The organism is Rhodococcus sp. MT28, assembly GCF_058792695.1.
Genome location: NZ_JBXAFD010000008.1, coordinates 1 through 57,671, shown reverse-complemented (window position 1 = coordinate 57,671; position 57,671 = coordinate 1). Strand labels below are relative to the sequence as shown.

The following is a 57,671-nucleotide window of genomic DNA, read 5'->3' as shown; positions in this document are numbered from 1 at the left end:
GCGATCACACCGAGCCCGCCGTTGGTCACGACCACAGCCTTGGGGGTTCCGGTCGTTCCTGACGTGAAAACTACGTAGGCCGCCAGGTTCTCGGAATATTCGCGCACCGAGTCGGTGACTTTCTCACCACCAGCGTCTTCACCACCAGCGTTGCGGCCGCCGATCGCTCCGGTGCCCAGTGTTTCGAGGACATCGCGTACTCGCGCCTGCGGCTGTTCCGGGTCCGTCAATGCCGGAGCTGCACCGACCTTCGCGATTGCCCACAGTTGCACGATCGACGCAATCGACCGATCTGCAGTCCAAGCAGCGACCTGGTCGACTCCAACTCCCCGGGAGCGCAACTCGTCGGCTGCGACATCCGACTGGGCGTCGAGTTCCCGGTAAGTCAGTGTGTTGCCCTCACCCTCGACCGCCACAGCGTCCGGGGCGGATTCGACGCCGAAGCGCAGCATGGAGGCAAGTGTCGTACCGGAAAGTCGAGATCGATCAGGCCGGTCGACCGCGCCATGTACGGGGACGAGAAGAGCTCGTTCCGCACTGTCCAACAGGTCGATTTGCCCTACGGCGACATTCGGGTCGACAGACACTTGATTCAGGAAGCGCTCGAACCGGCCCGCAAAGCTCGATACCGTCAGATCATCGAATAGATCAGCGTTGTAGACGAATTCGAGACCGAGTTCGCCCCCGACCCCCTCGTCCGTGACGTTGACCTGCAGATCGAAATTTGCGTGCCTGACTTCAGGAGCAATCTGTGTGATGTCCAGCCCTGGTATCGACCACGCGGCGGTCTCAGCAGTTCGGAACGAGAGCGCCACCTGGAACAACGGATGTCGCGAACGCGATCGCGGTGGGTCGATCAGATCGACCAGCGATTCGAAGGGCATCTCTGCGTGCGCGAACGCCGCTACGTCACGCTGACGAACCTGCTCGACCAACCGGCCGAACGAGTTCGACGGATCGACTTCGGTTCGAAGAACAATCGTGCCGGCAAACATGCCGACCAGCTCGTCGAGTTCAGGTGTGACGCGTCCGGACACAACAGTGCCGACAGCTACGTCATCGCTACCGTTGTACCTCGCCAACAGCGCCGCGAGAGCGGCGTGTACAACCATGAACATGGTCGCGTTGTTCGATCGTGCGAGTGTCTGAAGGCCCGTTCGTACCGAACCTGAGATCTCCACCCGACAGCTCGACGCACGGGCGAACGTCGAACGTGGACGATCGAGGGGAAGCGTCACCTGCTCGGGAAGTCCTTCGAGAGCCTGCATCCAGTAGCTTCGTACCGTCTCGGGAATCCCCGATTCCCTTTGCCATGCACTGTAATCGGAGTATTCGAGCGCGAGCGGCGACCACTGCGGAGCGTGCTGCGCCGAGCGGGCGATGTACGCCGCAGTGAAGTCGCGGACCAACAATTCGAGTGATCGAGCGTCGGCGGCAATGTGATGGACGACGACAGCCAGGATGTGCTCGACAGGTGAAACCTGGAGAAGTGCCGCACGTACGGGCGGATCAACGGTGACATCGAAGCCCGAACCCACCAGTTCTGCTACACAATTCTCGGCGTCGCCGCCGTCGAGTGCCTCGAGCTGAAAGGCCGGAAGCGCATCCTCGGCGTCGAGCACCGTCTGAACCGGGCCGCCGCCGACAACCGGGTACACGGTCCGCAGGGTGCGATGGCGATTGATCACGTCACGAATTGCCAGTTCGGCCGCAACCACGTCCAGCTCGCCTGCCAAGCGCAGCACGATCGGGATGTTGTATCCGGCGGAGTCTGTATCCAACTGATTCAGAATCCACATTCGATGCTGGGAAGCTGACAGGTGCACTTCCGTGTTGTCCGAACGAGGCCCCAAGGACACGTCAGACGCGTGCTCCGCGCCGGTTCGCCCTACACCTATCCGCGCAGCAGCGATGTCTGCGAGCTGATCGACTGATGGGTGCTCGAACACATCGCGGACGTCGAGGTTGCAGCCCAGGGCGGAGTTCAGACGCGACGAAAGACGAGTGGCGATCAAGGAATTGGCGCCTTGATCGAAGAGGTTCCGGACCGGATCGACATGCGGAACTTCCATCAAATCGCTCAGAATAGCTGCGACTGTCTGCTCGAAGAAGTCTCGCGACTGCCGAGTCGGCTGCGTGAGAGACACCGGGGTCGGCAACGATGCTCGGTCGATTTTGCCGTTGATCGTGACCGGTAATGACGCGAGCGCCATCAAAGCCGACGGAACCATGTGCGCGGGCAGCAACGAACGAGCAGTCCGCAAGACGCCGTCGAGGTCGTGTCCGCTCCCCGGGGTGATGTAACCGACCAAAGTCGGCCCGCTGTCGAGTTCTCTCACCACTACCGCGGCCTGCTCCACCGACGTGTGAGCCAACAGCGCGGATTCGACCTCGCCCGGTTCGATGCGGTAACCGCGCAGTGCCATCTGACCGTCGGCGCGGCGAACATATTCGAGTCGGCCGGCTCGCCAACGGACCAGATCGCCGCTGCGGTACATCCGTGATCCATCGAATCCTGGTTCAGGCACGAATCGCGAAGACGTCATCGCGGGTCGACCCAAGTAGCCTTCGGCCACCTGCGGACCCGCAACATACAGTTCGCCGACAGATCCCGGAGGGACGGGCTTCAACGACGCGTCCAGTACGTAGCTGCGCAACCCTGGTAGTGGGGACCCGATCGGTGAGACAGTCTCGTCACCGGGGACAAGATCGAAACTGGTGACATGGACTGTGGTTTCGGTGATTCCGAACATGTTGACGCCCCGCACGTCCGGGTGCCGATCGAACCAAGCCTCCACGCGGCCGGCGTCGAGGCGATCACCGCCGAAAACAATCGTCCGGAGCGGAAGCAGCATTTCCTGCGTGACTTCCGCCAACGCATAGAAGGCGGCCGGGGTCTGATTGAGAACGGTCACTCGTTCCCGCACAATCAGATCCGCGAATCTTTCGGGTGAGCGCGCGACATCACCGTCCACGATCACGAGGGATCCGCCAGTGGTCAACGAGCCCCACATCTCCCAGACCGAGAAGTCGAATGCGTACGAATGAAACATCGTCCATACATCTTCGGCGTTGAAGTCGAAGATCTCTCGGGTCGAGGCGAGCAGCGCCAACACGTTGTCCTGAGACACCACTACGCCTTTGGGAGCTCCGGTCGATCCGGAAGTGTAGATCACGTAGGCGGCGGACTCCGACTGTGCAACGGGCCAGTCGGCCGTAGCGTCAGTCGTCTCGTCCACGAAGATGACAAGTTGCTCGTACCCAACGAACCGCCCAGCAGATTCGTCCGTCGACAGAATCGCTTTCGGGCCTGCATCGGCAAGTACGTAGTGGATACGAGCGTCGGGATACTGCAAGTCGATCGGTACGTACGTCGCGCCCGCGCGAACGACAGCGATGATGGCTACGACGAGGTCGACCGATCGAGGCAGGGCGACCGCCACGCGATCACCGACTCGAATTCCTCGATCGATCAAGACAGCGGCAAGGCCCTCCGAACGAACTCGCACCTCTTCATAGGTGACGCGAGTATCGCCACTCGACACCGCGATTGCATTCGGATGCCGGGCTGCGACGGCCCCGAAGAGGTCAGGCAGCGACTGCGCGACAATCGACGGCGCCGGCACCCGAGCCGACAATTCTTCGCGTTCCGCAACACTGAGAACATCGATGTCACGCAGCATGATTGACGAGTTCTCGGTAATCGAGTCACATACTCGACGAAGCCGCTCGACCCAGCTCTGCACGGTGCCTGCATCGAACAGATCGGCGGCATATCGGAAAGTGCCGCGAACACCGCTCGCGTCGCCGTCAATCGTACGATCCTCGCGCACCGTCACTTCGAGGTCGAAGCGAGGGTGCACGGGGGGTAGAGGAGTGCCGTGCGCCGTCAAAGTTCCCATCGCGATCTCGGAGTCGGGCGCTACCGGATCAACAGCGAGAACAACTCGGAGGAAAGAATTCTTCTCTCCTACGCCCCCACCGACCGCACGGTCGACCACCCAGTCGAACGGAACGTCGGCATTGGACAGGGCCGCCACATCAACCTCGCGCACCCGAGTCAAGAACTCACCGAACGTGTCTCCACCGCGAAGGAGCGTTCGCAGCGCGACGGTCCCGACGAACATACCGACGACACCGTCGAACGAAGGATGCGTTCGTCCGGAGGTCGGGGTCCCGATGACCACATCGGACGCACCGGTGATCTTGCTCAGTGCGATCGCAAGGCAGGCGTGCAACACCATGAAGGTTGTGCAGTCGTGCGCGCGAGCGATCTCGTTCAGCGCCGCATGGATAGGTGAGGGCAACTCGAACGTCACGTCCCGAGCCGACGACGGTTGGTCCGGCCGGCGGGATCTGTCCACGGGAAGCGCCAGAGTCGGATCAACACCGGCGAGTGTGTCGGACCAGAATTCCAGCTGGCGTCCTGCCAAGCTCTGTGGATCCGCGGGATCACCGAGAATGGTTCTGTGCCAAGCGGAATAGTCGCGGTAGTCGAGAGCGGGCGAAGGCCAGATCGGCGACCGTCCGTCGGCGCGAGCGTCGTACGCCGCGATGAGGTCCGAGACGATCGTCGCGAACGAAAGGCCGTCCAGGGCGATGTGATGGGCAACCACGGTCATGCGGTGGTCGGCATCGCTGCCGGAGGCGAGGATCAAGCGAAGAGGCGTATCGGTCGCCAGGTCGAAACCCGCCGCAACCAAATCCGCTGACGCAGCCTCGTAATCCTCGGACGCAACCTCGATCAGAGTCACCGGAGTCGCGGTCGCAACCTGGATCGGCCACGCGTCGTGATTCTGGTCGAACGAGAAAACAGTACGCAAGACGAGATGGCGATCGGTCAGGTCACCTACCGCCGCCCTCATCGCCTCGATATCCAGAGCACCACTGAACGCGACCTCGAACGCAATGTTGTACGCCGACGACTGGGGATCCAGACGGTTGAGTAACCACAGGCGTTGTTGCGCCGGTGCGATTTCCACGACGAGGTCGTCCGAAATGCGCTGGGGTTCCTCCACCCACTCCGCCCGCCCCGCACGGATCACCCGGGCCAGGCGCGCCGGCGTCGGGGCACCGAACACGTCCCTCACGCCAACCCGTCTTCCGAGGGCGGAACTCACTCGCGCGGCAACATACACGGCGTCGAGTGAACTACCGCCCCAGGCGAACAAGTCGGAGTGCGGTCCGAGAACTCCGACGCCGAGGACCTCGGCCATCACCGAGGCAATCAATTCCTCGTCGTACCCGATCGGGTGGTTGACCGCCGCGCGCTGCTCGGCCGGCGCGGACGACGCCGGTTCGGGGAGCGCTGAACGGTCAGTCTTTCCATGGCTCGTGACGGGCAATGCTGCCAAAATAGTCACCGAACTCGGCAACATGGAACGAGGAAGTCGGGAAGCCAGATGATCGAGCACCATCGTCTGGCTCAACGGATGAGCTGCACCTTCGGCCACGGTCACATACGCCGCAAGCGACCCTGATCGCTCGACCACCGCTGCTTGCGCAACGCCGGGAGTCGACAGGAGCACAGCCTCGATCTCGCCCAGTTCGACGCGTACTCCACGGATCTTCACTTGTTGGTCAGAGCGGCCCAAGAACTCGAGTTGACCGGCAGCGTTCCATCGCACCATGTCCCCGGTGCGGTACATACGCTCACCAGCGCCGGCAGCACCGAAGGGCGCAGCGACAAAACGCTCCGCGGTGAGCGTCGGAGAAAGGTACCCTCGCGCCAGTCCGTGTCCCATCACGTACAGCTCCCCCGCGGCGCCGACCGGAGGGGGCAGCAACGACGAATCCAACACCACAGCGGAAACGCCGTCGATCGGGCGCCCGATCGGAGTATCACCACCAGGCTCGAGCGGCTCGCTCATGAATGCCGCGACGGTTGCTTCACTGGGCCCGTACGAATTCACGATGTCGACGTGACTCGACCACGCATCCACTAGCGCTCCCGGCGGTCGCTCGCCGCCGACGTTCAGGACTCGAAGTTCCGGCAAAGCCCGAGGATCCATCGTCAACGGAACCGATGGCGTCGAGTTCAGGTGCGTGACACCTTCGAGCCGCAAATAGTCTTCGAGGTCCACTCCGCCGATCAATCCGGGAGGAACGATCACTGCGGTCGCGCCGCAGCCGTGTGCAAGCAGAATCTCGAGGATCGCCACGTCGAACGATGTGTTTGCAAGGAGCGCGACGCGGGAGGAACTATCGATGTTCAGACGCCGTGCGTGAGAACGCAGCAACGGCACAATGCCTCGGTGCGTGACCGCGACACCCTTCGGTCGCCCGGTAGAACCAGAGGTGTAGACCACGTAGGCGGTGTCGTCGAGAGACAGATCGGCGATAGATGGACCCGCCCCCACGCGTCGATCCACCGGCCCTTCGACGGTCTCGTCGCCACTGGGATCAACGACGCACACCCAAGCCGGCACGTCCACGAGTTCGCCACCGACCACAACGGACACGTCGGCGTCGTCGAGAATGAAAGCGACACGCTCGGAGGGTGTTTGAGGATCCACGAAAAGAAGGACAGCACCAGCCCGCACTACCGCGTGGAATGCAACTACGGAATCGGTCGAGCGCTCGGTGAGGATCCCGACGACGTCGCCTCGTCCGACTCCGTTCTCCACGAGCAAGGCGCAGAGTGCATCCGCGCGAGCGCCGAGCTGGTCGTAAGTGACGTCCACACCTTGCTCGCGGATCGCGACAGCACTCCCCTGCCCTGCGCCGCCTCTGATGACCGAATCGAGCGTCGCGAATCCGTCGGTCCGCGGACCCAGCGCGGGGACCAGATCCTTCACTTCGTCCGTCGAGAGGATGCGGAGGTCACCGAGCGCACGGGTAGCCGAGTCGAGGAACCCTTCGAGTAGCCGAACGAACTGACGATGATGCATCGCCAGGTCACGTTCGCTGTAGAGGTGCGGATTGGCTTCGAAGGACAGGCGAACGTTCTCCCCCGCGATCGACGGATAGATGCTGAAGAACAGGTCTTCGGTGGGTCCGGATGTGAGGACGTGAAATTCGCCGACGACGTCACCGAGCCGAATCGCTTCGTGAAACATCATGACGTTCACGGCCGGGCCCGCCGCCTCACGGGATCCGCCCTGCCACTCCTGGAAGCCCATGTCCTCGTAGCGGAATCGCTGGTGGCGTAGTGCACCGGTCATCTGAACCGAGATCTGACGCACCAGTTCTCGTGGCGACAGATCCCGTTCGAGTTGCGCACGAACAGGCACGATGTTGGACAGCATCCCACCTGAACGTCTCGACGTCGCCGTGGTGCGGCCGGACACCGGCAAGCTGAGGACTACGTCATCGGAATCAGTCATGCGACCCAGATAGGACGCGAATGCACCGACGAGGACCGCCACCTCGGACGTAGTCCACTCGGTCGCGACATCCGAAAGTTGTTTTGCAAGAGTTGGATTCAGTGTCCGAACCATCATGCGCTGCGGCATGGATGTCAGCCCGGCGCCGTCGGCGAGGCGAACCGGGCGGGGCAGGCCTTCGGACATCTCCGTCCAGTACTGCTCGTCCGATCGATACCGCGACGAGGATCGGTAGTCGACGTCGAGGTCATGCAGTGCACGTACCCCGAGACCACCGAAAGGAGTCAGCGTCTTGCCATGAACCAGATGCGAATAGCGCTCGGCCACCCGAGCGGTGAGTGTCATCGCCGCATGTCCGTCGAGCACGAGGTGATGGGCGTGCGAGTACCAGTAGTAGTGCTCATCTGCCAGGTGAAGCAAGGTTGCCGAGATCAGGCGGTCAGACATCACGTCAAGTGGCCGTGAGTATTCCGCTGTCATCCACTCGTTCGCGCGCTGAACCGGGTCGCGGTCGCTGCGTAAGTCGAGGTATGCGAGATCGTCGACGATCGAATGATCGACGACCTGTGCCGGCTCGGCATCGGTAGCGACGAGGCGAACGAACGGCGACTCCAATTCATGACATGCCGTGTTCGTTGCCTCGATCAGCGCGTCGACGTCAACCGGTCCGCGTAGTTCCACGTACTGAGCCACCACGAACGGAGTTGACGGACTCAATTGCTGCGCGAACCACAGCGCGAGCTGAGCCCGAGACAACGGAAAAGCACTCAACCCGTCACCTCACATTTCACCAGCCTTGTTTTTCACGAACGTTCGGTGGCTGATCACGTGAATCCATGGGAGCGAACACCACGAACGGCCGAACCGAACCCTACTGTCTCGTCTAAGTTTTCACCACTGGGCCAACACTGCTAGACATGTCGACGCAGCTTTCACGCACTCAAACGTCAGGAGCTTCAGCGGATGAACAACGACACGGTGGGACCAAAGTCCGACGACGATTCCGGGGCTGAACCGAGCGGCTCCAACACCATCCCACCGAGGGGCCCGGAGCGCGAAACCAAGGGGGCGGCCGCTTTTCTCCGAAGCCGTAGAACGGCAGTCGCGATCACCGCAACGACGCTGGTAGTGGGCGGTTTCGTGGCATGGCTCGGGTACACGGCATACGAAGCGAAAGACAACCTGGAGGCGGCTCGCGACCACGCACAGTCGGCGAAGAGCGCTCTCCTGGCCGGAGATACGGGAGTCGCAGAGTCTGCCGCGGCGGAAGCCGATCGCGAAGCATCGGCCGCATACGACAACACCCATTCACTCCCCTGGAACATCACCGCCGCAATTCCCGTCATCGGGTCGCCGTTCGAGTCGACGCGCCAGATGACCGAGGTCGTTCAGGGGCTTACGCGTGACGTTCTCGGCCCTGCCGTGACTACCGGAACTTCACTCGCACCAACGGAATTGGTGCAGCCCGGTGGGCGCTTGGCACTCACACCGTTACGCGAAGCGGAACCGAAACTGGCCGAAACAGCTATCGCCGCGGAATTGCTGTCGTCGCAGGCACAGGAAGTTCCCGAATCGAAGTACCTGGGCCGAGTTAACGATGCCAGAGCAGAATTACAGTCGCAGACAAGCGAACTGGCTACCCTCCTGACGAACACCGCCACCGCGGCGCGCATCGCACCGGCGATGCTCGGCACCGACGGACCGCGCAACTACTTCATCGGTTTCCAGACCAATGCGGAAGCGCGAGGAACCGGCGGCCTGTTGGGTGGATACGGCATCGTCCGAGTCGACAACGGCGCCGCTCGGGTGGACACACTCTCCCCCAACTCCGAACTAACACTGGACAATCAACCGATAGACCTTGGTCCTGACTTCAACCAGCTGTACGGAAACAGTCGACCGACCACCGATTTTCGCAACAGCAACCTCAGCTCGCACTTTCCCTACGCAGCGCAGATCTGGCAGTCCCTGTGGTCACAGGAGTCCGGGGGTGAGCTGGTCGACGGCGCGATAGCGACCGATCCGATAGCACTGAGTTACCTCCTCGCGGCGGTGGGACCAGTAGAGATGCCGGACGGAGAGTCGGTCACCGCCGACAACGTCGTTGAGTTGACCGAGTCGACCGCGTACGCACGCTTTCCCTCCGACAACAAGGCACGAAAGCAGTATCTGCAGACAATCGCGGCCCGTGTCGTGGCGAAGATGACCGGGAACATCAAGTCGCCGAGCGCATTACTGGAGGCTCTGGGCAGAGGTGTCAGCGAGGGCAGAATCGCAGTGTGGAGCTCTCACCCCGACGAACAATCGGTTCTTGCCGACACCGTCCTCGGGCACACCATTCCCGATGATGCGGCTCCGTATGCCGGTGTGGTGATCAACAACCAAGCCGGCAACAAGCTCGACTACTACCTCACACGAGAAATCGACTACACAGCCCAGACGTGCACCGGCGACACCCGAAAGACAACGGTCACCGTTCGACTGACCAACAACGCGCCCGACGCCGACCTGACCGAATATGTCAGCGGGATCGTCGACAACCCCGGACGACTGCCCAATGGCACCAATGTGGCTGCAGTCACTCTGCTTGCGACAGCCGGCGCCAAACTCGATGCCGTCTCCCTGGGTGGACAGATTTCGTTTGCCGTCAACGGAACTGAACAGGGTCACCCGGCCTACATGACCAGGGCCGTCATTCCGCGAGGCCAGACGGTTGAGCTGAAGTTCGATCTGACCGAGCCCACAGCCGAGGGCGAAGCTCGCGTACCGGTCCAGCCGCTGGTCGACGACCCGAAGATTACCGTCGACGTGCCTACCTGCTGAGCTTGACCGGCAAACGTCGACGAGGCCCCTGGCATGTCGCCGTTTGTCGGGCTCGTGAACTTTCAGCAGATTTGAAACTTTGGCGAAGGCTAGCCTATGCTTCCTGATGCGCCTGGAACCGGCCGTCGGCTGCGATCCGTCGGAGTCTCACTCCTCGGCGCATCGACAACGGAAGGTTCCCCATGCGATACGCCCGTGTGCGCTCACTTCGCCGAACTGTGGCGCTGAGTGGATTGGTCATTGCTGCCCTGGTAATCGGCGGATGCAGTAACAACGACACCGCAACCGAATCGAGCAGCAGCGACTTCGAAACCGTCACCATCGAAAGTGCGCTCGGAAACGCCGTCATCACCGAAAAGCCCGAGCGAATCGTGACTCTCGGCATGGGGTCGGCGGAGACCGTAATCGCGCTCGGCACGATCCCGGTCGGCGTCGAAAAGTACGCATGGGGCAGCGACGACACCGGGTATCTGCCGTGGGTGCACGAAGCGGTCACGAAGCAAGGTGGCGAACTGCCAGAGCAGTTCACCGGCGGAACCGATCTCAACATCGAGGCGATCATCGCTCTCGAACCCGACCTGATCCTCGCCCCGTGGTCCGGCATCACTCAGCAGCAGTTCGACTCACTCAACGCGTTCGCGCCGACCGTCGCCTACGCCGAGAGCCCCTGGACCATCACGTGGGAAGACCAGATCAGCGTCATCGGCAAAGCCATGGGCGAATCCGAGAAGGCGACAGCCGAAATCGACAAGATCAAGTCGCAGTTCGCGGAATCGACTGCAGCACATCCGAACTACGCCGACGTCAGCTTCTCTTTCATCTACAACACGGGCCCAGGAACCCTCGGCGTCTTTTTCGCCGAAGAGCAGCGTGTGGCCATGGTCCGCGCACTTGGCCTGCAGGTGGATCCCGTCGTCTACACCTTGACGGAATCTGAAGGAACAGACTCCGCCGTCATCGGCCTCGAGAACGCAAACCTCCTCGACAAGTCCGACCTGCTCTTCACCTTCTACTCGGACCCGGCCAACCGGGCCGAGATCGAAGCGCAGCCCGCTTACCAGGCAATCCCCGCTGTGGCTCGGGGAACTGTCATCGCTCCGACCGAACAGCCCTTCGTCACCGGTTCCTCGATGATCAACCCTCTGACCGTGCCCTGGTCGCTCGAGCGCTACGTGCCGATGATCGACGAGGCAATCGCGAAGCTGAACAAGTGATGTAGATCAGCATCGTGCGATCGAGAAACCCGCGTCCTATTCGGACGCGGGTTTCTTGCCGTCGCGTTCAGCTTTGAATCGCATCCACTCACTGCTCAGCATGCGATTGTCGATGATCCACCCCATGTAATCGCGCATGTTGAGCACACGAATGTACGCGGGACCGTTGGGGTTTGCGTACTGCAGGGCCTCGGTCGCAAGCTTGCGTTGATTCTCGAGATATACGTGCTCTGTTTCGAGGAATCCGCCCCACACGTCGGAATCCATGACGTAGTAGTGAGTCCGATCCCGAGGCTTGCGCGTGAGCTTGACGAACCCCCGGTCGATCAACCGACGAATGTAGGTGGACACCGATCCGCGACTTGCTCCGAGTGCCTGCGCCAACTCTTCGGCGCTGACCCCTGGCGACTCGCTGATCAACAGATAGCCCGCAATACGTCCTTCGATGCGGGCCCCACCGCCGGACTGCCAGTACACGGAGAACTGGTCGATGAACCAGGTGGAGAAATCGTCACCGCGAGCAGGGCTGGCATCGCCCATTCGTTGAGCCTCCGACGTCTCTGGGTACGAACAATTCGCCACTATTGTGCCAGCACCACCGTCACCGAGCCGAAATCACCAGCCCTGGAGTGGTTGCGATGAACTCGAGCTGTTCGATTGTCAAAGGCGACGCCGATGTGGAGCCAGCCGATGTCACGAACTGGGTCACCACTACTGTTTCGCCGGAGGGGTGAACAACCCGGACCGTGTCATCGCCCGAGCCATCGGGATCGACCAGGCGAGTCACGGTGGTGGAGCCTGGCAACGTCAGTGTCTCACCCGGTTCCGGCACAGCGGTACCAACTGATATTTCGACATCGCTGCTGCCGTCCGCTGTCGAGGCGACGATCCGCTCGCACACTCCTCCCTGTCCGTAATCATCTGGAACCAACGAACCGAGCGGGCGCTCCAAAGTGACGCCTGCCGCGCCGAGATCCTTCCAACGTGCATCGAGCAACTGATTCAGTCGGTCGATATCCATGCGCGACGCAGGTGGACCGGCATTCACAGAATCGGTGTAGCAGGATGCCATCGGCGGCGGCGTCGAGTCTGGAACCGGCGCAGTCACCGCAAGCCCCGGCGCGGTCGCTAACGCGATCAGTTCGTCCATCGTCAAGAGCGGGGAAGCATCCGACGAAGTTCCAGTCGACGTGTCGACGCTGGCAACAACCCGGGATCCATCACCGAGATACGCGACGACTCCGCGCTCGCCCCCGACTTCCGAACCGTCTGTGTCTTCGAAATCGGCTCTGTCCTCGAAATCGGCGATGTCGAGCACTGTTCCGTTTTCGAGATGCTCCCGCCGATCCACCAGACCCTCCAAGCACGGCGGCACCGGCTGATCCCATGCACGCACCTGAACCGAGATATCCGCAGTCCGCCCGACGCGAGTCAAGGTTCCCTTCGCCGACGTAGAACCGCTGAACTCGATCGGGTCGACCCCGTCAGGAAACGAGGCACCCCGGTAATTCTGGATCGGCGCAAACTCGAGCGATTTCGATGGACTCGCAAATACAACGTCGACATCGGAAGGCAGCGATTCGAGTAGTGCGTCGCTCATGGCGGTGGCCTTCGGTCCCGAGAACCATGGATAGTCCGGGTCGTCATAACCGGGCTCACCGGCAAAACCGTAGTTGAAACGCACCGGCGGACCCGGCGATTCCACAGACTCGCATCCGGGAATCGACGCGCCCGTGTCCTCGTTCGTCACCGCCGCGACAACAGTTCCCAAGGCGACGATCGAGACGATCACCAACCCGTCACGCCAGGTCCATTGCTCGCGGCGACGGTTCGACTCGCGTGCGGTGCGCCCAGACATTTCTCGATCATTGCCTACGGCAACAACTACGTCACTATCCGACATACCCAGTGAGGTCGTAAACCGTGGAATTTCCCACGGTCGTCGATGCGAAATTGGCTTCGACCCATTCCTGGATGGCACTCGACGTGCTGTCCCCGCTTTGGCCCTCTCGCTGGCTTCCGCCCTGGCCACCGGCAATGTAGTAGTGAATTTTTCCGTCTGCCACGTACTGGATGAATTGATCCAATGTCGGTGCGGGATCGGAACTCCAACCGCCGATCGCCATCACCGCGGTATTGCTGGCCAACTCGTAGGTTGCTGCGCTTTGCGAGCCGTTGGTCGCGGCCGACCACGTGGTGCCCGCATTGACCAGCATTGCCGTCAACTCGGAAGTACTTTCGCTGCCGCTACTCAGTTCTTGCCCGTTCGACGCCGGATTTACAGTCGCGTCAGAAGAATTCGGCGGAGCGTCACCGTTTTGCAGCTCTGGGCCCCCACCCATACCTCCTCCCCCGCCCATTCCGGAGTCGGACACGGCGCCGGTTGGTCCGGCCGTCGGGATGGATCCGCCGTGCGCTGTTGCGGCAGTGGCAATCGCGTAAGACGCAGAACCGGTTATCCCTGCCAACGATCCAAGAATCAATCCAGCGACAGCGAGCTTGCGGAATCGATCCTTGGCTCCCACGAGAACCAGGATCGCGCCGACGACAGTGCCCGCCAACAGAATCCACTTCAGCATCGGCAGCCAGTCGGCATTGCGGTGCAACAACACCCAACTCCAGATTCCTGCGGCCAGCATCGTCGCAGCCAAGCCGCAACGTCCGATCCAACGGGCACGGACCAACCACAGAGCGTATCCACCGGTCCCGATCATCCCCGCGACGGCGGGCGCCAGCGCAACTGTGTAATAGGGGTGGATCGTGCCGGACATGTAGCTGAAGATCAGGCCGATAACGAGAAACCAGCCACCCCAAAGGATCAACGACGCACGGACAAGATCTGTGCGCGGTGCGCGTCCCCGAGCGAGCAGTCCGAACACCACTGCGATCAGTGCCGCAGGTATCAGCCAGGAAATCTGGATACCCATCTCGCTGCCGAACAGCCGTTCGAGTCCGGCACTTCCCCCGAAGCTCGAACCTGCACTGCCACCGGCCATTCCGCCACCGCCACCGGTGCTCCCGAAAAGTCGACCCAATCCGTTGTATCCCAGTACCAAGTCCATGACGCTGTTGTTGGTCGATCCGCCGATGTACGGGCGAGAATCAGCGGGCCACAGCCACACTGCCAACACCCACCACCCAGCCGATATGACAACGGACGCAGCACCGATCACCAGGTGGACCAGGCGAGTCCGCAAGCGCACCTGTCCGGCGATCAAATACGCGGCACCGAATGCAGGCAACACCATCAGCCCTTGCAGCATCTTGGTGAGAAAGGCAAACCCCAGCGCTACTCCTGCGAGCGCCACCCACATCGCGGCTCGACGACCGATCGCCGTGCCCATAGCCCGAATCACGAAGTAGCCCGCAAGAGTCATGAGCAGAACCAACAGTGCATCAGGATTGTCGAACTTGAACATCAGGGCGGCAGCGGGCGTAGCTGCCAAAACAGCTCCCGCCACCAAACCCGCAGCGGGCGACGCCACTCGTTTGACGGCCGCGTATACGAGCGCTACTGATCCGACGCCCATCAATGCCTGCGGAACTAGAAGACTGGCACTCGAGAATCCGAAGATTCGTCCGGACACACCCATGACCCACAATGAAGCGGGCGGTTTGTCGACAGTGATGAAATTCGAGGTATCGAGGGAACCGAAGAACCACGCTTTCCAATTCTGGGAGCCGGCCTGCGCCGCTGCAGCGTAGAAGGTGTTGGCGTAGCCACTCGCGGTCAGATTCCACAAATACAGGACTGCCGTTGCTGCCAACAGGATCGTCAGCGCCAATCCTGTACTGCGCGTGCGGAACCACGACGGCGAGAACTCCGCTCGATGGGCAGTTGGTGCCGGGCGCTGAGGCGGGGCCGGATGCAGAACGGCGGTCATCAGGAAGTCCCTTCACGAGTTACTGTCCTGCCAACGATCGCGTCTCCAACCCTGGCGGCACTGGGAGCCGGCTGGAAAGTTGCTGTGAATGAATCAGGTCAGGGAGCGCTCGAACAGCACGACGCTGAACCAACCGGTGTCGGCATCGTCTCCGAAGTCACGACGCCCGACCTCGGTAAAACCGGCGTCCAAGTAGTAGCGACGCAATCGCACGTTGGTTTCTACACAATCGAGCCGCAGGTACTGCGCGTTCTCGTCCGCGGACCGTCGATGGGCCCAGACGAGTAAGCGTTCGCCCAACGAGGTGCCCGAGAATTCTCGATCGATAACCAATCCGTGCACGTAGCCGGCAGGATCGTTCGAATTGGGCCAGACCACGGGGTCTGACCAGATCAACCGCAGGGCACCGACAATCCTCGACTGTTCCCGGTCTCGCGCAACAAAGAACTCCCCTCTCGAAATCTGCTCCCCGACCTGCTCGACAGACACTTCACGCGGGCGCCACTGGATGATTCCGCGTTCTGCCAACCAGTCTTCTGCCGCGTGCCGCAGCGCCAGAATCTCCGGCCCATCGGTCTCGACCGCTTGCACAACGTCGACAACCATATGACCTCCCCCATATCTGCAGCCGTTCACAACAACACGGCCTCCAGGCCCCAACCCGGGTGTATCTCCGAGTTGAAGCCTATCGGCGTGAAGTTGTGCGCCTGAACGGGTGTCACCACTCAGTCAGGTTTTGAATGTGGTGTTCGCCGGCCGTGGGTGCTGCCCGGGGTCGATCGAGGGCAGCGGGATGAACCAGGGTTCATTGTCGACTCCTATCCGAATTTCCCATTTGCCGACGAACCCGGATTTTCGGTGCATCAACCGATGATGTGAACGGCACAGCAGGACCAGATTGTTCATCACCGTCGGGCCACCGTTCGCCCAGTGCCGGATATGGTGCGCATCCGTCCAGGCCGGTACACATGTGCAACCCGGGAACGCACAGCCCCTGTCTCGGGCAATCAACGCAGTCCGTTGTTCGGCGGTGACCAACCTCTTCCCTGGTTTCGCATCGAGCGGCGCGCCGTGATCGTCGAGCAGGACGGCGGAGAGGAAACAGTCGCAGCCGAGAAGCCTGCTCTGCGACACCGACAGCGGTCCCAGCCAGGGCATGTGCCCGACATCAAGATCAGACGGAGACTCTTCACCATCAGCAGTGGAGGGTGTTGCGGCGCAGTCACGGTGCTCAGCGAGATCACGCGCGTTGATGTGCACGTTCACGTGCGGGCGTTGGCCACCATCGGTACCGGTCTTCGCGCAGTCCAGGTAACGGCGGATCAGTTCGGTGAACCCGTCCGCCGTGCGCTTCGCCGTCGACCGAGCATCCGGGGTTCCATCGGGTGCCGGGGTGGGCATCGTCAGATTCGACAACGCCGACAGCAGCATTTCCCCGGTCAGGGCATCGAAATCACCGCGCACCACCACCCGGCCGTTCAATGTCGACGCGATCCGCAACTCATTGAGATCGACATCCTCGGCGGGCGGGATCTCATCCGATTCGAACAACCGCTCCAAGGTCGCGATCACGTTCCGCACTTTCGTGGTCGTCGCTTCCACCCCCGACGCGGCAGCCAACAACAAATCGATGCACTTCGGTAGCGCCTCCTCCGGCATGCCTTTCGGTGGTGATTCACAGAACGCCACGATCAACACGGCATGATCGAACGAGCAATCCCCACAATCGAAGCCTGCCGCCACCGCCGGAAACGGCCGCAAAGCTGCACCCAACGCGGCGATCTTCTTCCCGTCCCGAACCTGCAGCATCGTGTTCGCCGCCAACCACGCACCCACTCCGCGGCTGGCAATCACCTGATCATCCGGGCGCAACGAAAGTTCGTCGACCACCTCCATACGAACCGCCTCGAGGCGCAGAATCTCCGCACTCGCCTCGACAGCAGCAGCGCGCAACTCGGCAGCAGACAACCGCCACAGACGTCCGCGTAACCCCACCGCAGAACCAGACACCACATCCGACAACAAGACACTCATTGAATCCCCCGATCCCCTGCCCACACAATACTCGAACATGCGTTCGAGTCAAGAGTGGTAGACCTCGAGCGCCCGCGCTACCGATTCGTCACCCGCAGGTAGCAACGGCAGTCGCACATGGGGAGTCGGAATCTGTCCCAACGCATGCAATACGCCCTTGATCACAGTCGGGTTCGGTTCGGAAAACAGAGCTCCGGACAGCTTCGACAAACTCCGCCCGAGGTCACGGGCGCCGTCCACATCGCCACTGTCCCAAGCTTTTACCAAGCGGACGAACTCAGCGGTCGACACATGAGCGGACGCCAAGATGCCACCGGCCGCACCCAAGGCCAGAAGAGGCGCGAGAAATAGATCATCCCCCGCCAGTACGGCGAAGTCGCCCGGAAGATCCGCGAAGAGTTCGACGGCAGCTGCGTCGATACCGCCCGCGGCATACTTCACACCAACAACCCCGGGCAAAGTACCCACCTCCTGCAAAGTGCCGCTGTCCAGATCGCACGCAGTCCGGTACGGCACGTGATAGACGATCAGCGGCACTGGGCTCGACGACTGCAGATGCGCGAAATGCGCCACCACACCGGCTTTCGACGGCCTCGTGAAGGAGGGAACCGGCACCAACGCCGCCGAGACCTCAGGCCACCGAGCCAGCCTCCCGAGCGCCTGCGCACTGGCCGCCGTGTCGTTACTGCCCGCGCCGACGATCAACGTCGCGCCTCTCGCACGGCACACATTCGCACAGATATCCAGAACGGTCACTCTCTCCTGCTCGGTGAGTGTTGCGGCTTCCGCTGTAGTCCCCAGCGCAACGAGTCCGACCGCACCCTCGGAGAGGACCTGGTGCGCAAGCTGTTCGAGTGCATCGGTTGCAATACGACCGTCGCTCTCGAAGGGCGTGATCAGTGGAACATGGATTCCGGCCAGGTCAACTCGAGTCGTAGTCATAGAACTCAGCCTCACCGAACAAACCTTGTAGGTCTAGTTCGCATTTCCATCGTCGAGCGTAAGCTGAGCTGATGCTCGATGTTCGTCGACTGAAGCTCTTGCGCGAACTAGCGCTGCGCGGAACCATCGTTGCCGTTGCCGAGGCGCTGTCGTTCAGTCCCTCCGCGGTGTCGCAGCAGTTAGCCGTCCTCGAACGTGAAGCCGGCGTGCCGCTGCTGGAACGAACAGGCCGTCGCGTCCGACTGACACCCGCCGGTGAGAACCTCGCACGTCATGCCGAAGCCATCCTGCAACGCCTGGAGCAGGCGTCAGGTGAATTGGTCGACGCACGTCGTGGACTGGCGGGGCCGCTGCGCATCGGAACGTTCCCGACCGCGGCACGGGCGATCCTCCCGGCGGCATTGATCGCCCTGTCTCGCGAGCATCCCGGGTTGGAACCGATGGTTTCGGAGATCGACCCGGCGGACGTCGCCGACGACCTACGAGCTGGGACTCTGGACTTGGCATTGATTCACGACTACGACTTCGTCCCTCGCCCCACCGAACCGGGCCTGACGACATTGCCGCTGTGCAGCGAAGCCGTGTACCTCGCTTCGAGTGACATCGAGTCAGATCCCCACGACGCTGTCGCATCGCTGACCGACTGCGTAGAACGTCCCTGGATTACCGCAATTCCCGGAACTGCTTGTCATGCAATGACTATTCGCGCATGCCAGGCAGCTGGATTCACCCCGAAAGTGCGACACCACATCGACGAGTTCGCCACCGTTCTCGCCCTCGTCGCTGCGGGACAGGGTGTTTCGCTGGTTCCTGAACTCGGAGCAATCCATCCGCCGCTAGGTGTGCGCCTGACGCCGATGCCCATTCGACGAAGGACCAAGATTGCACACCGAGCGGGCTCCGACGCTCACCCGGCGGTCGCAACCGTTACAAACGCGCTTCGCTCGGCCGTCCCACAACTGCTGGACGCCGAGCAATAGCGGCATCTACATGTCGAGCCCGAGGTCGAGGACCGTCACCGAGTGTGTCAGGGCACCGACAGCGAGGTAGTCGACGCCGGTTCGGGCGTACTCTGCGGCAACGTCGATGGTGAGACCACCGGATGACTCGAGTTTGGTTTCTGGAGCAACAGCGTCTCGGCGCTGGACCGCGATCTGCGTCTGCCACAGCGGGAAGTTGTCCAGCAGAACAAGTTCCACGTTCTCCGCCAGCACCTGATCGAGCTGAGTGAGGTTGTCGACCTCAACTTCGCACTCGATGTCCGGGGCGAGCTCACGGACCGCACGAAGTGCTGCGACCACCGAACCGGCAGCAGCAACATGGTTGTCCTTGATCAACGCCGCGTCACCCAATCCCATACGGTGGTTGACGCCTCCGCCCACGTGGACTGCATATTTCTGCAGAGAACGCAGTCCGGGCAGTGTCTTTCGGCTGTCCCGCACTTTGGCATGAGTGCCGGCGATGGCGTCGACCCACTGTGATGTCGCCGTGGCGATTCCCGAGAGATGGCAGACGAGGTTGAGCATCGTGCGCTCTGCCGTGAGAAGTCCGCGGGTGGGTGCGACAACGGTGAGCACCGATTGACCTGGCGCAACCCGAGTTCCGTCGGCCACCCGATCAACGACCTCGTAGTTACCCGCGCCGATCACCTCGTCGAGAACAAGCAGTCCGACGTCGATGCCGGCGACAGTACCCGAGGAGCGTGAGACGACCGACGCCTTCGCGACCGCATCGGCGGGAACCGTTGCGGTAGAAGTGATGTCGGGGCCATAGCGCAGATCCTCGTCCAGAGCGAGCCTGACCAATGTGAGCAGCTCGTCACGGTCGAGCGGCGCGGGCAGGATCTTCTGCTCGGTCATCAATGAACTCCTGTCAACAACATGTCGGGTATTTCGAGCGCTCCATCGGCACCCATCTTGATCCGAGTGCTGCGACGCTGATTCGGATCTGTTTCAGGATAGTCGGTGCGGGTATGGCAGCCACGGCTCTCGGTTCGCGCCACGGCCACGTCGACCAATGCAGTCGCGGTCAACGTGAGCGCCGCGTCTTCGAGGTCCGGAGCAGCCACCGCCACTGTCTGTTCGGCGTCGGCAAGCGCGGCTCGCGCAATCTGGAGACCGCCTCCGTCGCGAACCACCGACGCGTGTGCCGTCATGACGGACTGCACGGTCTCTCGCGGCAGGATCGGCATCGGCTTGCGCACCACGTTGACCACTTCGGCATGAACCTCGCGACGCTCGGCAGCTGCGATTCCTGCACGCTCCCCGACTACCAAACCCTCGAGAAGGCTGTTGGACGCAAGACGATTCGCGCCGTGCAATCCCGTGCGAGCCACTTCGCCTGCTGCGTAGAGACCAGGCACTCCCGTTCGTCCATGGACGTCGGTGGCGACTCCGCCGCACGAATAGTGCGCGGCCGGAGCGACCGGAATTAATTGGGTGCGTGGATCGATGCCCGCTTCGAGGCAGGACGCCGTGATGGTCGGGAATCTCGAATCGAAACCGTCGAGCTTGCGAGCGTCGAGATAGACGTGATCAGTGCCGAGATCGCGTAGGCGTGCTGCGATTGCCCTCGAGACCACGTCACGCGGGGCGAGATCACCCAGCGGATGAACACCTGCGGTGACCGAATCACCGTTGGTGTCGACAAGAATCGCGCCCTCGCCGCGGACCGCCTCACTGATCAGGGGTCGGCGGCCTACCCCGCCCGGAGTGAAGAGCACCGTCGGATGGAACTGAACGAACTCCAGGTCCGCAATCGCCGCACCGGCTTCGAGTGCCAACGCGATTCCGTCGGCAGTCGCTCCGGGCGGATTTGTGCTGCAGGCATACAGCTGACCGAGTCCGCCGGTAGCGAGCAGCACCGCGGGCGCATGGATCACTCCGAGGCCTTCCGGCGAGGAGACGATGAGTCCGCACACCCCACGCCGGTTGGTCACCACCTGGACTGCCGCTGCACCGAACAGAACGGGGAGCCCGGCAGCATTGAGAGCCCGCTGTACTTCCGCGCCAGTGGCGTCGCCGCCGGCATGGATGATCCGACGCGTGCTGTGCCCACCCTCGCGGGTGCGCGACACCTCGCCGTCTCGCCCGCGATCGAAGACCGCTCCCAACGCGGCCAGCGCAGCAACAGCGTCGTGACCAGCTTCGACGATGGAATAGACGGCTTCCTCGTCGCACAAACCGACGCCGGCCTCACACGTATCCGAAACGTGCGACTCGACGGAATCCGTATTCAGATCGTCGACGACCGCGATGCCGCCCTGCGCGTACTGAGTCGCGGTGTCCGTCGGACCGCCCTTGCTGACCGTGAGTACTTTCAATCCCCGCAGAGAAGCGGTGCGCGCAGCGGTGAGGCCCGCGACACCGCCTCCCACGACGACCAGGTCGGCATGAGCCTCCCAGGCGAAACGCCCGGCAGGGCTGGTCACTCGCCGCCGCCCGGATTACCGATCTCGATCATGCGCTGCACCGACTTCTGTGCACGCTTGGCCATCTCGAGATCGACGTGGACCTCGTCCTTGCCCTCGAGAAGGCAGCGAAGCAACGCGGCAGGCGTGATCATCTTCATGTACGGGCACGACGCGCGGTCGTTGACGGCCTGGAAATCGACGTCGGGCGCTGCCTTGCGCAACTGGTGCAGCATCCCGATCTCGGTCGCGACCAGAACCTGCTTGCTCTTGGTGACGCGGGCAGCGTCGAGCATTCCGCCGGTGGAGAGAATCTTGACCTTGTCCGCGGGGACCGCGCCTTCACCGGCTAGGTACAGAGCCGAAGTAGCGCAACCACATTCAGGGTGCACGAACAGCTCGGCGTCCGGGTGCGACTTGGACTTGGCCGTCAGCTCGTCACCGTTGATGCCGGCGTGCACGTGGCACTCACCAGCCCAGATCTGCATGTTGGTACGGCCCGTCACGCGCTTGACGTGAGCTCCCAGGAACTGGTCCGGCAGGAACAGAACCTCGCGGTCGGGATCGATCGAGTTGACCACGTCGACGGCATTGGACGAGGTGCAGCAGATGTCGGTGAGACCCTTCACCTCTGCGGTTGTGTTCACGTACGACACCACCAGCGCGTTCGGGTTGTCGGCCTTCCACTCACGAAGCTGCTCGGCATTGATCGAGTCGGCCAGAGAGCAGCCGGCTCGCTCGTCCGGGATCAGCACGGTCTTGGACGGCGACAGGATCTTCGCGGTCTCGGCCATGAAGTGCACACCGCAGAAGACAATCGTGTCCTCGGGCGCCTCGGCAGCGATTCGTGACAGCGCCAGGGAGTCACCGACATGATCGGCGACGTCCTGAATCGCAGGCAGCTGGTAGTTGTGCGCAAGAATCGTCGCGCCGCGTTCGCGAGCCAGACGTTTGATCTCAGCGGCCCACTCGGGGGTCGCTTCGACTCCGTTGTATCCGCCGGGGCCGTCGTGAATCTGCGAGGCCGATCCCTCCCATAACGTCGTGGTCGTCATGGCGTTCTCCTTCACCGTGAACCCGGGCTCGTCACCCAGTTCAAATCCGGACGGGCTGGCCCGGATTTCCGTATTCGAGGTTTTCGACTTAGGATCGAAAACGTGCCCAATAGTAACACCACCCACGAAGTGCTTGCAGCGGTGTTCCAAGTTCGCACCTTCCCCGCAAGCATCGCCGCAGGTGACGGCGATCACTGCCCGCAAGGGCGTGAAGAGTTGGCCGTGCTGCTGTGGCAGCGTGCTCTCAACCCACAGAAGGGCACGTGGTCCCTGCCCGGGGGCACTTTGCGCGACGACGAGGACCTGACGACCTCCGCTCGACGACTCCTCGCCGAGAAGGTCGACCTACGAAAGGTCGCCCACCTCGAACAGCTCTCCGTCTTCAGTGATCCACAGCGCGTGCCGGGTCCGCGCCGCATCGCGTCGACCTTCCTCGGACTCGTTCCCCTCAGCGCCGACCCACAACTGCCACCGGACACGGCCTGGCACCCCGTTTCGAAGTTGCCGGAGATGTCGTTCGACCACGGAACCGTCGTACGGCACGCGCGCAATCGACTCGCCGCGAAACTCTCGTACACCAACATCGCATTCGGGCTAGCCCCGGAAGAGTTCGCGATGTCGACACTGCGCGAAATCTACTGCGCTGCCCTCGGTTACCAGGTCGATGCCACCAACTTGCAACGCGTGCTGGGGCGTCGAGGCGTTCTGACTCCCACCGGCAACACCGCACCGTCCGGCAAGTCGGGTGGACGTCCACCCGCCCTGTACCGTTTCACCGACTCCACCTTGCGGGTCACCGACGAATTCGCCGCACTACGGCCGCCAAGCTGACACCGATCGCACTGTCAGGCAACAGCTTCGAGACTTCCGCGTTGCAACCACACCGAGGTCACGGCGCCGGCCGGATCGATGACCCGGTTGATTACACCGAACCGAGTCGTCACCCGATCGAGAATCCGATCGGCCTGCCAACGATCCGTCGGATCGGCGACAATCGCAAAGAAGCGATGGGTAGGTTTTCCCGCCATGACGCGAACCAATTCGGTGACCGTCCGCGCCGTGACTGCCACGCTCCAACCAGCGTCGAGAAACTCGGCGGCCGTGCGCGCACCGTGCTCGAATCCGATGTCCGTGACAAGTACAACTCCCCTGTTGGGGGCGATCTCTGAAACACTCATTGCCGAACCTCCACTCGGAATCAAACTTCTTGACTCCTATGTAAGTCCGCAATCTTGTGCTTCCCTTGTGCTGGTTCTGTGAGAACTCTGGGGAATTGCGCGCCCCACCTCAGACAGCCCTGGAAAGGCCCGCCCAGAAGACCGTCGAGGCCGCGTTCACCACCTCGCCCACCGGCACGTCGCCCAACATTCCGCCCGCAGCAAGCGTCGCGACGCCGTGGAACGTCGCAAAGGCAACCAGCGCAATGCTTTCCGGATCACCGGCGGCAATGTCACCGGCGGCCTGAGCTTCCGACACGAGCCGGACGGACAGGTCCATCGTCGCGTGCCCCGCGTTGACGACAGTTTCGGCGGCGCCCGGCGCATGCTTGTTGCTGTACATCAGAGAGAGCAGGCCCGGATGCTCCAGCGCAAAATCCACGTAGGCATTGGCGAGCGAGGAGAACCGGGCCCTCGCGGTCGGTGGAGCATCCGCGACTGCCCGCTCGAGCTCACCGGTCATCCGATGGAATCCACTTTCGGCCAAGGCATCGAGCAAAGCCTGGCGATCACGAAAGTGCTTGCCCGGAGCCGCGTGGCTCACGCCCGCCTCACGCGCGAGTTGCCTCAGCGACAACTTGTCGACGCCATCTCGTTCGAGTGTTGCTTCGGCCGACGCCAGGAGTTCCTGTCGCAGGCTGCCGTGATGATACGGCTGTTCGTGGGCGGGCATGGTGGCACCATATCAAAATGTTGTCATTGACAACTATGGTGTCAGTGCCTACATTTGGGATCACCCGAACCGAAGGAGCCACCATGGCCATCGACGTAGCCGGAACCACCGTCCTCATCACCGGAGCCAGCGCTGGGCTCGGAGTGGAATTCGCTCATCGCTTTGCCGCTCGCGGCGCAAACCTGGTTCTGGTCGCCAGGCGGGCCGACCGCCTCGAGGCACTCGCCACCGAACTCCGTGGCGCCCACGGCATCATCGTGACAGTCCTGCCCGCCGACCTGGCCGCACCCGGCGTCGGTGCATCGCTGCACCAGGAGCTGACAAACCGTGGCATCACCGTCGACTCGCTGATCAACAACGCCGGATTCGGAACACACGGGGCATTCGTGGACGAAGATCTCGAGCGCGTCACGTCCGAGATTCAGCTCAACATCGCCACGCTGGTCGAGCTGACACACACATTCCTGCCCGACCTTCTCACCGGCCGCGGAGCACTGGTCAACGTCGCCAGCACAGCGTCGTTCCAGCCGACACCGGGCATGGCCGTCTACGGCGCGTCCAAGGCGTTTGTACTCAACTTCACCGAAGCACTCTGGGCCGAAGCTCGCGGCAGCGGATTGACTGTATTGGCGGTGTGCCCCGGTCCGACGCGCACCGAGTTCTTCGACGTAGTCGGCTCCGAAGACGCGGCGGTCGGGCGAATGCAGACGGCAACTCAGGTGGTGGACACCGCTTTCCGAGCACTGGATCGACGCTACGCGCCGCCGACCGTCGTATCGGGACTGCCGAACTGGGTGTCCTCGATCAGCACTCGCTTCGCAACCCGCCGGTTGGGCGCGCTGATTTCCGGGCGACTGTTGGGTGACGTGCGAATGAAAGCCGAAACCAAGCGCTCGTCGACCTCTGCGGCGTAGCGACGCAACAGTTACGGAAGTTTCGGCTGGCTTTCGACTTCGGCCTGTTCGGTGTCGGTGGCCGGATCCCCAGATTCCGGATCCCCGGATTCCGGGTGGTCCCCCACCCCGAGGTCGTCGTACGGATTGAGCACTGCAAGAACCAATGTCACGACGCACGCCGCGAGCGGCTGAAACAGAAGCACGAGCAAAGTTCCGACGTTCGGGGCCCGCGCAATGATCTCCCCGACCGCCGGATTGTCGGCCGTGGGGAAACGCAGTTTTGTCACGCCCGAACCCACGAGTGCCATCAGTCCGGTACCTGCCACTGAACCGACTATCAACCCGCCCAGGGCATAAGGACCTCGACTCAGGCGTGCCAACCAGGCCGCCACCGCCGACAGCACACCGACGATCAGTGCCAGCCAGATGAACACGGCGCTCGCGTCGAACTGATGAAGGCTCTCACCCGTCAACGCGACGCCGCGCCCCTCGGACACCACCAACAGGTGCTCGGCCGGAGCCAAGAACGCCCACAGCACACCGACGAGCACGCTCACGCCCGCAATGGTTGCGGCGATCACGATCGCGGTGCGCAGACGAATCTGCCGAAGAGAGATCACACAGAGTGACGCTACCTGCGGGCGACGTCGATCGAGTCGACGACACCGTGTCGGGAGCATTTCGCCCACCATCCGTCAGGGCTGACCTGAACGATCATGCGGCGCCCGCACTGCTCGCAGAAGCGAGGAGGCTCGAGCCCCATCGACGCCGCAGTCGGCGTCGGATCGTCGACGCCGTCGACGATCCGACGCCCGGTGAACGGGTTGTACCGCTCCTCGGTCACCGGAGTGCTCACAGAGTGTCGTTCAGTGCTTTGATCGGCATCTGCAGATCCACCAACAAATCCAGATCCTTCTCGGCGGGACGTCCGAGGGTCGTCAGATAGTTGCCGACGATCACGGCGTTGATTCCGCCGAGGATGCCCTGCTTGGCACCCAGGTCGCCGAGAGTGATCTCGCGTCCACCCGCGAAGCGCAGGATCGTGCGAGGCAGCGCGAGACGGAATGCCGCCACGGACTTGAGCGCCTCGCTGGCGGGCAACACGTCCAGATCACCGAACGGGGTACCCGGACGCGGGTTGAGGAAGTTGAGCGGGACCTCGTCCGGCTCCAGTTCAGCCAGGTTGGCCGCGAATTCTGCGCGCTGCTCCAGGGATTCGCCCATGCCGAGGATTCCGCCGCAGCACACTTCCATGCCTGCTTCGCGAACCATCCGAAGCGTGTTCCACCGCTCTTCCCACGAGTGCGTGGTCACGACGTTCGGAAAATGCGACTTCGAAGTTTCCAAGTTGTGGTTGTACCGGTGCACACCCATGGCGGCCAGTTGGTCGACCTGCTCCTGGGTGAGCATGCCGAGCGAGCAGGCGATCTGGATGTCGACCTCGTTGCGGATCGCCTCGATGCCTGCGGCAACCTGAGCGAGCAACCGGGCGTCGGGTCCGCGGACGGCGGCCACGATGCAGAACTCGGTAGCGCCCGACTTCGCAGTCTGCTTGGCAGCTTCCACCAAGCTCGGGATGTCCAACCACGCCGCGCGAACCGGCGACTGGAAGAGTCCGGACTGCGAGCAGAAATGGCAGTCCTCAGGGCAGCCGCCCGTCTTCAGGCTGATGATGCCCTCGACCTCGACCTCCGGTCCACACCACTTCATACGCACATCGTGGGCGAGAGCCAGCAGGTCTTCGAGCCTGTCGTCGTCGAGTCGGAGTATGTCGAGCACCTGGCTTTCGGTCAGGCCAACTCCTCTTTCGAGAACTTGCTCGCGCGCCTGGTCGAGGATGTCGACCGTCGCAGGGGCCGTGCTAATCGGGGGCGGGGTCACAGACGTCTCCTTCGAAACCAGCAAAATTGAACACCGTACAAGTTGAACGGTGTTCACGTTAGAGACGTGGTGGAATACTGTCAAAGGCGGGTCCGATCGACATCCGATCGCGAGCGGTCAACAGCGAGGCGAAACGAGGGGAACGACAAGTGCAGTTGCGACGCGGCGACGTGCTGGACGGCGCCATGGCGATACTCGACGAGTTCGGACTTGCCGACCTCACGATGCGCAGGCTCGCAACCTCACTAGGCGTCCAACCCGGCGCCCTGTACTGGCACTTCCCGAACAAGCAGACCTTGCTCGGCGCGGTCGTCGACAAGATCCTCGAAGACCTCGACGCCCCCGTCGACGCAGACACGTGGCAAGAAGCGTATTCCGAACTGGCACACAGACTTCGGTCTGCCCTACTGGCGCACCGCGACGGCGCCGAGTTGGTCAGCGCCACCTTCGCCTCGCGGATGACAAGCAGCAAGGTGCGCGAGCATTTCGTACAAGCCGGGCAAGAATCCGGGCTATCACGCGAGCATGCCCAACTCGCGGCGTACGCCCTGCTGTACTACGTGCTCGGCCACACCGTCGACGAGCAGTCCCGAGCGCAGATGGAAGAAATGGGGGCACTTACCCGAGCACCCATTTCCCCCGACTCCCCCGAGGTGATCGGCGGCGGTTCCGACGAGGACCTCCTCGATGGCGATCCGACAGTGCGCTTCCAGTTCGGCCTGGACCTGTTCATCGACGGCATCCGCACTCGCCTGAATTCGACCACACATTCAACGCGCACCGAATCGGCTCTACGACACTCCTGACAGTCGGAGTACTGCAGTAGTGCCGGCCGCGACAATCACCACCATTACCAACGGCGCCTTGAACCAGGCGCAGATGCCTCCGGCCACCACGCCGAGCATCCGCGCCGGACCCGCAACGTCATGTCCGGCGAAGATCGTCGAGGTCGCAACCACTGCAAGCAACAGCACCACGACAGCACGATCGAGGGTCTTCTCGGCGAAGCCGGAGAGCGTCACCCGAGCTCGGAGCAGAACACCACTGACCCGCAAAGCGTAAGAGCCGCAAGCGAACACGACAATGCCGATCCAGACCGATGCAGCATTCATCGAACCTTCTCCCGGAACGGTATCGTCACCGCGATACTCAGCAGCGCTACGAGCGGAGCGGTACCCGACGGCAGGAACGGCGACGTGGCCACTGCAACCGCTGCACCGATCACAGCGGCAAGCAATGTCACCTTTTCCCTCAACGCGGGCAGGACAAGGGCCAGAATGACAACCGGAAATGCGGCATCCAATCCCAACGCGGCCGGATCTTGGACGACACTGCCGAGCAGCCCGCCCAGCAGCGCTCCGATCGGCCACGACACCGCGATCCCGATCCCACAGAACCAAAAAGCCGCACGCTTGCGCTCCACCGATTCCTGCGCCATGGCAACCGCGACGCTTTCGTCGTTGACCAGGTGCGCGCCGACCAACTTGCGCCAGCCCGAGCCCCTGCGCCAGCCTGAATCCGTGTGGCGAGCCTCGCCGAGAAAAGATCCCGCTGCCAATCCGTAGGCGAAGTTTCGGGAGTTGATCAGCAAGCCGGCTACAACTGCAGCGACGGCGCCGCCTCCGGCCGCGATGATTCCGATGAACAAGAACTCCGAAGACGCTCCCAGAACGAGTACAGCCAACGCCAAAAGCTGCCACAACGAGAATCCAGCCGATCCTGCCGTCACACCGTAGGACACACCGACGATGGCCACGGAGAGACAGATCAGCACGCTCACCCGAACCGTGTCTCGATCAACTGTTCGCCATAAAGAACGCATGTATTCTATGTTGAACGAAGTGACACCGTTCGTCAAGTAGAACGATCGATCGGAGAATCGAACGATGCCCAGTAATGAAACGGATACAGCGGAGACTCCTCAGAAACTGGTCGCCGTCGCACTCAAACGCGAGCGCACCCGAGCGGGCTTGAGCCTTTCGGAGGTCGCCCGGCGCGCCGATATCGCCAAGTCCACACTCTCCCAACTCGAATCCGGACTCGGAAATCCGAGCCTCGAAACTCTGTGGGCACTCGGAAACGCATTGGGTGTGCCGTTCTCACAACTCGTCGACTCTCAGGCACAGACCGTTCAGTTGATTCGAGCCGGAGAAGGTCCCGCGATTGCGTCGGCAAACGCGTCGTACATCGCGACGCTCTTGGCGCCGAGCCCACCGAACGCACGACGCGATCTGTATCGGATAGTCGCCGAACCGGGCGAGCCGCGTATTTCCACTCCGCATGCACGCGGCACCACCGAACACGTCGTGATCGGCACCGGACGGGCGGAGGTCGGGCCCACTGCAAATCCGATCGAACTCGGACCGGGCGACTATCTTGCTTATCCCGGCGACGAGGAGCACATCTTTCGGGCGCTCGAACCAGGGACGACAGCGATCTTGGTGTCGGAACACACCTGAGCCGCGATGAGTTTCGCCGCTGCGGGAAGTCTGTATCTGGGAGGTGATGTGGCCAGAGCCTCGATTGCCGACGACAGTAACGACCGACAGCAGGAGGACCCATGTCCGGATCCAGCATCAGCAGCATTTTGCTCTCGAGCACCGACCCCGAACGCTTGCGCGACTGGTACGCCGAGGCGTTCGCCCCGAAGGTCGACCGGACTCCCGGCGAACCCGGCTACGACGTGCTCGACTTCAACGGTTTCTACGTGATGCTCGACAGACGCGACGACGTCGGCGAGACCAACCCCCAGCCGGGTCGCATGTTCCTCAACGTCGAAACCGACGACGCCCGGTCGATCGCACAGCGCATCGATGCGCTCGGCGGAAAATGGCACGCTCCACTCGAAGACCGCGGGGGCAGTTTGTTCGCCACTGCGATCGACCCCGACGGAAACTACGTTCAGATCATCGAGTTCAGCGAGGAAGCCAGGGCCGAGATGGAATCCGGAATGACGGATTCCCAAACCACCTAGTCCGGCAACCGCTGGGAACGGAGATAGTCATGCTTACAGACACGAAAGCATTCAGCGGATTTTCGGTGACAGACATCGACTCTGCAAAGAAGTTCTACGGCGAAACACTCGGGTTGAAGGTAACCGACGGAGACATGGGACTGATTCGCCTACATCTTGCCGGCGGAACCGAGATCCTCGTTTATCCGAAGCCGAATCACGAAGCGGCGACCTACACGATTCTCAACTTCGTCGTCGACGACATCGACACAACCGTCGACCAACTGACCGCACGTGGCGTGGAGTTTCTCAAATACGACGGATTCCCCCAGGATGCGCGAGGCATCATGCGTGGCAACGGCCCCGACATCGCCTGGTTCACCGATCCCGCCGGCAATGTTCTGTCGGTGATCAAGGAGTCCTGACGCGCTTAACCGCTGAACAGCTGCGACTGCCGCTGTTCAGCGGTGTCGGTGTTGGAGCGTTCTGCTGCCGCAGTTTCACGCTCGGCAGCCAGTTGCTCGGCGCTTTTTGCGTCGACAACGGGCTCCGACGCGCTGAGGTCGGAAAACAAGCCACTGCTCGATTCGTTCACATGCCACCCTTTTGCCTGGTCATCGTTGCCGCGCGCAGATAAACCTGCGTTAGAGATCGGTCGATGGCTACTCAATTACTGCCGCCCGTACGGCGCCGACAAGACGCCGATGACTCAGCAGTTCTTCACCCAGTGTTGCACGCCTGTGTTTTCCACGAGAAATTCGGTCCAGACGGGTTGTCATCGCCCGCACGGCGGAGCAATGTGAAAGATGAGCGCGGAGCAGGTCGGCAGCACTTTCGTCGGACACCTGGCCCCTCAATTCACCGCACAATTTTTGGAGGAATCATGTTGGGAATTGCTTTGGGCCTCGGCAGCGCCGCTGTCGGAATCGGCCTCGGACTGCTCGGCGCAGGAGCGGGAATTCTGCTGAGCGACAAGACCGTCAAAACCGCACGACGTGAACTCACCGCCTGACGAGGGCGAGCGCACTGAATTTTTGGGCACTCGGGTCGGTATTCGGGTGAACGCCGCGATGCGACACCCCGCGCAGTGGGTGTTCGCACGGGCCGCGCATCGACGTGGCGTGCATACCGGCGTAGATGTTCCGACGAGCGCGCAGGACGTGCTCGACCGGTTGACGGCACTCCGAATAAGTACGTGGAGTTACGGATTCGACCACAAGTCGGTCCGTCACCTGGGTCCGATGGCGCAAGACTTTGCGGCGATTTTCGGCTTGGGATCCAACGCCCGCCGGATCTCCGCCGTCGACGCGAACGGCGTCTGCATGGCGAGCATCCAAGCGTTGAACCGCAAAATCAGTGCCCTCGAGACAGAAGTCAGCGCGCTCGAGAAGGACGTGAACAGACTGAGACGGGAAACGGGAGACACGAGCACGACTCGGAATGCATTGGAAACAAACAACAATCACATATCCACACCGCTCGACGAATTCGGTGGATCCACCGGTCTGTAGTTTGTTCGGTGTGACCGCCCCTGATTCAGACTCCGACTCAGCGCCCAACGTGATTGCCGCGCTGTTCGACGTGACGTCCGATGCAGTCGGCGACGAACATGTCGAACAGGTACTTGCCGAATTCGGCTTTGGCGCAACGGAGGTCGCGGAGACCGCGGCCCGCATCCGGGCCAGTCGGTCGGAATTTCGGCGACTTCGCCGTCGCGAGAACGAATTGGCGGTTCTGTATTCGAGTGCGCGTGAGCTCGCGCAGGTTCGCGACGTGGACACACTGCTGCAGAGGCTGGTCAACCGCGCACACGACATCATGGGCACCGACGTCACGTACCTGTCCGAGTTCGACGTGATCACTCGTGACCTGAATGTTCGAAAGACGGCCGGCGCGGTCTCGCCGGAACTCCAGCATCTGCAAGTTCCTGCCGGCGCGGGACTGGTCAGCGCGATTGCCGAATCTCGAGCAGCCCAATGGGTTCAGAACTACAGCGACTACACGCAGTCGCGCCATGACGAAGTGGTCGATGCCGCGATCGTCGCCGAGGGTCTGGTGGCGATTCTCGGCGTGCCGATGCTCTCCGACGGCCAGATCCTCGGAGTCCTGTTTGCCGCCGACCGTCGGGAACGGCGTTTTACCGCAGATCAGATCGCCCTGCTCTCGGCGCTGGCTGATCACGCCTCGGTGGTCCTGCAAACCGCGCGGGCACTCGACCGCGCCGAGGAATCCGCTGCCGAGACCGGGAGAGCACTCGACGAGCTGCGCGAGCACGTGTCCGCGCGGGACAAATCGAACGTCGTCCACCAGGATCTGATCCACGCCGTTCTCCGCGGCGGCGGATACGCCCAGGTTGCACGAACTCTCAGCAGCTCTCTCGAGCGCAGCACCGTCGTCGTCGACAGTGAGCTACGCCCTCTCGTGAAATCCTCTGGCGAGCAGATCACGACGGTGCCGATGTCTCTTCCTCCCGCCGTGTCCGAGGCCATCGACCAGAGTCGCCGAAGCGGCCGATGCACGTTTGTCGCCGATAACAGCGAGACCGTGATCCAACTCGTCAGCGCCGTCACCGCCGGAGAATCGTTCCTCGGGGCCATCTTGCTGAATCGTTCGGACGCGCCGATCGGCCCCGTCGAACTCCGGACCGTGGAACGGGCAGCTCAGGTCACTGCCATCCTCGTGTTGCAACACTCGGCGGCGGCAGCAGCGGACCGGCGTGCACGTGACGAACTGGTCGCCGACTTGCTGAGCACTGCGCCCGAGCGCAGGCGCGATCTCGAACGTCGGACCCGAAACCTCGGCATCTCCCTCGGCGAACTGGACACCGTCCTCGTGGTGTCGGTCGCTCCGGAACTCCGCACCGCCGCGCTCCGCGCAATCGGGCAGTCTCTGCCGGTAGCGGGGTTGGCGGCGCAGCATGCCGGATTGATCGCGGTGGTCTCGCGCTCGGGAAACCCGGCAGCCGCGGCGACGGTCATTCACCGTCAGATCACCGGTTCGGTAGGACCGCACGCAGTAGTCATTGCGCCGGCGACGGCGGAACGCCCCGAAGAGCTCCCGGCGCGCTTCACCTCGGCGCTGCGCACGGCCCGCCTACTCACGGCATTGGGCAAGACCGACGGCGCGGTCACGACGGCGTCATATCTGCCGTACACCGTTCTGTTCGGCGAAAATCCGGAATCACTTCATCAGTTCATCGACGAAGTAATCGGCCCGGTACTCGCGTACGACCGCGACAAGGACACCGATCTCACCGCGACCCTTCGTGCCCTGGTACGCAACGACGGGAGCCCGACCAAGGCTGCCCGCGCACTCAACTATCACCCCAACACCGTCGTTCAGCGTCTCGACCGCATCCGTACGCTCCTCGGTCAATCGTGGCGGGAAGACGAGAACTTTTTCCGGGTGTCCATGGCGACGAGGCTCGACGAACTTCGGGACGTGGGAACCGAAGAGGCCGGAAGCGGCATCACCGACAGCGCCGATGGTGCATGACACTACAATTTCGACCGATCGATGTGTCGTGAGCACGTGGCCTGGCAAGCATCGACCTCCCTACTGTGAAGCGGAGCACAGAACCACTTCAGGAGGACGACCCCACGTGTCTATGAACAACCGGTCCATCAACAGCCGCATCGCCGATTTCCGGTCCTACGACGTCGCCGCACGACGCGCCGAGATCGTCCGCCAGACCGACCTGACCGAGGCAGACATCGCGGTCTACGACGCCGCCGACGGCCTCACCATCGACCAGGCCGATCGCATGGTCGAGAACGTCCTCGGCGTCATCGGCATCCCGGTCGGCGTGGCCACCAACTTCACGATCAACGGCACGGACTACCTGATCCCGCTCGCCACCGAGGAGCCGTCGGTGGTCGCAGCCGCAAGCAACGCTGCTCGCATCGCACGCGGACTCGGCGGCTTTCACGTCTCGAGTACCCCGCCGATCATGCAGGCCCAGATACAACTCGTCGACGTCGTGGATCCGGCAGCCGCCCGTATCCGACTCCTCGAGGCACGTGAAGAAATCATTGCACTCGCCAACGAACAGGACCCGAAACTGGTCAGCGTCGGCGGTGGCGTGAAGGACGTTTCGGTACGCATCGTTTCTTCGGACAAGGCCGCCTACGTCGTCCTCCACCTTCATGTCGACGTACGAGATGCGATGGGCGCCAACGCAGTCAACACGATGGCAGAGGCAATCGCGGATCGAGTAGCCGAGATCGGCGGCGGGCACGTCGTTCTTCGCATTCTCACCAACAAGGCAGATCTGCGGCTGACGCGCGTTCGTGCCGTGTTCGACGCCGAATTGATCGGCGGCGCAGAGGTTGTGGACAACCTGATCCATGCCGCACGCTTGGCAGAGCTGGATCCCTACCGCGCCGCGACACACAACAAGGGCATCATGAACGGCATCAGCGCCGTGGTGTTGGCAACCGGAAACGACACGCGCGCAGTCGAAGCCGGGTGCCATTCCCATGCAGTCAACGCCGACGGAATCTACTCCTCACTCTCGCATTTCGAGAAGAATGCCGACGGCAACATCGTCGGCACCCTCGAGCTACCCATGCCGGTCGGCCTCGTCGGCGGCGCCACCAAGGTGCACCCGGTAGCGCAGGCCGCAATCAAGATGCTCGGCGTCGAGAGCGCCGAAGAACTCGCCGGCATCATTCTGGCAGTCGGCCTGGCGCAGAACCTGGCTGCTGTCCGCGTTCTGGCCAGTGAGGGTGTCCAGCGCGGACACATGGGGCTGCACGCCCGCAACATCGCTGCCACCGCCGGAGCGCAGAAGAGCGAGATCGACGCCGTGGTTGCACGCCTGATCGCGGACAAGAGCATTCGCGTCGAGCATGCCGAGAAGGTTCTCGCCGAGATCCGCGGCGGAAACTGACGACAATGACCGAAACAGTTGCAGGATCACCGGTGTGGAAGCCGGCGCCTCATCGAGTGCCGGCACCGGGACTGCCGACCTCGGTCCGGATCTACGAAGTCGGGCCACGCGACGGACTTCAAGCGGAAACAGCGGTGATCCCGACCGAGACGAAAGCCCAGTTCATCGAACGCCTGGTCGCGGCCGGCTCCCGCACTGTCGAATTGACGAGTTTCGTCTCACCTCGATGGATCCCGCAACTTGCGGACGCGGAAGAATTGATGGGTCGGCTGCACCTGCCGGACTCGGTACGTACGGTCGTTCTTGTCCCGAACCGCAAGGGTCTCGAGCGGGCCGTCGCCGCCGGAGCGAGCGAGGTTGCAGTATTCGTCAGCGCCACAAAGGAATTCGCGAAACGCAACCTCAATTCCACGGTGGACGGCGCGATCGCCGCGGCTGCCGAGGTCACTACGGCCGCCCGAGCCCTGGGACTTCCCGTCCGCGGCTACATCTCCATGTGCTTCGGCGACCCCTGGGAAGGCTCCGTGCCCGTCGAGCGTGTCGCCGACATCGCAAAGACCCTGATCGACAGCGGTGTCACGTCACTCTCACTCGGCGACACCATCGGCGTCGGCACACCTGGCCATGTGCTCGCTTTGCTCGGCGCCCTCCGAGAACGTGGCATCCCCACATCGCAGATCGCCATGCACTTTCACGACACCTACGGCCAGGCGCTGTCGAACGTCTATGCGTCGTTGACCGCTGGGGTATCCGAATTCGACAGTTCCGCAGGTGGTCTCGGACGGTGCCCGTATGCCAAGGGCGCGACCGGAAATCTCGCCACCGAGGATCTGGTGTGGATGCTCCACGGCCTCGGGATCGACACCGGCATCGACCTGGATTCGCTCACCGATACAAGCAGCTGGATGGCCGAACAGATCGGCCACTCGAGCCCGTCCCGAGTTGTCACCGCCCTCCGCGCAGCACGCACCTGACACCCGCAACGCAAGCCCCTCATCTCGCAAGCCCCTCCCTGTACGACCCCGCCATGCATGACACTGGAGAAGACTGATGTCACCACCGCAGCCGGCAACGACGCCGACCACCACAACCGAGCCGACCGAGCAGCAGACATACCTCGAAGTCTGGGGTGACACCGTCAACGGTCGACACCTCGCGATCTCCGTTGCAGTCGGCAGTGTCGTCGGCGCCTCGGCCCTTCTCGCGGCCCAGGCACTGTTCGAACGGGTCGTCAGCGAACCGTCGTTGGCCCAGGCGTACAGCCTTCTGGTCGGCATCGCGGCCTGCCTGCTCGCCGGGGTGGTCTGCGGAATCTTCATCAAGCCGAAGCGGATAGTCGCCTTGGCCGCCGCCGACGCGGAGTCGATCGACGGTGTCATCACGACGATGAGTGAACAGCGCCAGGGTCTGGGCACTCTCGCCGACATTCCGGAGCAGAGCCGACAGGAACTTCGCGAGCTGGGTCTGTACGACCACTTCGCCGCTGCCGAGGCCGAGCACGCACGGGTCTCGAACACACCGAAGGACGGTGGGCGCGCATGAGTTCGGTTCTGACCAACGAAATTCTGATTGCCGTTCTCTTCGGCATCATCGGCGCGGTCGCATTCACGTTCATCGGATTGATCTCCGGCACGGACGAGACCGCCACGATCGCACCACTGACTCTGCTCGTGATTCTGCTCGGCGCTCCCCCGGCGGCGGTCTTCACGTTCTTCCTCTCGGGTGCGATCGCCAAACACATGACGCACGCGGTGCCGACGATGCTGCTGGGCATTCCCGGCGACACGATGGCGATTCCACTCTTGCCGGAAGCGCAGATGATGCGCTCACTCGGCATCCCGCACATCGCACTCCGCAAGGCGATCTCGGGAGCAGTGATCTCGGCGTTCGTCGCTGTGCCGGTTGCCGTTTTGTTCGCGACCATCCTCGCGCCGTTCGCGGACACCGTTCAGTCGATAGCACCGTGGCTGTTCCTGGTCGCCGCCATCGGCATCGCCTACGCCTCACCAGGCCGCTGGGCCGGGGTTGTCGCCCTCGTTCCCTTCGTCATCTTGATCCTCGGCGCTCGCGCGTTGACGTCGAATTACGATGTGTCGCTGAACATCAGCTACTTCCTTGCGATCGCAGTCGGGCCGCTGATCGCGGACCTCGCATTGACCTTGGGCCCGTCGAGCCGTAAGGACATGGAACGCAGTGAACCCAAAACCGTTGCATTGGCCCCGGACATCAAAGGATGGAAGGGATACTTCCCCAATCCCCTGAAGGTCCTCGATCGCAAGCAGATCGGTTACACCGCCGCCGCTTCCACGGTGTCGAGCGCAACCTTCGTCTTCAGCCCGGTCGCCATGACTGTTCTGATGGGTGAGCTGGTAGGTGCGCGGATCAAGAACGGCTATCACCGACTGACCACAATGGTCTCGGCGAAGAACGGTACGACGGAATCCACCTACATCGCGGAAACCCTCATCCCACTCGTCGCTTTCGGCCTTCCGCTCAGCCCGCTCGCGGCAGGCCCCGCAGCCCCTCTGTTCAACGCTCCACCGGTGTTCGAGACCAATCAGGAAACCGGAGTGATCAACAATCTCTCCACGTACCTGACGCAGTGGGAGTTCCTGCTCTACGGCCTGCTCGCAGTGGTCACGGCAACGGTCATCGCATACCCGTTTGCCATGAACTACGCGTACCGCGCTGCGTCAGCGGTGGTCAAGCACATCAGTCACGAAGCTGTGATCGCGGTGTTCACGGGACTCGTCGTCGTCATCAGCATCTGGGAGGGCGGCGTCCTCGGGCTTCTGATCACCGTGACGGTCGGCCTGGTCGGTGGCCTTCTCGGGCGCCTGTTCAAGATTCACGGCGGAGTTCTGTTCATGGGTTACTACGTAGCGCTGTTCAGTGTTCCTGCCCTGATCAATCTGTTCTGAATCGGTCGACTCCACCACCACGTGCGGACCCGCAACAAACTGCGGGTCCGCACGTATTTCTTCAGCTACCGACCGTGAGCGCCACGGTTCGATTGCGGTCCAACTTCTTCGCTCGATACAACGCCTCGTCAGCGCAATCGACCAATTGCGTCAGGTCTGCGTCGCCGTGGGGTGAACACGCGACACCGATGCTGACCGTCGGCCCGAATTCACCCAATACTGCCGACGAATTCTCCGCTTGCGCGCGTCGAATCATCTCGGCTGTTTCGGTCGCACCCTCGAGATCGACACCGGCCATCAGTACGACGAACTCCTCGCCGCCCAATCGGGCGAAGAGATGCTTGTCATCGAGGTGCCGCCGCACCTGATCGGCAAAACTCACCAACGCTGTATCGCCGGCACGATGACCGAGGTTGTCGTTCACCATCTTGAAGTGATCCAGATCCATCATCAGGACGCTGACCGGACGTCCAGAGTGGCGACGCGGATCGGTCGCACCCGTCACGCTGCCGCCTCGCCGCAAGAATTCGTCCCGGCGCAACGCACCGGTGAGATCGTCGTGGGTGACGGCCTGGGTGAGTGCCTCGAGCGCGCGGCGACGCTCGAGGATCACACAGGCCACCGCGATCGGCGCTACCGCCAGCAGCGACAATCCGATCTGGACCGACGCGCTGACCGGCGAGACGCCCTCGCTGGACAATCCGAGATGGCCGTCGGCCGTCAGTACCAACGTCCAGGCAGTTGACACAGCTGTGAGCACCGACGTGACAAATACATTGGTGAGCAAGGCTGCAGTCACCAGCGCCGGCATGGCAAACGCGATCGCTCCGGCACCGCCTATCACCCACTCCAAGATGATGCAGACGGCCAGCAGCGCCGTCGGAACGACTGATCGACGCACAAGCGTGGCAACAGCTTTCGGTTCTCGATCCACTCGTCGAAGCGAAGGGAATGTCAGCACCAAGGGGACGATGGTCATGTAGTTGACGAACTCACTCGAGAACCAGAGCAACCAGCCGTCCCACCACTGCCCGCCGAACAGCACGCGGTTCGCGATTCCGCCCACGAGCGCCGCCATCGACGCGGCGGCGACAGTCACCGACACGAGATAGCCGACGGACTGAATACTGGTCAGTCGACGGTCCTCACTGTCGACCCAGCGAAAGGCGTAGAAGCCGCTCGCAACCCCGACGATGTTGGCCGCGTTGAGCCACACCGTGGACTCCCATGCCCCACCGGTGATCAGGTCGGCTCCGACATAACCGACTACGACGCAGATCCAGGTGAGCAGTGTGGCGGAACGCGGCGACCGAAAGAGGATCCCGAGTAGCAGCGCGTTCGCCGGCCAGAAGACTGCAAGCGTGCCCGGCAGACGGCTCAGAATTCCGACCAGGCACGAGACGAAGACGACTACGCCGATAAGCAGTGCGCGACGTACGGCCGATGACGACAACGACTTTTCGACCGTGCTCACCACCTACATTCGACTGACCTACTCACAATTCGACAACCACTGTCGGTGACCAAGGCGCCCCGGATGCAGGGTCGCCGCAAGACACCCGTCGAAATATACCGACCGGAATCGTGCGCGAGGGACGTCGAAACCCAAGGCGCCCCACTGTGCCTTGGCTATCGATGCGGACAAATCGGATGTTACGTCGTCAGTTGGTCAAATGAAGTTCACCGAGCGTGATCGAAGCGGTGCGAGCAAACTCTCGGACACTCGCGCCTCCACTTCCGGCAGGCATTACCCCGAGAAGGGGAACACCGCTGACCGAAACCAGATCCTCGCGATTGCATCTCTCGGCGAGGTCCGGTTCCTGCGGCCACGAACCGATCACCAACCCGGCGCAGTCCACGCCGGATGCGCGTAGGGCTTCCACGGTCAGTGCGGTGTGATTGAGCGTGCCCAGGCCGGACGCAACCACCAGCACCACTGGCACTGCCAGAGCCGCGGCAAGATCGCGAGCGGTGAACCCGTCGACGCCCAAGCGGACCAGCAAGCCGCCGGCGCCTTCGATCAGGGTCAGGTCGTGGGTGGTGTCCAGGTCGCGAGCAACTCGGACTACTTCGTCGAGCGCCAACAACGGCAGACCACTTCGACGGGCAGCAGTATCCGGCGCCAAAGGTTCGGGATACCGCGCCAACTCGACCAGCGTCACGCCGCCGCCGGTCAGACGCTCGATCTCGGCCAGATCACCCGCACCGTCCACGTCGACGCCGGTCTGGGCCGGTTTGAGCACCGCAACCGACTTTCCCGACTGCAGGGCGAGCGATGCCAGTGCTGCCGTCACCACTGTTTTTCCGACGTCGGTCGACGTTCCGGTCACCAGGAAAATGCTCATGCTCGGGCTCCGGCCAATACTTCGCGCAGTACGAGAGCGATCTGCTCCATCTCGGATGCGGACAGCGTCGCTCGTGCGGTCAGACGCAGCCGTGACGTTCCTTCCGGAACCGACGGCGGGCGGAAGCAACCGACATGCAACCCCTGATCCCGGCACGCCGACGCGGCATCGAACGCCCGCTGCGGATCACCGAGAACGACTGAGACGACAGCAGATTCAGGCGACGGAGCACCGGTGACGTCCGCCAACTCGGATGCCCGGGCCAGGACGTCGAGCGCTCGCGTCGGCTCACGCTGGAGTACGGCGAGTGCAGCCCTGGCCGCGCCTACGGCGGCCGGTGCGAGACCGGTGTCGAAGATGAACGTTCTTGCCGCGTCGATGAGATGCGCGCGGATCTTGTTGTCACCGAGCACAACTCCGCCCTGGCTGGCGAGCGACTTGGACAGTGTTGCCGTCACGACGACGTCGGGTTCACCGGCCAGGCCCGACTCGTGGACGAGTCCACGTCCACCGGCACCGCGCACACCGATGCCATGCGCCTCGTCGACCAGCAGGATCGCCCCGAACTCGCGGCACACCTGATGCATCTCCCGCAGCGGCGCGAGGTCTCCGTCGGCGCTGAAGACCGAATCCGTGACGACCAGCGCTCGCTCTTCCACTCTGCTGCGCAACGTGTCGGCGAGAAAGCTCACGTCCGAATGCGGAGCTACCGCGACCCGGGCACGTGACAGGCGGCAGGCATCCACGAGTGAGGCATGCGATCCCGCATCGGAGACGATCAACGATCCGGGACCCGAGAGCGCCGTCACCGCGCCGAGGTTGGCTGTATAGCCGGAAGAGAAGACCAGTCCGGAGTCCGCCCCGACGAACTCGGACAGTTCGACTTCGAGCAGTTCGTGTTCGGTGGTGGTGCCGGTGACCAGACGCGAACCCGTGGCGCCCGCGCCCCAACGGCGCAGAGCCGCCGTGGCACCCTCGATCACATCGGGGTGCCGCACGAGTCCGAGGTAATCGTTCGACGCCAGGTCGATCAACGGGGAGTCGACCGTGCGAGGACGGAGTTCGCGACGCAGTCCAGCGGCCCTGCGGTCCGCTTCGACGGCCGTCAGCCAATTCAGCGAGGTGTTCACTTTTCCGACCATACTTGAACACCGTTCAACTCAATGGTTAGGGTGCATCCGTGCTCACAACCGGACTTGATCCCCATGACGTCTCCGCCATCGATGCCGATGTCCTCTGGCATCCGTACGGATCGTTTCCCGCGTCGACTCGTCCGCTGATCGTCGACTCTGCGCAGGGGGCTATACTGACGCTCTCCGACGGCCGCCGATTGGTCGACGGGATGAGCTCGTGGTGGGCCGCCATTCACGGCTACCGCAATCCCGTGCTCGACACCGCCGCCGCACGGCAGCTCGGCAAGATGAGCCATGTCATGTTCGGCGGACTGACGCACGAACCCGCCGCTCGCCTCGGGCGACTGCTCGTCGACATCACACCACCTCACCTCGACAAGGTGTTCCTCTCCGACTCCGGTTCGGTGGCCGTCGAAGTCGCAGTGAAGATGTGCCTGCAGTACTGGCGGAGCCTCGGAAAGCCGTCGAAGAATCGTTTGATGACCTGGCGCGGCGGATACCACGGTGACACCTTCACCCCCATGAGCGTCTGCGATCCCGACGGCGGCATGCATTCTCTCTGGACCGACGTCCTGCGCCCTCAGGTCTTCGCGCAGGCTCCCCCGGCGGGCTATCTCCCCGAATACGTGCAGGAGTTGGAATCGCTCTTGGCCGAGCATCACGAGGACCTCGCAGCGGTGATCGTGGAACCGGTGGTCCAAGGCGCCGGCGGAATGCGTTTCCACGATCCCGCGTACCTGATCGACCTGCGTAACCTCTGCGACAAGTACCAAGTCCTCCTGGTCTTCGACGAGATCGCGACCGGATTCGGACGCACTGGAGAACTGTTCGCCGCCGATCACGCCGGCGTCAGTCCCGACGTCATGTGCGTCGGCAAGGCACTGACCGGCGGGTACATGAGTCTGGCGGCAACGCTGTGCACCACGGAGATCGCGGAGACCATCACTGCCGGTGAGGGCGGCGGGCTGATGCACGGCCCCACCTTCATGGGCAATCCACTCGCGTGCGCCGTCGCGGTGGCGTCGACCGAACTTCTGCTTGCGATGGACTGGCGGCGTGACGTCGCAACCCTCGAACGTGGCCTCGCTCGAGGCCTCGCCGAAGCCGTCACAATTCCCGGGGTCGTCGACGTCCGCGTCAAAGGCGGAATCGGAGTGATCGAACTCGAACAGCCGGTCGACATGCAGAGCGCGACCGATGCAGCCGTCGACGCCGGCGTCTGGCTCCGGCCGTTCCGCAACCTCGTATACGCGATGCCTCCGTACCTGTGTTCGGAGGCAGAGGTGGAACAGATCACAGCCGGAATGCTTGCAACCGCCCGCAGCCAGGCGAAACGGTGATCGGCACCGTAGACAGTCGACGAGATTCGATCGGCTGCACCCGATAGGGTCTGATTCATGGATCAACCGCCGAGCGAGACCTCAGCCACTCCCATCCCGGTATGGCCTGGCAGTGCGTACCCACTCGGTGCCACCTACGACGGCGCTGGGACCAATTTCTCGCTCTTCTCCGAGGTCGCCGAGGCCGTCGAGCTGTGCCTGATCGCCAAGGACGGAACCGAAACCCGCATTCGGATGGACGAGGTCGACGGTTACGTCTGGCATGCGTACCTTCCGTCGGTATCCCCCGGCCAGCGATACGCCTACCGCGTACACGGGCCGTACGATCCGGCTGCAGGTCTGCGATGCGATCCGAGCAAGCTCCTGCTGGACCCGTACGGAAAAGCGTTCGACGGAGACTTCGACGGAGACCGTTCGCTGTTCTCGTACGACGTCGAATCGGCGGCGGACCCCGAACCTTCAGGAGACGACGAATCTCCCGCCGTGGAGCCGCAAGAGGCTATCGACGAAACGAGTTCGGAAGCCGAATCGGACGAGGTGGGCCTCGAAGACGACTCGCCCACGGGCGATCAGGAATCGGACGAGATCCTCGAGCCCGAACCCTTCGAGCCGGAACCACTCGTCGACGAACCCGCCACCATCCCTTTCCCCCAACATGATTCGCTCGGCCATACGATGTCGACCGTCGTCATCAACCCGTTCTTCGATTGGGCGTCCGACCACTCGCCGAAGCGTCCGTATCACGAGACGGTCATCTACGAAGCGCACGTCAAGGGTATGACCGCGACGCATCCCGGAGTTCCGGAGGAATTGCGCGGCACGTACGCGGGGCTCGCTCATCCGGTGATCATCGAGCACCTCACCGATCTGGGTGTCACGGCGATCGAACTGATGCCGGTCCACCAGTTCATGCACGATCAGGTGCTTCTCGACCAAGGTCTGCGAAACTACTGGGGTTACAACACCTTCGGCTTTCTCGCTCCACACACCGACTACTCCTCGGCCACGAAACCCGATGCGGCCGTAGCGGAATTCAAAGCCATGGTGCGCAGCTTCCACCAGGCGGGTATCGAAGTGATCCTCGACGTGGTCTACAACCACACCGCCGAGGGCAATCACATGGGGCCGACCATCAGCTTCCGCGGAATCGACAATGCCGCCTACTACCGCCTGGTCGACGGCGACGAAGAGCACTACATGGACTACACCGGAACGGGCAACAGCCTCAACGCCCGTCATCCGCATACGCTGCAATTGATCATGGACTCTCTGCGGTACTGGGTCACGGAGATGCACGTCGACGGTTTCCGCTTCGACCTCGCCTCGACACTCGCCCGTGAACTGCACGACGTGGACCGCCTTTCGGCCTTCTTCGATCTCGTGCAACAGGATCCGATCGTCAGTCAGGTGAAGCTGATCGCCGAACCGTGGGACGTCGGCGAAGGCGGTTACCAGGTCGGCAACTTCCCCGGCCTGTGGACCGAATGGAACGGCAAATACCGCGACACCGTCCGCGACTACTGGCGTGGTGAGCCGGCAACGCTGGGGGAGTTCGCCTCCCGTCTCACCGGATCCTCTGATCTCTACGAGGCCACCGGACGTCGCCCTGGCGCGAGCATCAACTTCGTCATCGCCCACGACGGTTTCACCCTGCACGACCTCGTCTCGTACAACGAGAAGCACAACGAAGCCAACGGTGAGAACAACAACGACGGCGAATCGCACAACCGATCGTGGAACTGCGGAGTCGAAGGCCCCACCGACGACCCGGAAATCCTCGAACTGCGTGGACGTCAGAGCCGAAACATACTGGCTACGCTGATGCTCAGCCAGGGCACCCCGATGCTTGCTCACGGCGACGAGATGGGCCGAACTCAGCAGGGTAACAACAACGTTTACTGCCAGGATTCGGAACTGTCATGGATGGATTGGACTCTCGCGGAAACCAACGCCGACCTCGTCGAGTTCACCAAGCGCGCAATTGCCTTGCGCGCCAAGAACCCGGTCTTCCGGCGTCGTCGATTCTTCGAGGGGCGACCTATTCGAAGCGGCGACCAGAGTCGCGACATCGCCTGGCTCACGCCGTCTGGCGAAGAGATGACTCCGGCCGACTGGGACAGCGGTTTCGGCAAGTCGTTGGCTGTCTTTCTCAACGGTGACGCGATCCCGGAACCGAACTACCGCGGCGAGCGCGTCACGGGAGATTCGTTCCTTCTCTGCTTCAACGCCCACTACGAAGATCTCGAATTCTCCACCCCCAACGCGGACTACGCGTCGGAGTGGACCGTCGTACTGGACACCTCGGTCCCCACCGGTGAGAGCGATACCGTGATCAAAGCCGGAACAACATTGGATGTAAAAGCGCGAGCATTGACGGTACTTCGCAGAACCGCTTGAGGGAGACGTGCACATGGCCCCGATAACCAGCACCTACAGACTGCAGTTGCGACCGGATGCATTCACTCTTCGTGATGCGGCCGCACAGGTGGACTACTTCGAGGCATTGGGGGTCTCACATCTCTATCTCTCCCCCATCCTCACTGCGACGTCCGGATCGACGCACGGCTACGACGTCACCGATCCGACAACCGTGTCCGAAGGACTTGGTGGCCGCGAGGCCCTGGTGGAGCTCTCGCGCGCCGTTCGATCACGTGGGATGGGCCTGATCGTCGATCTGGTCCCCAACCACGTCGGTGTCGCCAAACCTCGCGAAAATGCTTGGTGGTGGGACGTTCTCACGCACGGGCAGTCGTCGGAGTACGCGCATTTCTTCGACATCGATTGGGCCGAGGACAACGGAGCCAACGGCGCCGACGGCAAACTCTCACTCCCGGTACTGGGTAGCCCGGACGATCTCGACGCACTGACTGTCGAGAAAGATGGCGAGGAAACACTTCTCGCGTTCTACGAGCACCGCTTCCCCATCGCTGCCGGTACTGAATTCGGATCTCCACAGGAGGTGCACTCCAGGCAGTCGTACCGACTCGTACCGTGGAACGCCGGGATCGTCAACTACCGACGGTTCTTTGCCGTCAACGAACTCGCTGCGCTGCGCCAGGAGGACCCCCAAGTCTTCGAACTCTGCCATCGGCAAGTGAAGTCGTGGGTCGACGAAGGACTGATCGACGGCGTTCGCATCGATCATCCGGACGGACTCGCGAATCCGGCGGAATATCTCGGGCGCCTGCGAGAACTGATCGGACCAGATCAGTGGCTCGTGATCGAAAAGATCCTCGGCCATACGGAACCACTCGATCCGATGCTCCCGATCGACGGCACCACCGGATACGACGCCCTCAATCAGCTGGGCGGCATTTTCGTCGATCCCGCCGCCGAACTCGAATTGACCGAACTCTCGGCAGATCTGACCGGCGACGACGGGGACAGTACGTGGTTGCATCACACCGAACGTCAGTTCAAACGCGACACCGGGCGCGGTGACCTGGCACCGGAGGTTCGCAGGCTCGTACGTGCAATCCGACGCGAAACCGGAAGTCGTTGCAGTGAGACCGAACTGAACGACGCAGTTGTCGTCGCGATCGCTCGGATGCCGGTGTACCGATCCGACTACAGTCCCCTCGCCGGTTTGGCCGCTCGGATCGTCGGCGACATGCACGAATTGGCTCCCGGACATGAACCATCGTTCAACGTGTTGGCGCAATCCCTGGTGAACAGCGGTGAAGCCTCAGTTCGCTTCCAGCAGGTGTGTGGCGCTGTCATGGCCAAGTCCGTCGAAGATCGACTCTTCTATCGGACGGCGCGCCTGGTCTCACGTCAGGAAGTCGGCGGCAACCCGGCATCGCTTGCCGTCTCCGTCGCCGAATTCCATCTCCACAACGCGGACCGAGCGAAGCGGTGGCCGCGCGCGATGACGAGTCTGTCCACTCACGACACCAAACGCGGCGAGGACGTGCGGGCACGGATCGGTGTTGTGTCTCAGGTGCCGACGCTGTGGGCCCGGCTGATTCGCGAGTGGGAAGACGTGTGCCCCAGCCCTGATCCGCTTACCGGATTGTTCTTGTGGCAGAACATCATCGGTGTGTGGCCGGCGGACGGCCGCTCGGCAGCCTCGGTTCCAGAGCTGCGCGAGCGTTTGCACGCCTATGCGGAGAAAGCCGTCCGCGAGTCCGGCGCCAGAACTTCCTGGAACGATCCGGACGTCGACTTCGAGTCGGCAGTGCACCGCTGGATCGACGAGGTGATCGACGGCCCAGTCGGTGATTCGGTCAGCGAATTCGTCGGCAGGATCGCGCGTCACGGCTGGTCGGACTCTCTGGGCCAAAAGCTGCTCCAACTTCTCGGGCCCGGCGTTCCCGACGTCTACCAGGGCACTGAGCTGTGGGAGGACTCGTTGGTCGATCCGGACAACCGGCGGCTTGTCGACTACGGAACGAGGCGATCACTGCTCGATTCCGGCGCCGCGCCGATCGACGCAACAGGAACCGCAAAGTTGCACCTCGTTCGCACGGCACTGACACTGCGGCGGGAGAACCCCTCGTGGTTCGATCACGGTGAGTACCGGCCGGTCTTCGCTTCAGGTTCCGGATCCGGTCATCTGGTCGGCTTCTCGCGCGGCCCGGCAGGTGATCCGCCCATGGTCGTCGCTCTGGCGACGCGACATTCGCTCAGACTCTCGTCGCACGGTTGGAGAGATACGCGAGTGGACCTGCCAGATGGCGAATGGGTCGACGCACTGAGCGGACAACCCGTCTTGTCTTCGGATGCGCGGGACATCTTCGCTGCCGGGCCATGTGCCCTGTTGACCAGGGTGCGCTGAGCGGTTTCCGCTGACTGGGCATTCACCCCCGAAAAGAACTTCGTCGCGCTAACTTCCGAAGAGCAGATCGTCACCACTAGTCGGAGGTTTGAGCATGGCCGCCAGTCGATTCACCGGAAAAGTTGCCTTCATCACCGGAGCCGCCCGTGGTCAGGGGCGCGCCGAAGCTGTCCGGCTGGCAGAAGAGGGCGCAGACATCATCGCCGTCGACGCGTGTGTTCAATTCGAATCCACCTCGTATGCCGGCGCCACCGACGACGACCTGGCCGAGACAGTCGAACTGGTCAAGGCCCTGGACCGTCGAATTGTCGCTACCAAGACCGACGTTCGCGACTTCTCTGCGCTGTCCGCGGCGCTCGCGGCCGGCATCGACGAATTGGGGCGACTTGACGTCGTCGTCGCGAACGCCGGAATCTGTTCTGCCAACATGTCCTGGGAAATCACGCCCGAGCAGTGGCAGGAAACGCTCGACGTCAACCTGACCGGCGTCTTCCACACCGCCAAGGCAGCGATCCCGCACCTGATCAAGCAAGGCACCGGTGGCTCGATCATCTTCACCAGCTCCGTCGCCGGCCTGCGCGGCCTCCCCTTCCTCGGCCATTACGTCGCGAGCAAACACGGCATCACCGGTCTGGCCAAGACGATGGCCTCGGAGTTGGGGCAGTACAACATTCGGGTCAACACCATCCACCCACACGGCGTGGAAACCGGAATGCAGATGACGGACATGCGGCCGCTCATCGACGCCAACGCCCACACACTCGGTCCGATCTTCATGCAGACCTTGCCCGACCCGGTCAGCCAGCCGGAGGACATCGCCGCCGCCGTCGCGTTCCTCGGTTCCGACGAGGCCCATCACATCACCGGCATCGCGATGCCGCTCGATCTGGGCACCCTGATCCGCTGATCGAATCTTCTCGAGTTTTTCCCGTCCTCGGGGAATATCGCTTCCCCGAGGACGGTTGCGCGAGACATGACCAAAACTGTTGTAGCGCAGACGTACGGCACGCCCGAGGTCCTGAAGCTGGTGGACGTCGATTTACCGGCACCGAAATCAGGTGAAGTCCTGGTCGACGTGAAGGCGATCGGCGTCAATCCCTTCGACTTCAAGCTCTACAGCGGCGCTTTCGGCACCGACCCCGAGAAACTTCCCATCCGCCTCGGCGGCGAGGCAGCGGGCGTCGTCTCGGCCGTCGGCGACGGCGTCACAAATGTGACAGTCGGCGACGAAGTGATCGTCAGCCCCGGCAACGGCCTCTACTCCGAACAAGTAGTCGTGCAGGTCTCCTCGGTGACCGCGAAGCCCGCAGGCATCAGCTGGGAACAGGCAGCCGGCCTCCTTCTGGTCGGCGGAACTGCAGTCGACGCCCTCGACACCGTTCGGGTCCGCTCCGGCGACACCGTTCTCATCCACGGCGCGTCTGGCGGCGTCGGCGCGATCGCTGTTCAGCTGGCAGTTGGTCGCGGAGCTACGGTGATCGGCACCGCGGGAGCCTCGAATCAGGATTACGTGCGCTCGCTCGGCGCGACGCCTGTGCTCTACGGCCACGGCCTCGAAGCGCGTGTCCGTGAACTCGCGCCGAACGGCGTCGACGCCGCCTTCGACACCGCCGGAACAGATGAAGCCGTCGATACTTCGCTGGCTTTGGTCTCCGACAAGAGCCGTATCGTCACCATCGTCGCGTTCGGACGCGCCCAGACCGACGGCTTCGCGTCCGTCGGCGGAGGCAATCCGGCAAGTGCGGAAGCGCGTTTGAAGGCTCGATCCGAACTGGTCGAACAAGCCGGTTCCGGACATCTCACCGTCAAGATCGCCAAGACTTTCCCACTAACGGACGTCGCGCTCGCTCACACCGAGTTGCAGAGCTCCCATCCCGCCGGGAAGTTCATCCTCATTCCCTGACGTTGCTTGCGGTTCCCTGTGTCTGAGGGGCGAGTGGAACCAACAGGGTGGTGCCGAACGCGACGAGCACCGATTCGCCTTCGCGTTCGGCATGTACCTCGGCAGTGACGAACACCTGCTTGCGCCCGGCCTTGACCGAGCGCGCCGTAGCGACAAATGCGGTTCCGACGCCCGGACTCACGAAATTGACCGCGCAGTTGGACGCCGCCACGACACCTACCTGGGTGAAAGCAGCAAATCCGCACGCGGTGTCGACGAGTCCCGCCACGAGCGCAGCGTGCAGGTGTCCCGAGTACTGGCCCAGATCCTCACGCCATTCGAGCCGCAGACAAACGCGACCCGGTTCGGCCTCCGTGACTTCGAATCCGGCCCACCGGTTGAAGGCCGCCGAGGCGTTGACCGCCCGCAACTGTTCGAGCATTTCAGAATTTCCCATGTAGACCAGTCTACATAGATTGTGGTGGATCGCTGGGGTGTTTAAGCTCCAACTCGTGGCGACTCCCCCGAAACACCGCGAAGCACTCGTACGAGCTGCGGCCGATCTGTTTCGCCGCCAGGGGTATGCGGCAACGGGCCTCAACGAGATCCTCAAGTCGAGCGGGGCGCCGAAAGGTTCGCTGTACCACTACTTTCCCGGCGGCAAAGAGCAGATCGGCGAAGAGGTCGTCCGCGTCGGCGGGCAGTTGGTCACCGACACCCTGACCGAACTCGCCGACAGCCAATCGGACGCTGGGTCGCTGCTGCGCGAGTACGCGCGGTTGCTCGCCGGATGGGTGAGCGATTCGGATTTCCACGAAGGCTCGCCGATCACGACGGTGTTGTTGGAACTTGCCCCCGATTCGGAGAGCGTGACAGCCGCCGGACAGGCGGTGTATCGACAGTGGACTTCGCTACTGCGCGACACACTGATCGCGTCCGGGGTCGGACGTGCGCGAGCGGAACGGCTTGCCGTCCTGGCAGTGTCCGCGCTCGAGGGCTCGCTGGTGCGGGCTCGCGTCGAACGATCCGGTCAGCCGATTCTCGATTCCCTCGGCGAGGTCGCCGACGTGTTCGACGGAGCAATCGCCGCGGCGCACTCGCACTGAGCGAACGCGACCTGAGCGAACGGCACTCTCGGTCTCATGAAGGCGCCGAAAGGTACGTTCGCTCGGAATCGGAGGGTGGCTCAGTCGGCTTCCGGGCGCCACCTCGAGCACCACCGCGGGCCGCGCCGATCCCTGCGACGACGACGCACGCGATACCTGCCACGGCCAGAACACTCGGAACCTGTTGCAGCACAACCAGACCGATAAGCTGCGCGAAAGCAGGCTCGAGACTCATCAGCGTGCCGAACGCCGCCGTGGACAGCCTTCGCAACGAGACCATCTCCAGAACGAACGGCACGACGGGCAGCAAGATCGCGAGTCCGAGGCCCACGAGAATCAGATGCGGAGTCAGCCGCCCGATAGCCGAGTGGCCTACGGCAATTGTCGCGGCCAACCCGGCTACCGCCATCGACACCGCCAGCCCGTTGATACCGGCAACCTCGTCGCCGACGCGCTGGGTGAGCAAAATGTACATCGCCCAGCAGAGCGCCGCACCGAGTGCGTACGCCACACCGACCAGATCGACTGTCCCGGCCCACGGTTCGGTGAGAAGCACGACGCCCACGCCTGCCAGAACCGGCCACAGAACGCGGCCACGCCCCCGGAGCAAAGCAACCGTCAGCGGACCCAAGAATTCCAATGCGCTTGCTGTTCCCAGCGGAAGGCGCTCCACCGCTGCCATGAACAGGAGCGTCATGCCTGCGGTGACCACACCCAGAACCACGCAAGCCAGAAACGCCTTGCGAGTGAACGCCGAAGGGCGGGGCCTGACGATGATCAGAAGAATGATGCCTGCCCAGGCGAGTCGTAGCCACGCCGCTCCGTCTGCGCCGAGCTGATCGATCAGGCCCACCGACACGGCGAGCCCGAGCTGCACGCACAACATCGCCAAAACAGCCAGGCCCACTCCGGCCCGCGCTTTCGTATCCATAGCTGAATTGAACGGGAGGCCAACCGTTCGTGTCCACGCGATTTTGACCTACATTATGTTCACGATTAGTGAATGATCGAAGGATGGAAACCCGTCGACTCCATCTCCTCCTCGAACTCTCCCGCTTGGGTTCGATGCGTGCGGTCGCCGAAGCGCACAACCTCACGACGTCGACAGTGTCCCAACAACTCGCGGCCTTGACCGCGGAGACCGGTACCGCACTGATCGAGCCCGACGGTCGCCGGGTGCGGCTGACGCCGGCCGGTCAACGACTGGCCGATCATGCCGTCACCATCCTGGCAGCCGTCGATGCAGCTCGCCTGGACCTCGATCCGGACGCGGAACCGGTGGGGACCCTGCGAGTCGGCGGATTCGCAACTGCGATCAGAACCGCGATGCTCCCCGTCGCTCGAAGCCTGCAACGCAGTCACCCGCAGGTGGACGTGATGATCTACGAATACGAACCCGTCGAGGCTTTTGCACTCCTCGAACGCGACGATCTAGACCTCGCACTGACGTACGACTACAACCTTGCCCCCGCGTCGCCGAGCCCACTACTCGAAGCAATTCCGCTCTGGTCGACGCCCTGGGGACTGTGTGTTCCCGACGACGCCAAAGCTCCCGACAAGTCCACAGAATCCGGAATCGATCTCCGCGCCTTCGCCGACACGTCATGGATAGTGAACTCACGCAACACGGCAGACGAGCGCGCTGTGCGAACCCTCGCGTCGCTGGCCGGGTTCACCCCTCGGATCACTCACCAGATCGACAGTCTCGACTTGGTCGAACTCTTGATCCTCAGTGGTTACGGCGTGGGGCTGATGCCGCTCGAACGCAAGACTCGCGAAGGCGTGCGCGTCGAACCACTCGTCGATCCGCCCGTCATCCTCACTGCCTATGCGGTGACGCGTCGCGGCCGATCGTCGTGGCCGCCGCTTCGGCTCGTGTTGGACCGACTCACGGCCTACCGATAACTCACATCCGATCAGCGTCGCCGTCGCGGCGCTGCTGCTTGGCAATTCGACGCTGCTCTTCCGCCCGCTCGCGGCACTGACGCAAGAAGGCTTCGTCCGCCGCCGGATCCTGCGCAACGGCACGTCCCGGGCGCTCGTATTCGCCGTAACCGGTTGGGCCGACGTAACCGCGGGGCGCGTTCTGTCCGCGCCCGACCACCAGCCACAGAACCGATCCCAAAGTAGGAAGGAAGATGATGATCAGAATCCAGACGACCTTGGGTAGGTACTGGATGTAGGCGTCATCTCTCGTGATGGCGTCGACGATGCAGAAAATCCACAGCAACATCGTGATGAGGCCGAACAAGGCATAGGGCACGCTGGCGATTCCTCCCGAGAATAAAAAACCCTCGCCATGCTAACGAAAACAGACCAATTAGTACATTAGATTCTGGCGAATGTTGAACTCGAGCCATCCTCGGTACGCATCGACGTCCCATCCACTGACCCGACGCAATTGCTGATGAAGCTGAGGCGAGACGAAAGCGGCAAGTATGCCCGCGGCTTTCTCGAGCGAAATCTCAGGCCTCAACAAGCCATGCTCGGAGAGACCCTCGGCTATCGACATCGCATTGACGGCCGACTGATCCGACGACTCCTCGGATAGTCGACGCATGTCGGCATCCGCACCCGAGGATTCGACCGCGACCATCATCAGAGCGCCGGCACGTTCGAGCAGTCCGATGCCCTGTGCCACGATCTGGGAGACGATCCGGCGAACGTCATCGGGGTCCGAGGCCAGGTTCGGCGCGCCGAGTGGAACCTCTTCGGCATCGAGCGCCGCAGCGAGGGCCGCTTCGAAGATCTCGAGTTTCCCGCCAGGGAAGGCTGTGAACACCGTCCGATCGGCGACGCCGGCCGAGGCGGCAATCTGCTTGACGGTGGCTTTGACATACCCGTCTCGAATAAACAAGGCCGTCGCCGCATCACGAATGAGTTCACGCGTTCGCTGCGCGGAAGCTTCACGTACGCGGGAGTGGTACTGGCGTCTGCCCTCCATTGCGCACACTTTAGCCGCATTCGATGCAACGACCATGCATGGAAAGAATCGTGCAGCTCAGGAGCCTTTTCCGGGGTGATCTATCCAGCCGTCGCTACCGGGAAACACCAACGCCTCGTGGCCGTTGTCGTACCTGACCAGATAGGGAGGACCGCCGTCCTCGCCGTGCACCTCGAGAACCTCGGCAGTTACCTCCGCCTGCCCCACCACGCGCCCCTGGACGTGGAGACGGTCACCCACTTCGGCATGCATCACTCCTCCTCGCTGCCCGCTCGCGCAGGCGCAGACCAACCACTGACGTTGTTCCCGCCATGCCGACTCGGAAACCCTGGGGCGAGTTGCCGTCGTGAGAAATCGCATATTCACCGAAGGTGACAGCGACGGGTGAACAGTGGTTCACTCATGGGTGAATTCCCGTTCACCATCGCCGCGTGAAGGACCGTCTCTTGGCATTGCACTCGTCTCCGACCACTCGCCGTTCAAGTCGGCTCATTACCGCAATTCTCTGTCTTTCCGGCACCGTGGTCGCGCTGCAACAAACGATGGTCATTCCGTTGTTGCCCGATTTCCCGAAGATCCTCGGCGTCAGCGCTGACGACGCCTCCTGGCTCGTCACCGTCACGCTCCTCACGAGTGCCGTCGCCACTCCGATCGTCTCCCGCCTGGCAGACATGTTCGGAAAACGACGCATGATGCTGATCTCGATGACGATGATCGTGGTCGGATCACTGGTCGCGGCGATCGGCGGCAATTTTGTCGCCCTGCTCATCGGACGTGGTCTCCAGGGCTTCGCGATCTCGATGATCCCCGTCGGAATCAGCATCATGCGCGACGAACTGCCCAAGGAGAAGGTGGCGTCGGCAACAGCGTTGATGAGTGCCACTCTCGGAATCGGCAGCGCACTCGGGCTCCCCCTGTCCGGGTTGATCTTCGAGCATCTGGGCTGGCCCGCCATCTTCTGGCTCTCGGCGATCGTGGGCGTCCTGCTGATCATCGCGGTAGCCGTCGTCGTCCCGGAATCGAGTGTTCGTACCCGCGGCAAATTCGACTTCCTGGGCGCGGTCATGCTCTCGACAGCACTCACGGCGATCCTCCTCGCCATCTCCAAGGGCGCCCGTTGGGGGTGGACGAGCGAACTGACATTGCTGATGTTCGTCATCGGAATCGTGACTCTCGCATTGTGGTTCCCTTACGAACTTCGCGTCACCCAGCCGATGGTCGATCTACGAACGTCGGCCAAGCGGCCTGTTCTGCTGACCAACGTCGCCTCGATCCTCGTCGGCTTCTCGATGTACGCGAACAACCTCTCCACCACCCAACAACTTCAGATGCCGAAGATCTCCGGCTACGGCTTCGAACTGGGCGTGATGGCGGCCGGACTGTGCATGATTCCGGCAGGCCTCGCGATGGTCTTCTTCGCGCCCGTCTCCGCGAACATCACGAAGCGATTCGGAGCCAAGATCACCCTGATCGTCGGCGGCACGGTGCTCGCGCTCGCCTACATCGCGCGAGTGTTCCTGACCGGTTCGATAGCACTGATCATCATCAGCGCGGCGGTGGTCAGCATCGGAACTGCAATCGCCTACTCCGCGATGCCGATGCTGATCATGCGATCGGTTCCGATTACCGAAACCGCGTCGGCAAACGGCCTCAATTCGCTGCTCCGCTCAGTCGGTACGTCCACGTCCAGCGCGGTGGTTGCCGCCATGCTCACTTCGATGGTCATCCCGTCCGGGCCGGGCGAGGGCCTTCCGTCGATCGACGCCTTCAAGAACATCTTCTGGCTGGCCGCCCTCGCCGCCGTGGCTGCTGCCGCTGCCGCTGCGTTCATTCCTCGCCGCGGCGCAAAACCGGAAGCGGCACTTCGCCCGGTGACCCCGGAAGGGTTCGAGCTTCCCGACGCCGCCGTGTCCGAAACGGAAATTGTGGTTGCCGGTCGTGTGGTCCGGGCCGACAGCCGACCGATCCGGCAGGCCGTTGTCACCGTGATGGACATGGAGGGTCGACCGATCGACTGGAGTCGCGCCGACAACGAGGGCAACTTTTCCCTCGCCCTACCCCGGCCCGGCCGGTACCTGGTGGTCACGAGCGCCGACGGTTGGTCCCCGAGATCACAGGTAATCAGCTTCGACAGCGCGCAATCGACGCACACCGTCGAACTCGGTGACCGCCTCACCATCTCCGGCAAGGTCGGAGTCGGCGGCCGAACAACCTCGGGAACCGTCGTCACGCTCACGAAACCGACCGGCGAATTCGTCGCATCCACGGTCACCGACGGAACCGGGCACTACGGAATCGCACTTCCCACATCCGGCCGGTACATCCTGACCGCGCTGACCGAGAGCGGACACGGCACATTGGCTCGTCAGATAGCGGTCATCGCGCAGTCCACCGTCGTCGACTTCGACGTACCCGTCGATGCCGAGCCGTTGACGACAGTATGAACGCCAGTATGAGCAACCGAACGCATGGCGATCGGGTATCGAGGCGAGCGACATGAGCAGCGGCGAAGCCAGCATCCTCACAGCAGCGAAAGCCTTGTTCGCGGAACGAGGTTACGCATCGACGACCATCAAGGACATCGCGGTCGCAGCCGGCTACTCCCCTGCTCTGGTCATGAAGATCTACGGCAGCAAAGCTCGGCTGTACTCGGCTGCGATCCCGTCCGCACCTCCGATGGACGAGGATCCGAATGCCGACGCCACCGGAGACATCGGCTGTCAACTGGTCGAGAAACTTGTCGCTCGTAGAGAATCCGATGAAACCGATCCGTGGGCAATGCTCGCAGTACACGTTCACGAGGCGCCAGATCCGGCCGCCGCTCGGGCCGAGATCAAGCAACGATACGTTCACGGGATCGCGCGCCGCATCGGCGACACGGAGCCCGGTTTGGTACGCAGCCAGATCGTCGTCTCACTGCTGCTCGGACTGGCCACCGGCATGCGGACGCTCGAACTCCTCGGTGAGGATTCACTGTCGTCGGAGGATCTGATCCGGCGCTACGGAAGGCTGATTCAAATAGCCGTCGACGAAATCGAACCGGTATCCGAGCACGAATCGTTCATCAGTGACACGGTGGAGGAATGACGACTTACCGATACCTCGACGCCGACCGGAATCTCCTCGAAGAGAAAGATTTCGAAACCGAGCAGGACGCACAGGAATACCGACTCTCCGTCCTCGGTGCCGAACACATCGAGCCCACCGACGAATGATCCTGTCGAGTCCCCGATCGGTCAGGAAGACTTCGCGGCAGTGGTGAGTTCAGCGATCAAGGCTTGAACGCGCCGCTCGATTTCGTCACGGATCGGGCGAACTGCTTCAAGGCCCTGTCCGGCCGGGTCGTCGAGAACCCAGTCTCGGTAACTCTTGCCGGGGAAGATCGGGCACGTGTCGCCGCAGCCCATGGTGATGACGACATCCGAATCCTGGACGGCGTCGACAGTGAGGATCTTCGGAGACTGCGCTGAGATGTCGATACCGCGCTCTGCCATCGCCTCGACCGCTGCCGAATTGACGGTCTCGGCGGGTGCGGATCCGGCGGAACGGACCTCGATGGCGTCGCCTGCGAGATGGCTCAGGAATCCCGCGGCCATCTGAGATCGACCGGCATTGTGGACGCAGACGAACAACACCGATGGTTTGCTCATGACCTCGCTCTTTCTCGACTGGATGAAACCTCTTCGACTGCAAAGCGTTTGCGTAGAGCAAGGGAGACATAGACCAGCCCGACGAGCACCGGTACCTCGATCAGCGGGCCGACGACACCGGCAAGAGCTTGCCCCGAGGTGGCGCCGTAGGTGGCGATGGCTACCGCGATCGCGAGTTCGAAGTTGTTGCCCGCGGCGGTGAACGCCAGGGTCGTGGTGCGTTCATAGCCCAATCCGATTGCGGCGCCGAGGATGTAGCCTCCGCCCCACATGAGCGCGAAGTACGCGAGCAAGGGCAGCGCGATCCGGACGACATCCCAAGGCTGGGAGGTGATCTGTTCGCCCTGCATCGAGAAGAGCACGACGATGGTGAACA

General features: G+C 62.6%; 54 protein-coding genes (1 of these 54 running past the window's edge). 26 read left to right on the top strand and 28 right to left on the bottom strand.

What is annotated here, in order from left to right; translation table 11 throughout:
* Positions 1-8,096, bottom strand: the 5' end (the start) of a protein-coding gene (locus AC1Q6C_RS26350; RefSeq protein WP_492666901.1) for an amino acid adenylation domain-containing protein. Its footprint begins 8,101 nt before the window's first position; the window shows 8,096 of its 16,197 coding nt (coding positions 1-8,096); it begins with the start codon at positions 8,094-8,096; its stop codon lies beyond the left edge, outside the window.
* Between the two features lie 192 nt (positions 8,097-8,288).
* Between AC1Q6C_RS26350 and AC1Q6C_RS26345 the strand changes: the two genes are divergently transcribed.
* Complete coding sequence (locus AC1Q6C_RS26345) at positions 8,289-10,148, top strand: DUF4012 domain-containing protein (protein WP_230358762.1); 1,860 nt, start codon at positions 8,289-8,291, stop codon at positions 10,146-10,148.
* 182 nt (positions 10,149-10,330) lie between these two features.
* The gene (locus AC1Q6C_RS26340; protein WP_042449574.1) at positions 10,331-11,362 is read left to right on the top strand and encodes an iron-siderophore ABC transporter substrate-binding protein; all 1,032 of its coding nucleotides are present in this window, start codon (positions 10,331-10,333) and stop codon (positions 11,360-11,362) included.
* 36 nt (positions 11,363-11,398) lie between these two features.
* Here the strand turns inward: AC1Q6C_RS26340 and AC1Q6C_RS26335 are convergent, their stop codons facing one another.
* The 6 genes from AC1Q6C_RS26335 to AC1Q6C_RS26310 all read right to left on the bottom strand — a co-directional run bounded on the left by AC1Q6C_RS26335 (position 11,399) and on the right by AC1Q6C_RS26310 (position 18,222).
* The gene (locus AC1Q6C_RS26335; RefSeq protein WP_003942377.1) at positions 11,399-11,902 is read right to left on the bottom strand and encodes a GbsR/MarR family transcriptional regulator; all 504 of its coding nucleotides are present in this window, start codon (positions 11,900-11,902) and stop codon (positions 11,399-11,401) included.
* 61 nt (positions 11,903-11,963) lie between these two features.
* A complete protein-coding gene (locus AC1Q6C_RS26330) occupies positions 11,964-13,220 on the bottom strand; it encodes a hypothetical protein (protein WP_230358763.1) in 1,257 nt (418 codons plus the stop codon).
* Between the two features lie 34 nt (positions 13,221-13,254).
* Complete coding sequence (locus AC1Q6C_RS26325) at positions 13,255-15,246, bottom strand: glycosyltransferase family 39 protein (RefSeq protein ID WP_116056588.1); 1,992 nt, start codon at positions 15,244-15,246, stop codon at positions 13,255-13,257.
* 93 nt (positions 15,247-15,339) lie between these two features.
* Positions 15,340-15,852, bottom strand: a complete 513-nt coding sequence (locus AC1Q6C_RS26320; RefSeq protein WP_116056587.1) for a GNAT family N-acetyltransferase — start codon at positions 15,850-15,852, stop codon at positions 15,340-15,342.
* Between the two features lie 123 nt (positions 15,853-15,975).
* The gene (locus AC1Q6C_RS26315) at positions 15,976-17,280 is read right to left on the bottom strand and encodes an HNH endonuclease signature motif containing protein (protein WP_492666900.1); all 1,305 of its coding nucleotides are present in this window, start codon (positions 17,278-17,280) and stop codon (positions 15,976-15,978) included.
* A 48-nt stretch (positions 17,281-17,328) separates the two neighbouring features.
* Positions 17,329-18,222 (bottom strand): dihydrodipicolinate synthase family protein, encoded by an 894-nt coding sequence (locus AC1Q6C_RS26310; protein ID WP_047270128.1) that lies wholly within the window; start codon positions 18,220-18,222, stop codon positions 17,329-17,331.
* Between the two features lie 71 nt (positions 18,223-18,293).
* On the opposite strand from AC1Q6C_RS26310, the gene AC1Q6C_RS26305 reads away from it, so the two are divergent.
* On the top strand, positions 18,294-19,202 hold the full coding sequence (locus tag AC1Q6C_RS26305; RefSeq protein ID WP_030537090.1) for a LysR substrate-binding domain-containing protein: 909 nt from the start codon (positions 18,294-18,296) through the stop codon (positions 19,200-19,202).
* 6 nt (positions 19,203-19,208) lie between these two features.
* On the opposite strand, the gene nadC is transcribed toward AC1Q6C_RS26305, so the two are convergent.
* From nadC to nadA, 3 genes are read right to left on the bottom strand one after another with little or no spacing between them, the layout of a single operon-like run.
* Positions 19,209-20,081 carry a carboxylating nicotinate-nucleotide diphosphorylase gene (gene nadC, locus AC1Q6C_RS26300; RefSeq protein WP_003941805.1) on the bottom strand — a complete coding sequence of 291 codons (873 nt, stop codon included), beginning with the start codon at positions 20,079-20,081 and terminating at the stop codon, positions 19,209-19,211.
* A complete protein-coding gene (locus AC1Q6C_RS26295; RefSeq protein WP_003941771.1) occupies positions 20,081-21,652 on the bottom strand; it encodes an L-aspartate oxidase in 1,572 nt (523 codons plus the stop codon). The genes nadC and AC1Q6C_RS26295 overlap by 1 nt, the downstream gene beginning before the upstream one ends.
* A complete protein-coding gene (nadA, locus tag AC1Q6C_RS26290) occupies positions 21,649-22,686 on the bottom strand; it encodes a quinolinate synthase NadA (protein ID WP_003941702.1) in 1,038 nt (345 codons plus the stop codon). Before nadA ends, AC1Q6C_RS26295 begins: the two co-directional genes overlap by 4 nt.
* Positions 22,687-22,788: 102 nt before the next feature.
* Between nadA and AC1Q6C_RS26285 the strand changes: the two genes are divergently transcribed.
* Positions 22,789-23,517 carry an NUDIX hydrolase gene (locus AC1Q6C_RS26285; RefSeq protein ID WP_007733069.1) on the top strand — a complete coding sequence of 243 codons (729 nt, stop codon included), beginning with the start codon at positions 22,789-22,791 and terminating at the stop codon, positions 23,515-23,517.
* A gap of 14 nt (positions 23,518-23,531) precedes the next feature.
* On the opposite strand, the gene AC1Q6C_RS26280 is transcribed toward AC1Q6C_RS26285, so the two are convergent.
* Positions 23,532-23,864 carry a Rossmann-fold NAD(P)-binding domain-containing protein gene (locus AC1Q6C_RS26280; protein ID WP_064113311.1) on the bottom strand — a complete coding sequence of 111 codons (333 nt, stop codon included), beginning with the start codon at positions 23,862-23,864 and terminating at the stop codon, positions 23,532-23,534.
* A 109-nt stretch (positions 23,865-23,973) separates the two neighbouring features.
* Positions 23,974-24,576, bottom strand: a complete 603-nt coding sequence (locus AC1Q6C_RS26275) for a TetR/AcrR family transcriptional regulator (protein WP_230358767.1) — start codon at positions 24,574-24,576, stop codon at positions 23,974-23,976.
* 83 nt (positions 24,577-24,659) lie between these two features.
* Here AC1Q6C_RS26275 and AC1Q6C_RS26270 point away from each other — a divergent pair, with 83 nt between their 5' ends.
* The gene (locus tag AC1Q6C_RS26270) at positions 24,660-25,490 is read left to right on the top strand and encodes an SDR family NAD(P)-dependent oxidoreductase (RefSeq protein ID WP_065352566.1); all 831 of its coding nucleotides are present in this window, start codon (positions 24,660-24,662) and stop codon (positions 25,488-25,490) included.
* An 11-nt stretch (positions 25,491-25,501) separates the two neighbouring features.
* Here AC1Q6C_RS26270 and AC1Q6C_RS26265 read toward each other — a convergent pair whose 3' ends face one another.
* From AC1Q6C_RS26265 to bioB, 3 genes are read right to left on the bottom strand one after another with little or no spacing between them, the layout of a single operon-like run.
* Positions 25,502-26,092 (bottom strand): DUF2567 domain-containing protein, encoded by a 591-nt coding sequence (locus tag AC1Q6C_RS26265; RefSeq protein WP_007733080.1) that lies wholly within the window; start codon positions 26,090-26,092, stop codon positions 25,502-25,504.
* A gap of 11 nt (positions 26,093-26,103) precedes the next feature.
* On the bottom strand, positions 26,104-26,328 hold the full coding sequence (gene bsaP / locus AC1Q6C_RS26260; protein WP_003941741.1) for a biotin synthase auxiliary protein BsaP: 225 nt from the start codon (positions 26,326-26,328) through the stop codon (positions 26,104-26,106).
* Positions 26,325-27,338: a biotin synthase BioB gene (bioB, locus tag AC1Q6C_RS26255; RefSeq protein ID WP_230359915.1), complete on the bottom strand. Its 1,014-nt coding sequence runs from the start codon at positions 27,336-27,338 to the stop codon at positions 26,325-26,327. Before bioB ends, bsaP begins: the two co-directional genes overlap by 4 nt.
* 164 nt (positions 27,339-27,502) lie before the next feature.
* Here bioB and AC1Q6C_RS26250 point away from each other — a divergent pair, with 164 nt between their 5' ends.
* A complete protein-coding gene (locus AC1Q6C_RS26250; RefSeq protein WP_065352567.1) occupies positions 27,503-28,159 on the top strand; it encodes a TetR/AcrR family transcriptional regulator C-terminal domain-containing protein in 657 nt (218 codons plus the stop codon).
* Here AC1Q6C_RS26250 and AC1Q6C_RS26245 read toward each other — a convergent pair.
* Positions 28,145-28,465 carry an AzlD domain-containing protein gene (locus AC1Q6C_RS26245; RefSeq protein ID WP_230358769.1) on the bottom strand — a complete coding sequence of 107 codons (321 nt, stop codon included), beginning with the start codon at positions 28,463-28,465 and terminating at the stop codon, positions 28,145-28,147. The two genes, AC1Q6C_RS26250 and AC1Q6C_RS26245, sit on opposite strands and share 15 nt — an antisense overlap.
* Positions 28,462-29,175, bottom strand: a complete 714-nt coding sequence (locus AC1Q6C_RS26240) for an AzlC family ABC transporter permease (protein ID WP_230358771.1) — start codon at positions 29,173-29,175, stop codon at positions 28,462-28,464. The genes AC1Q6C_RS26245 and AC1Q6C_RS26240 overlap by 4 nt, the downstream gene beginning before the upstream one ends.
* 64 nt (positions 29,176-29,239) lie before the next feature.
* Between AC1Q6C_RS26240 and AC1Q6C_RS26235 the strand changes: the two genes are divergently transcribed.
* The 3 genes from AC1Q6C_RS26235 (at position 29,240) to AC1Q6C_RS26225 (ending at position 30,731) form a co-directional block, all read left to right on the top strand.
* On the top strand, positions 29,240-29,812 hold the full coding sequence (locus AC1Q6C_RS26235) for a helix-turn-helix domain-containing protein (protein WP_003941789.1): 573 nt from the start codon (positions 29,240-29,242) through the stop codon (positions 29,810-29,812).
* Between the two features lie 101 nt (positions 29,813-29,913).
* The gene (locus AC1Q6C_RS26230) at positions 29,914-30,327 is read left to right on the top strand and encodes a VOC family protein (protein ID WP_030537099.1); all 414 of its coding nucleotides are present in this window, start codon (positions 29,914-29,916) and stop codon (positions 30,325-30,327) included.
* A gap of 29 nt (positions 30,328-30,356) precedes the next feature.
* Positions 30,357-30,731 (top strand): VOC family protein, encoded by a 375-nt coding sequence (locus tag AC1Q6C_RS26225; protein WP_030537100.1) that lies wholly within the window; start codon positions 30,357-30,359, stop codon positions 30,729-30,731.
* A gap of 5 nt (positions 30,732-30,736) precedes the next feature.
* Here AC1Q6C_RS26225 and AC1Q6C_RS26220 read toward each other — a convergent pair whose 3' ends face one another.
* Positions 30,737-30,901, bottom strand: a complete 165-nt coding sequence (locus tag AC1Q6C_RS26220; protein ID WP_003941708.1) for a hypothetical protein — start codon at positions 30,899-30,901, stop codon at positions 30,737-30,739.
* 288 nt (positions 30,902-31,189) lie between these two features.
* Here AC1Q6C_RS26220 and AC1Q6C_RS26215 point away from each other — a divergent pair, with 288 nt between their 5' ends.
* The 7 genes from AC1Q6C_RS26215 (at position 31,190) to AC1Q6C_RS26185 (ending at position 38,118) form a co-directional block, all read left to right on the top strand.
* Entirely contained in the window at positions 31,190-31,318 is a 129-nt protein-coding gene (locus AC1Q6C_RS26215) for a hypothetical protein (RefSeq protein ID WP_003941742.1), read from the top strand.
* Entirely contained in the window at positions 31,302-31,817 is a 516-nt protein-coding gene (locus AC1Q6C_RS26210; protein ID WP_030537101.1) for a tail fiber domain-containing protein, read from the top strand. The genes AC1Q6C_RS26215 and AC1Q6C_RS26210 overlap by 17 nt, the downstream gene beginning before the upstream one ends.
* 10 nt (positions 31,818-31,827) lie before the next feature.
* On the top strand, positions 31,828-33,801 hold the full coding sequence (locus AC1Q6C_RS26205; RefSeq protein ID WP_492666899.1) for a helix-turn-helix domain-containing protein: 1,974 nt from the start codon (positions 31,828-31,830) through the stop codon (positions 33,799-33,801).
* 112 nt (positions 33,802-33,913) lie between these two features.
* Positions 33,914-35,197: a hydroxymethylglutaryl-CoA reductase, degradative gene (locus tag AC1Q6C_RS26200; protein WP_054827941.1), complete on the top strand. Its 1,284-nt coding sequence runs from the start codon at positions 33,914-33,916 to the stop codon at positions 35,195-35,197.
* Positions 35,198-35,202: 5 nt separating this feature from the next.
* Positions 35,203-36,171 (top strand): hydroxymethylglutaryl-CoA lyase, encoded by a 969-nt coding sequence (locus tag AC1Q6C_RS26195; protein WP_080712772.1) that lies wholly within the window; start codon positions 35,203-35,205, stop codon positions 36,169-36,171.
* A gap of 76 nt (positions 36,172-36,247) precedes the next feature.
* Positions 36,248-36,739 carry a hypothetical protein gene (locus AC1Q6C_RS26190; protein ID WP_003941716.1) on the top strand — a complete coding sequence of 164 codons (492 nt, stop codon included), beginning with the start codon at positions 36,248-36,250 and terminating at the stop codon, positions 36,737-36,739.
* Positions 36,736-38,118: a tripartite tricarboxylate transporter permease gene (locus tag AC1Q6C_RS26185; RefSeq protein ID WP_047270124.1), complete on the top strand. Its 1,383-nt coding sequence runs from the start codon at positions 36,736-36,738 to the stop codon at positions 38,116-38,118. The genes AC1Q6C_RS26190 and AC1Q6C_RS26185 overlap by 4 nt, the downstream gene beginning before the upstream one ends.
* Positions 38,119-38,179: 61 nt before the next feature.
* On the opposite strand, the gene AC1Q6C_RS26180 is transcribed toward AC1Q6C_RS26185, so the two are convergent.
* The 3 genes from AC1Q6C_RS26180 to AC1Q6C_RS26170 all read right to left on the bottom strand — a co-directional run bounded on the left by AC1Q6C_RS26180 (position 38,180) and on the right by AC1Q6C_RS26170 (position 41,605).
* Complete coding sequence (locus AC1Q6C_RS26180) at positions 38,180-39,592, bottom strand: GGDEF domain-containing protein (protein ID WP_230358774.1); 1,413 nt, start codon at positions 39,590-39,592, stop codon at positions 38,180-38,182.
* Between the two features lie 187 nt (positions 39,593-39,779).
* Entirely contained in the window at positions 39,780-40,463 is a 684-nt protein-coding gene (bioD, locus tag AC1Q6C_RS26175; RefSeq protein WP_230358775.1) for a dethiobiotin synthase, read from the bottom strand.
* Positions 40,460-41,605, bottom strand: coding sequence for an 8-amino-7-oxononanoate synthase (locus AC1Q6C_RS26170; protein ID WP_230358776.1), 1,146 nt, complete (start codon positions 41,603-41,605; stop codon positions 40,460-40,462). The genes bioD and AC1Q6C_RS26170 overlap by 4 nt, the downstream gene beginning before the upstream one ends.
* Positions 41,606-41,643: 38 nt before the next feature.
* On the opposite strand from AC1Q6C_RS26170, the gene AC1Q6C_RS26165 reads away from it, so the two are divergent.
* From AC1Q6C_RS26165 to AC1Q6C_RS26145, 5 genes are all read left to right on the top strand, one after another.
* Positions 41,644-42,936, top strand: a complete 1,293-nt coding sequence (locus AC1Q6C_RS26165; protein WP_230358777.1) for an adenosylmethionine--8-amino-7-oxononanoate transaminase — start codon at positions 41,644-41,646, stop codon at positions 42,934-42,936.
* 57 nt (positions 42,937-42,993) lie between these two features.
* Positions 42,994-45,333 carry a glycogen debranching protein GlgX gene (glgX, locus tag AC1Q6C_RS26160; RefSeq protein ID WP_230358778.1) on the top strand — a complete coding sequence of 780 codons (2,340 nt, stop codon included), beginning with the start codon at positions 42,994-42,996 and terminating at the stop codon, positions 45,331-45,333.
* 13 nt (positions 45,334-45,346) lie between these two features.
* Complete coding sequence (gene treY, locus AC1Q6C_RS26155; protein ID WP_064075428.1) at positions 45,347-47,713, top strand: malto-oligosyltrehalose synthase; 2,367 nt, start codon at positions 45,347-45,349, stop codon at positions 47,711-47,713.
* Positions 47,714-47,807: 94 nt separating this feature from the next.
* Positions 47,808-48,620 (top strand): mycofactocin-coupled SDR family oxidoreductase, encoded by an 813-nt coding sequence (locus AC1Q6C_RS26150; protein WP_007733124.1) that lies wholly within the window; start codon positions 47,808-47,810, stop codon positions 48,618-48,620.
* A 66-nt stretch (positions 48,621-48,686) separates the two neighbouring features.
* Positions 48,687-49,616 carry an NADP-dependent oxidoreductase gene (locus AC1Q6C_RS26145; RefSeq protein WP_228401052.1) on the top strand — a complete coding sequence of 310 codons (930 nt, stop codon included), beginning with the start codon at positions 48,687-48,689 and terminating at the stop codon, positions 49,614-49,616.
* On the opposite strand, the gene AC1Q6C_RS26140 is transcribed toward AC1Q6C_RS26145, so the two are convergent.
* The gene (locus tag AC1Q6C_RS26140; RefSeq protein WP_223304504.1) at positions 49,606-50,052 is read right to left on the bottom strand and encodes a PaaI family thioesterase; all 447 of its coding nucleotides are present in this window, start codon (positions 50,050-50,052) and stop codon (positions 49,606-49,608) included. The two genes, AC1Q6C_RS26145 and AC1Q6C_RS26140, sit on opposite strands and share 11 nt — an antisense overlap.
* Before the next feature lie 55 nt (positions 50,053-50,107).
* Between AC1Q6C_RS26140 and AC1Q6C_RS26135 the strand changes: the two genes are divergently transcribed.
* Positions 50,108-50,701 carry a TetR/AcrR family transcriptional regulator gene (locus AC1Q6C_RS26135; RefSeq protein WP_003941729.1) on the top strand — a complete coding sequence of 198 codons (594 nt, stop codon included), beginning with the start codon at positions 50,108-50,110 and terminating at the stop codon, positions 50,699-50,701.
* A gap of 34 nt (positions 50,702-50,735) precedes the next feature.
* Here the strand turns inward: AC1Q6C_RS26135 and AC1Q6C_RS26130 are convergent, their stop codons facing one another.
* On the bottom strand, positions 50,736-51,632 hold the full coding sequence (locus tag AC1Q6C_RS26130) for an EamA family transporter (protein ID WP_042921816.1): 897 nt from the start codon (positions 51,630-51,632) through the stop codon (positions 50,736-50,738).
* An 83-nt stretch (positions 51,633-51,715) separates the two neighbouring features.
* Here AC1Q6C_RS26130 and AC1Q6C_RS26125 point away from each other — a divergent pair, with 83 nt between their 5' ends.
* Positions 51,716-52,606, top strand: a complete 891-nt coding sequence (locus tag AC1Q6C_RS26125) for a LysR family transcriptional regulator (RefSeq protein WP_042921818.1) — start codon at positions 51,716-51,718, stop codon at positions 52,604-52,606.
* A 1-nt stretch (position 52,607) separates the two neighbouring features.
* Here AC1Q6C_RS26125 and AC1Q6C_RS26120 read toward each other — a convergent pair whose 3' ends face one another.
* The 3 genes from AC1Q6C_RS26120 to AC1Q6C_RS26110 are packed head-to-tail and all read right to left on the bottom strand — an operon-like array spanning position 52,608 to position 53,897.
* Positions 52,608-52,964 (bottom strand): PLD nuclease N-terminal domain-containing protein, encoded by a 357-nt coding sequence (locus AC1Q6C_RS26120; RefSeq protein WP_003941757.1) that lies wholly within the window; start codon positions 52,962-52,964, stop codon positions 52,608-52,610.
* 57 nt (positions 52,965-53,021) lie between these two features.
* Positions 53,022-53,645, bottom strand: a complete 624-nt coding sequence (locus AC1Q6C_RS26115) for a TetR/AcrR family transcriptional regulator (protein ID WP_042450140.1) — start codon at positions 53,643-53,645, stop codon at positions 53,022-53,024.
* Positions 53,646-53,702: 57 nt separating this feature from the next.
* Entirely contained in the window at positions 53,703-53,897 is a 195-nt protein-coding gene (locus AC1Q6C_RS26110) for a DUF1918 domain-containing protein (RefSeq protein ID WP_003941743.1), read from the bottom strand.
* Between the two features lie 179 nt (positions 53,898-54,076).
* Between AC1Q6C_RS26110 and AC1Q6C_RS26105 the strand changes: the two genes are divergently transcribed.
* From AC1Q6C_RS26105 to AC1Q6C_RS26095, 3 genes are read left to right on the top strand one after another with little or no spacing between them, the layout of a single operon-like run.
* On the top strand, positions 54,077-56,089 hold the full coding sequence (locus AC1Q6C_RS26105) for an MFS transporter (RefSeq protein WP_054186682.1): 2,013 nt from the start codon (positions 54,077-54,079) through the stop codon (positions 56,087-56,089).
* 52 nt (positions 56,090-56,141) lie between these two features.
* Positions 56,142-56,732: a TetR/AcrR family transcriptional regulator gene (locus tag AC1Q6C_RS26100; protein ID WP_003941800.1), complete on the top strand. Its 591-nt coding sequence runs from the start codon at positions 56,142-56,144 to the stop codon at positions 56,730-56,732.
* Complete coding sequence (locus tag AC1Q6C_RS26095; protein ID WP_256082667.1) at positions 56,729-56,860, top strand: hypothetical protein; 132 nt, start codon at positions 56,729-56,731, stop codon at positions 56,858-56,860. The genes AC1Q6C_RS26100 and AC1Q6C_RS26095 overlap by 4 nt, the downstream gene beginning before the upstream one ends.
* A 21-nt stretch (positions 56,861-56,881) precedes the next feature.
* On the opposite strand, the gene AC1Q6C_RS26090 is transcribed toward AC1Q6C_RS26095, so the two are convergent.
* Both AC1Q6C_RS26090 and AC1Q6C_RS26085 read right to left on the bottom strand, forming a co-directional pair.
* A complete protein-coding gene (locus tag AC1Q6C_RS26090) occupies positions 56,882-57,295 on the bottom strand; it encodes an arsenate reductase ArsC (protein ID WP_003941758.1) in 414 nt (137 codons plus the stop codon).
* Positions 57,292-57,671: arsenic resistance protein (locus tag AC1Q6C_RS26085; protein ID WP_492666898.1), on the bottom strand; the 380-nt coding region annotated here is incomplete at its 5' end. The genes AC1Q6C_RS26090 and AC1Q6C_RS26085, both read right to left, overlap by 4 nt.

Bases quoted from the DNA above. Each gene is read 5' to 3' on its own strand.
- AC1Q6C_RS26345 (WP_230358762.1), top strand. From the start codon at position 8,289: ATGAACAACGACACGGTGGGACCAAAGTCCGACGACGATTCCGGGGCT.
- AC1Q6C_RS26340 (WP_042449574.1), top strand. From the start codon at position 10,331: ATGCGATACGCCCGTGTGCGCTCACTTCGCCGAACTGTGGCGCTGAGT.
- AC1Q6C_RS26335 (WP_003942377.1), bottom strand. From the start codon at position 11,902: ATGGGCGATGCCAGCCCTGCTCGCGGTGACGATTTCTCCACCTGGTTC.
- AC1Q6C_RS26330 (WP_230358763.1), bottom strand. From the start codon at position 13,220: ATGTCTGGGCGCACCGCACGCGAGTCGAACCGTCGCCGCGAGCAATGG.
- AC1Q6C_RS26325 (WP_116056588.1), bottom strand. From the start codon at position 15,246: ATGACCGCCGTTCTGCATCCGGCCCCGCCTCAGCGCCCGGCACCAACT.
- AC1Q6C_RS26320 (WP_116056587.1), bottom strand. From the start codon at position 15,852: ATGGTTGTCGACGTTGTGCAAGCGGTCGAGACCGATGGGCCGGAGATT.
- AC1Q6C_RS26315 (WP_492666900.1), bottom strand. From the start codon at position 17,280: ATGAGTGTCTTGTTGTCGGATGTGGTGTCTGGTTCTGCGGTGGGGTTA.
- AC1Q6C_RS26310 (WP_047270128.1), bottom strand. From the start codon at position 18,222: ATGACTACGACTCGAGTTGACCTGGCCGGAATCCATGTTCCACTGATC.
- AC1Q6C_RS26305 (WP_030537090.1), top strand. From the start codon at position 18,294: ATGCTCGATGTTCGTCGACTGAAGCTCTTGCGCGAACTAGCGCTGCGC.
- nadC (WP_003941805.1), bottom strand. From the start codon at position 20,081: ATGACCGAGCAGAAGATCCTGCCCGCGCCGCTCGACCGTGACGAGCTG.
- nadA (WP_003941702.1), bottom strand. From the start codon at position 22,686: ATGACGACCACGACGTTATGGGAGGGATCGGCCTCGCAGATTCACGAC.
- AC1Q6C_RS26280 (WP_064113311.1), bottom strand. From the start codon at position 23,864: ATGAGTGTTTCAGAGATCGCCCCCAACAGGGGAGTTGTACTTGTCACG.
- AC1Q6C_RS26275 (WP_230358767.1), bottom strand. From the start codon at position 24,576: ATGCCCGCCCACGAACAGCCGTATCATCACGGCAGCCTGCGACAGGAA.
- AC1Q6C_RS26270 (WP_065352566.1), top strand. From the start codon at position 24,660: ATGGCCATCGACGTAGCCGGAACCACCGTCCTCATCACCGGAGCCAGC.
- AC1Q6C_RS26245 (WP_230358769.1), bottom strand. From the start codon at position 28,465: ATGAATGCTGCATCGGTCTGGATCGGCATTGTCGTGTTCGCTTGCGGC.
- AC1Q6C_RS26240 (WP_230358771.1), bottom strand. From the start codon at position 29,175: ATGCGTTCTTTATGGCGAACAGTTGATCGAGACACGGTTCGGGTGAGC.
- AC1Q6C_RS26235 (WP_003941789.1), top strand. From the start codon at position 29,240: ATGCCCAGTAATGAAACGGATACAGCGGAGACTCCTCAGAAACTGGTC.
- AC1Q6C_RS26230 (WP_030537099.1), top strand. From the start codon at position 29,914: ATGTCCGGATCCAGCATCAGCAGCATTTTGCTCTCGAGCACCGACCCC.
- AC1Q6C_RS26225 (WP_030537100.1), top strand. From the start codon at position 30,357: ATGCTTACAGACACGAAAGCATTCAGCGGATTTTCGGTGACAGACATC.
- AC1Q6C_RS26215 (WP_003941742.1), top strand. From the start codon at position 31,190: ATGTTGGGAATTGCTTTGGGCCTCGGCAGCGCCGCTGTCGGAATCGGC.
- AC1Q6C_RS26200 (WP_054827941.1), top strand. From the start codon at position 33,914: ATGAACAACCGGTCCATCAACAGCCGCATCGCCGATTTCCGGTCCTAC.
- AC1Q6C_RS26195 (WP_080712772.1), top strand. From the start codon at position 35,203: ATGACCGAAACAGTTGCAGGATCACCGGTGTGGAAGCCGGCGCCTCAT.
- AC1Q6C_RS26190 (WP_003941716.1), top strand. From the start codon at position 36,248: ATGTCACCACCGCAGCCGGCAACGACGCCGACCACCACAACCGAGCCG.
- AC1Q6C_RS26185 (WP_047270124.1), top strand. From the start codon at position 36,736: ATGAGTTCGGTTCTGACCAACGAAATTCTGATTGCCGTTCTCTTCGGC.
- bioD (WP_230358775.1), bottom strand. From the start codon at position 40,463: ATGAGCATTTTCCTGGTGACCGGAACGTCGACCGACGTCGGAAAAACA.
- AC1Q6C_RS26170 (WP_230358776.1), bottom strand. From the start codon at position 41,605: ATGGTCGGAAAAGTGAACACCTCGCTGAATTGGCTGACGGCCGTCGAA.
- glgX (WP_230358778.1), top strand. From the start codon at position 42,994: ATGGATCAACCGCCGAGCGAGACCTCAGCCACTCCCATCCCGGTATGG.
- treY (WP_064075428.1), top strand. From the start codon at position 45,347: ATGGCCCCGATAACCAGCACCTACAGACTGCAGTTGCGACCGGATGCA.
- AC1Q6C_RS26150 (WP_007733124.1), top strand. From the start codon at position 47,808: ATGGCCGCCAGTCGATTCACCGGAAAAGTTGCCTTCATCACCGGAGCC.
- AC1Q6C_RS26145 (WP_228401052.1), top strand. From the start codon at position 48,687: ATGACCAAAACTGTTGTAGCGCAGACGTACGGCACGCCCGAGGTCCTG.
- AC1Q6C_RS26140 (WP_223304504.1), bottom strand. From the start codon at position 50,052: ATGGGAAATTCTGAAATGCTCGAACAGTTGCGGGCGGTCAACGCCTCG.
- AC1Q6C_RS26130 (WP_042921816.1), bottom strand. From the start codon at position 51,632: ATGGATACGAAAGCGCGGGCCGGAGTGGGCCTGGCTGTTTTGGCGATG.
- AC1Q6C_RS26125 (WP_042921818.1), top strand. From the start codon at position 51,716: ATGGAAACCCGTCGACTCCATCTCCTCCTCGAACTCTCCCGCTTGGGT.
- AC1Q6C_RS26115 (WP_042450140.1), bottom strand. From the start codon at position 53,645: ATGGAGGGCAGACGCCAGTACCACTCCCGCGTACGTGAAGCTTCCGCG.
- AC1Q6C_RS26110 (WP_003941743.1), bottom strand. From the start codon at position 53,897: ATGCATGCCGAAGTGGGTGACCGTCTCCACGTCCAGGGGCGCGTGGTG.
- AC1Q6C_RS26100 (WP_003941800.1), top strand. From the start codon at position 56,142: ATGAGCAGCGGCGAAGCCAGCATCCTCACAGCAGCGAAAGCCTTGTTC.
- AC1Q6C_RS26095 (WP_256082667.1), top strand. From the start codon at position 56,729: ATGACGACTTACCGATACCTCGACGCCGACCGGAATCTCCTCGAAGAG.
- AC1Q6C_RS26090 (WP_003941758.1), bottom strand. From the start codon at position 57,295: ATGAGCAAACCATCGGTGTTGTTCGTCTGCGTCCACAATGCCGGTCGA.